This is a genomic window from Proteiniphilum sp. UBA1028 (genome assembly GCF_002316955.1).
Classification (GTDB): Bacteria; Bacteroidota; Bacteroidia; order Bacteroidales; family Dysgonomonadaceae; genus Proteiniphilum.
In genome coordinates this window covers 34,849-92,519 of sequence record NZ_DCEN01000025.1, presented here as the reverse complement: position 1 = coordinate 92,519, position 57,671 = coordinate 34,849, and the positions used below count along the sequence as shown (strand labels likewise).

Below are 57,671 nucleotides of genomic sequence, written 5' to 3'. Positions count from 1 at the left end.
GAATTTTACCGAGCGTGGTCTCTTCATTTATCTCAATCAACTGCTGGCTGACACTCTTCCCCTCCAGCTGCACGATACGTTGCCGCAAGCCCGCTTTAGGCAGATGTAGCGTTTCAAGATCATTCTCGACGAGGGTAAACTCAATATCAGGATTCACCAACGCAATACGTTCAATTTCAGAAAATATATTACGACGTTCTGTCTCGTTCGATTTCAAAAATTTCCGACGTGCAGGGACATTGAAAAAGATGTTCTTCACAGAGACTGATGTTCCCTCAGCACAGGAAATGAGCTCCTGCTTTTCCAGCCTCGAACCGTTTATTACCACCAGTGTACCTAATTCATCTTCTTCGCGGCGGCTCTTTACCTCAATCTGCGATATTGCAGCAATGGAAGGGAGCGCCTCACCACGGAATCCCATCGTGGTAAGCGAAAATAGGTCATCTGCATTTTTTATTTTTGATGTTGCATGACGTTCAAAAGCCATCCGTACGTCGGTACCCGACATGCCCTTTCCGTCATCAATCACCTGAATGAGCGTACGTCCTGCATCTTTAATGTATATCCGGATATGCGATGCTCCGGCATCGAGCGAATTTTCCACCAACTCCTTCACTACCGATGCAGGTCGTTGAATTACCTCACCCGCAGCAATCTGGTTAGCGATGGAGTCTGGAAGAAGATGTATGATGTCTGGCATAAAATGAATGTCTGATTCCTATCCCAATAACCAGAACAAGAAAATTGCAAAAAGAATGATTAGTATAATTATAAGTAACCCGTTATTGGAAAAAAAAGTACCCTGACCCGAAGCTTCCCGCACCTTCCTTTTTTTCAGATGACGGGTTTGCGAGATAAATTCAGCCTTGAAATCTTTCCGCTCCGCAACTTTTTTTTCGGATACGGCCGGCTGTATACCCATTTCTTTTTTTATCTCTTCGATCCGGTTTTGCAGTTTCTCCTTACGTGCATCTTCCTCCGGATCATGAAGGATAGGCGTATAATTAAATTTACGCGGCTTTCTGTTATTATAGAAAAAAAAAGTGCCCATAAGTGAAAAGTATTTTAGTTGTTACAAACATAGGGAATCCCGTGACGATTTACAAGCCCGGTATTCTTACAACGTAATGTCCTCTCTCTCGAAACGCCGTTGACGTTGTTCCACTGCTTCCGAACTGCGTCGTTGATTGCTGCGGAAAATATCACTGGGTCCCGCCGGACGTAAATAATCGAGCCAAACGAAGCCTTTCAGGCGTGAATCCTCCGGTTTCAGCTGAGGCAAAGGGGTTGTTACAGCAGTGGTGGACGACCACAGCTTCAACCGTTTGATCTGTTCGTTTTCAATATCCATGGAAAGATAAGCACTCTCCGTTTTGTTTAAACCAATGATGGTACTGTCTTTCTCTACCAGATAATAGAGAGACTCAGCATTGCCTTCCACCAGCACATGATAAAGATCACCATCACGAAAGAAAGCTGTCATATCCCTCCCGCTCAACTGATTATATTGCTGTTGTTTTCCTCTGTCCTGAATGGCCAGCGCATAATCCTTCACAACTGCTTTTTCTATGGTGGAGTCGTTCAAAAAAACATTTATCTGATTTCCCGAAATCTGGTTGTTTTTGTTCCAGACCACCGGATCGCCAATCATATACACCATGGAATCACGCGAAGAGTAATGCAATGAGTCGCATATTCCCTGTAGATCGGTACGAAAAAAACGCACCTGATAGTAGGCTTTGATATCACGGTGCACAGAATCGGTGATCATCACCAACGTGTCTCCATGCACGTACAGGCTCTCCTCCTGCGAGTAGTCGATGGCGAAAGCCGAATCGGTGGCCAGTCCGTATTCAGTTTTTTCGTTATAAAATCCATAGTTCCCCTGGAGAATGGCCTTTCTCTTTTTGTCCTCAAGGAACATGTTGCCAAAGACCTCCCCCTCCCCGGTCTGACGGTTATAGAGAATAGTATCGCCTATGAGGACTTTGGTCCCGTCGTTGCTGTAAACTTCCGAACGGTCCAGCAGTCGCGATTCTTCGGTCACCGTGTTATACCATCCGTTACTGGTGTACACGTAACCGCTATCTGACACAATGCGAGAAGGCCCCAGGATGTCGGCGTATTTCGTTTCAGTATTGTATTTCAACGTATCTGCATAGATGATATAATCCTCGTTTACCAGTTTTACGCTGTCGCTGAACAATGCCTGTTTGGTATCGGGACTATACTGTCCCCAAAACGATGTCAGTTCATTTTCTTCGTCTACCAGCATCCCTCCCTCAAAATAATAACCGAGATTCATCATCCTGTCGTAATCGAGGCTATCGGTAAAAAGTGTAGCTGTACGGTCTTCCATCCGGATATTATTCCGAAGTTGTGCCAGACGGGTGTTGCCGTCATAATGAAGATAGTCTCCATATACAAAGATGGTATCTCCCTGTTCCATGCGCACGTTACTGAATGCCTCGAATGAGTTGGTCTGCTGATAGAGATAGGCACTGTCGCAATACATAAAGGCACCTTCGTGAAAAAACGTAACGTTGCCAGTCAGAATTTCGGCATCAAAGCCGCTTCGTTTACTCCACAAGTCGGCCTGCCTCAACTCGATGATGCGGGTATCAGGCTCTGTTGATGGAGGTTCTGAAGGAGGTTGCAGCGCCTGTGTTGCAGCTAATAAAACAAAAAGGATTATTTTAGCCATCCCTTATATTTGAGTTCACACCCCTGCCATGCAGGGTCTATACGGACATATGTTTTGCCGATTTTCTCCTGAAGCCACTCATCCACCAGCTTCTGCTGTCTGGCGTTTTCCGCCATTTGTTTAACAATCTGGTAGTCGTTGTTGATATTGGCCTTATGCCCTTCATTACGTGCGGAGATCTTCACCATCGCCGCCACCTGTCGTCCTTTCTCGTTGAGCATGATAAACGGTTCAGAGACCTCACCCTCTTTCATTTCGCCCGCAACTTTTGCGATGTCCTGATTCAGTTCGTTCAGGGCAAAACGCGGGGTTCCGCCATTGGGTCCCCGGCTATTGTTCACCATGATTCCCTTGTTGTTGCGCGTGTCTTTATCAGCCGAAAGGAAGGTAGCAGCCTCATCGAACGTGATCTTTTTCTGTAAGACTCCGCTGCGAATAGAATCAAGCCTCACCAGTGCTGTGTCGAGTGACTCCTGTGGAACTTTGGGTTTCAGCAGAATATGCCGGAAATTACCCATATCTCCCCTACGCTCTACCAGCTGGATGATGTGAAATCCATATTCCGTTTCAACAACATTCGACACCTTTTTCGGATCGTTCAGGGAAAAGGCAACATTGGCAAACTCGGGAACCAACTGCGAACGGGTCATAAATCCCATTTCACCTCCTTTAATCGCAGAGGGATCCTCGGAATGCAGCAGCGCCAGAGTAGAGAACTCCCTTTCTCCGTTGTTTATCTGATTCGTGTATTCACGCAATCGCTCTTTCACCTTGTCAATTTCTTCAAGAGGGACTTTCGGTTCCACCGTGATGATCTGCACTTCCAACGTTGTAGGGATGAAAGGCAAGCTGTCCTGTGGAAGGCTGTTGTAATATTTCCTTATCTCCGAAGGGGTCAGTTGTACACTTCCGAAGTGTTTCTGCTGCACGCCCTCCACGAGTTGCTGTTCGCGTATTTGTTCACGCAGGTCTTCCCTGATGCCGGCAATGCTTTTTCCATAATATTCTTCGAGCCGCTCCACAGAACCCGTGGAAGCGATATATTCATTGACCAGATACTCGAGTGTACGATTCACATTGGACTCCTGCACTTCAATACTGTCCAGTTTGGCCTGATCCAGAAAGAGCTTCCGGATGGCCAGCTGCTCAGGAATAAAACAATAGGGATCCCCCTCAATGCGCTGATTCTGCATCAGGATCTCCTTACGGTATTCTTCCACCTCCGATTTCAGGATGGCTTCGTCGCCCACAACCCAGACAATCTCATCGATTATATTATTTTGTGCCACAAGAAAATGTGTGGCAGACAACAAAATCAAAAAGAACAATATTTTCAAGGAATACTTCATATTAATTGATTTACCGATTTAGCCGTATGGAGACTCAGTCGTTTCGTTACAGAATCCACCGCCTCTTTTTTAATTTAACATCCGTGCTCGTTTAACAAGTTAATTCACCTAGTATAATTGATGTAAAAGTAATGATAATCCCCTTAGCAGCCAAACGACTTGATGGTTAAAAGTAGTTATAAGCGCAGAGACACCACTTGTGGTGTCTCTGCTAAATGTTTCCGCTGTGGGCAGTTATCCTTCAATGGCTGCCTGTGCGGCTGCCAGGCGTGCAATGGGTACGCGGAAAGGAGAACAGGAAACGTAGTTCAGACCCACGGTATGGCAAAACTTCACCGATGTAGGTTCACCGCCATGCTCTCCGCAGATGCCGCATTTCAGGGTAGGCTTCACTTCGCGGCCCTTCTGTACAGCCATGCGTACAAGCTGCCCCACTCCGTTCTGGTCAAGGACTGCAAAAGGATCCTGTTTCAGGATTCCCTTATCGAGGTACATTGGTAGAAACTTGGCCACATCGTCACGACTATAGCCGAAGGTCATCTGAGTCAGGTCGTTCGTGCCAAAAGAAAAGAAATCGGCCTCCTTGGCGATCTTGTGTGCCGTAAGAGCAGCACGCGGAATTTCGATCATTGTACCGATCTTGTATTCCACCGAATCACTCTTTTCCGCAAACACCTTCTGGATAGTATTCTCGATGATCTCTTTCTGTGCCATGAACTCATAAACGATTCCGGTGAGGGGAACCATGATCTCCGGGATAACCTGGAGGCCCTCTTCTTTCAGCTCGATAGCGGCTTCTATGATAGCGCGAGTCTGCATTTCGGTAATCTCAGGGTAAAGGTTGCCGAGACGACAGCCACGTAACCCAAGCATCGGATTGGATTCCATAAGCCCCTCCACACGTTCGTGAATATCTTTGTAGGAGATGCCCATCACTCTTGCCATCTCCATCTGTCCTTTTTCATCGTGAGGAACAAACTCGTGCAACGGAGGATCGAGCAGACGAATGGTCACGGCATACCCATCCATTGCCCTGAAGATACCCAGGAAATCCTTTTTCTGTAACGGCAGCAACTTCTCTAATGCCTTGCGACGTCCGCTTTCATCCTTGGCTAGAATCATTTCACGCATGGGGACAATCTTGTCTTCTTCAAAAAACATATGCTCAGTGCGGCACAATCCAATACCTTTCGCTCCAAAGCTACGTGCCACCAGGGCGTCGTGTGGTGTATCAGCATTGGTCCTCACATCCATCCGTGCATATTTTTCGGCCAGAGTCATCAATTCACTGAAATCCGCATCGAGCTCAGCATCCTGGGTTTGTATTTTCCCCTCATACACATTTCCGGTCGAGCCATCCAGCGAGATCCATTCTCCCTCATTCAACTCCTTACCATTGATGATCATGGTGCGTGCTTTGTAATCAATAATCAGGTTGTTGGCAGCCGACACACAGCACTTGCCCATACCGCGTGCAACCACGGCAGCATGAGAGGTCATCCCCCCTCGTGCAGTAAGGATGCCCTGTGCACTGGCCATGCCACGTAGGTCCTCGGGAGAAGTTTCAATGCGACAGAGAATGACTTTCTTTCCATCCTTATGCCACTGCTCTGCTTCATCGGCATGAAATACCACCTGGCCGGCAGCAGCTCCCGGAGATGCGGGTAACCCATGGGTAATTGGCTTTGCACTGGCTAATGCTTTCTTGTCGAAAACAGGATGCAGCAACTCATCGAGCTTCTCCGGATCGCACCGCTTCAGAGTTGTTTTTTCATCGATGTATCCCTGGTGAAGCATATCAATGGCAATTTTCACCATGGCAGCGCCGGTACGTTTGCCACTCCGTGTTTGCAGCAGCCAGAGCTTGCCGTCCTGTATGGTAAACTCCAGATCCTGCATATCTTTGAAATAATCTTCCAGCTTTTGCTGCACTTCAATAAGTTCTTTTGCACATTCGGGAAGTACCTCTTCAAGAGAAGGATATCTGGATATGCGCTCCTCCTCTGATACACCCTGCATTTTGGCCCAACGACGGGAGCCTTCAAGGGTGATTTGCTGAGGTGTACGCACACCGGCAACCACGTCCTCCCCCTGTGCATCAATAAGATACTCGCCGTTAAAGAGATCCTCCCCGGTAGCAGCATCTCGGGTAAAGGCCACTCCGGTTCCGGAACTCTTACCCATGTTTCCATACACCATGGCCTGCACATTCACAGCAGTACCCCACTCCTCGGGGAAGTTGTTCATCTTACGGTAGAGGATGGCACGGTCGTTCATCCAGCTGTCAAATACCGCACATACAGCACCCCAAAGCTGATCCCAGGGATTTACCGGAAAGTCGTTTCCGGTCTTATTCTTCACTGCCTCCTTGAATCGCATGACCAATTCTTTCAGATCGTCCGTTGTGAGATCTGTATCCAGCTCAATCCCTTTTGATTTCTTCATTTCATCCATGATTTCCTCAAAAGGATCGATATCTTCCTTGCTTTGTGGCTTCAATCCCAATACCACGTCCCCGTACATCTGTACAAAGCGGCGATAGGAATCCCATGCAAAACGTTCGTTGCCGGTTTTTTTCGCAATTCCCTCCACGGCATCGTCGTTCAGGCCAAGGTTTAATACTGTGTCCATCATGCCCGGCATAGAAACACGTGCTCCGGAACGTACAGATACCAGACAAGGATTGTTTTTATCTCCAAACTTTGTTCCGGTAAGCTCTTCTATATGCAAAACAGCCTCTTTCACTTCCTCTTTCAGAACGCCGATTACATATTCTTTGCCCAACTCGTTGTATTCGGTACAGACCTCCGTGGTAATCGTGAAGCCGGGGGGAACGGGGACGCCGATCAGGTTCATTTCAGCCAGGTTTGCACCTTTACCGCCAAGCAGGTTTTTCATATCTGCGCGGCCTTCGGCTGCGCCGTTTCCAAAGGTATACACTCTCTTCTTTTCCATCTGATATTGTGTAATGATAAATTAAAAGTTAAGATCGACTTGCAGAAAACTCGTTGTACACAGCAAATGTAGTAAATTATCCTAAAATAAGCTGTCCATTGTAAATAGCTTTTTCCTATAAAGAATCGCTGTCAGCCATTTTGATTCGCTTTTTGGTTAAAACGGGGCTCTCGCTGCTGTTGGCCTCTGCTTCGGGCATTTCTACCGAAGCCTGCGGAAGTGGCTTGCTTCCGAGAAATATGTCATACAATTTTATCTGTGAGACGACACGGGTTGTATCCTGCAAATGTACAAAACCCCAAATTTGAGAAAGTGTATCGTTTTCAATAAATTTAGATGCAGGCAGGCTATAGGTTCTGTTTTCGGTAATATTGACCCACTGATAAAGTGTGGTATCGGCATATTGCAAAGTCAGCAACGAGGAAAAACGGGGATGGTACGAAGACGGTAAGCCAATCACGCTGAATGTGAAAGAAAAATGATCGTCCGGAATCTTTTCGTTTATTTCAATTGAATCCAGTCGAAAACGGAGCCCGCTTCTTGCCGAAGGCATGCAAAAAGCAAATGTGCGCGGAATATAGGAAGGTGAGTTGAGAAAAGGATCTGTCCACTGCAGGGCATTCTGCTGTGACAACTGCGCATCAACGTTACTGCGGGCTCGTTGCAGCCGTGCCCTCACGGAATCATTCATCTTCAGATATAAATCGATTCTGTCGGAGTACCACGACAACGATGTGTCCCACTGGGCCTGTGTAATACGGTGTTCCTTAAACACCTCATTGATATAAGCCTCTTTCTTTTCGGGTGTATTGAAATGCTGATAGTCGTTTTCAATGGTTGCCTCAGCAACGTACACATCATACAACACACGTTCCATCTGTTTCCTGTTCAACACTTCCTTCGGACGGTTCTGACAGGAAGAGATTAATACGCCCATCACAATGAAAAAGAAAAAATATGAAGCAAGTTTAAATTTCACTTTCCTTCTCCTGTTTTTCTTTGTCGAGTTTTTCCCGTTCCGTTTTTGACAGCAACGAATAGGATAATGTTTTTCTGTAAAAAAGCAAAATCAGGATAACACCCACGGTGATCGCTGAGTCGGCAATATTAAAAATAAAGCGAAAGAAGAGAAACTCCTGCCCTCCCACCACTGGCATCCAATCGGGCCAAGTACCGCTGAAAAGCGGAAAGTAGAGCATATCAACCACCTTTCCGTGAAGAAGAGACGAATAACCCTCCCCCCAAGACACCAGGGAAGCCACATGCCCCGGGTAACTGGCTTCAAATAGTACACCGTAGAAGATGCTATCGATGATGTTCCCCGAAGCACCTGCCAGTACGAGCGTGACACACACGATAAAACCCGTTTTGTAATTGTCTTTTACCAGCCTCCTGATATAAAAGACGATCAGTACTACGGCGATAATACGGAAAAGAGACAGAAAGAGTTTTCCTCCCGCTTCAATACCGAAAGCCATTCCGTTATTTTCAACGAAATAAATTCTGAACCAGTCGGTAACAGCGATGACATCGTACAACTCCATATGTGTTTTCACCCATATTTTTGAGAGTTGATCGACCAGAAGGACCAAAAAAACTACAATTGCGGCCAACCAGGCTTTATGTGAACACTTTTTCATCCTCGGCCGTTACTTTTTCTTGGCAGATTTAGCCTCAATGCTCAGGGTGGCATGCGGTACGGCACGCAGACGCTCCTTGGGAATCAGCTTGCCTGTTTCCCGACAAATACCGTAGGTACCGTTTTCAATTCGAACCAATGCAGCCTGCAAATTTTGGATGAACTTCATCTGACGTTGCGCCAGCCTTCCTGCTTCCTCCTTGGAGAGAGTGGACGCACCCTCCTCTAATACCTTATAGGTTGGAGATGTGTCGATGGTATCGTTGCCGTCTGTATTGGTGACGGCGGCACGATAATTTTCATACTCCTGACGGGCCACCCGTAATTTTTCGTTGATAATAGCCCGGAACTCATCCAGTTCCTCGTCTGAATATCTTGTTTTTTCGCTCATAATGATATATATGTTTATTGGCTGTGTCCCCTACTGGAATCAGAGTTTATGTACAACAACCGGCATTATAAAATGTTCTCTGTCACATATCCTCACAAAGATACACATAAAAAACAAATAATTTTCAACAGTTTTTATGGATACTGATAGTCAACAACTGATCGTGAATCTCTATCTGATCTTCAAGCTGCTCCTGCACGAAGGTGATCTCATCGGCCAGCACCTGGTTCCTGATGTAATCACTATTGGACACGATAGCTTCGTCAAAAGCAGGGTGTGAGGAAACACGGATGATGATGCGGTCAGTGATTTCGAAATCCTTTGCTTTGCGAAGATTTTGAATTCTGTTAACCAACTCGCGGGCAATCCCTTCTTTCTCAAGATCTGCCGTAAGCGTGATATCGAGCGCCACAGTCAGTCGTCCTTCATTGCCAACCAGCCATCCGGGAATATCTTCCGAAATAATCTCCACATCATTGGTTGTGATTACCGCCTCCTGTCCACCGACCATCAGCCGTACTGAACCATTTTTCTCCAGTTCGTTGATCTGAAGCTTGTCCATCTCCTGGATACACTGTGCCAGTTGTTTCATGATTTTCCCGTAACGGGGACCCAATTTTTTAAAATCGGGCTTCACCCGTTTTACCAGCATCTCACTGGCCGAATCCACGAAATGCAGTTCTTTCACATTCACCTCGCTGAGGATAAGAGCCTCAACAGAGGCTATATTTTGTTTCTGCTCATCATCCACCACCGGGATCATGATCCTGGAAAGAGGCTGGCGTACTTTGATATTTACCTTACGGCGTAATGCCAGAACAATTGATGAGGCCGTTTGTGCCAAATACATCTGCTCCTCCAAAGGCCGGTCGATAAGGCTATCGTCCACTTCAGGGAAATTGGCCAGGTGCACCGACTCAAGCTGCTCGCTTTTTGTAGTGGAGATCAGGTCGAGATACAATTTGTCAGCGTAGAAAGGTGCGATGGGTGCCATAAGCTTCGCCACCGTCACCAGACACTGGTACAAGGTTTGGTATGCCGACAGCTTATCGTCGGTCATCTCTCCACCCCAAAAACGTTTGCGGTTCAGGCGAACGTACCAGTTACTGAGATTGTCGTTCACAAAGTCGGCAATAGCACGCCCCGCTTTGGTGGGTTCGTAGCTGTCATATCCCTGGTCGACCTCCTTCACGAGTGAGTTCAGCAACGAAATGATCCAGCGGTCTATCTCGGGTCGTTTTTCGATCGGAATCTGAGGATACTGATCGCAGTAGTCGTCCACGTTAGCATACAACACAAAAAAGGAATAGGTGTTATAGAGCGTGCCGAAGAATTTTCTGCGAGACTCCTCCACGCCGTCAACATCGAATTTGAGGTTATCCCAGGGTGCCGCGTTGGTAATCATATACCACCGGAGGGGGTCGGAACCATGCTGTTCGATGGCTTCAAACGGATCAACGGCATTTCCAAGGCGCTTGGACATTTTGTTGCCGTTCTTATCGAGCACCAGGCCGTTGGAGACTACGTTCCTGAACGCCACACTCCCCTTGACCATGGAAGCAATGGCATGCAGGGTATAAAACCAGCCACGGGTCTGATCCACCCCTTCGGCAATAAAATCAGCAGGAAACTCTTTCTGAAAATCAGATTCCGAGATATGAGGATAGAAGACCTGCGCAAAAGGCATCGCACCACTGTCGAACCAGACATCAATCAGATCAGGCTCGCGTTTCATAGGCTTACCGCTGTCCGAGACCAACACAATATTGTCCACATAGGGTCGGTGCAGGTCAATCTGGTCATACTCCAACTCTCTGTACTCCTTCAGGTTCAACCCCTTCCACGGAAGCTCGTCCATCACACCGGCATCCAGTGCCTTCTGCATCTCCTTGTAAAGTTCCCTCACGGAACCAATACATTTCTCCTCCTTGCCATCTTCGGTTCTCCAGATAGGCAGCGGTGTACCCCAATAGCGACTGCGGCTCAGGTTCCAGTCCTGAAGATTTTCGAGCCATTTACCAAAGCGGCCTGTACCGGTAGACTGGGGTTTCCAGTTGATGGTATCATTGAGCTCGATCATCTTGTCGCGACAGGCAGTGGTGCGGACAAACCAGCTATCGAGCGGATAGTACAATACAGGCTTATCGGTCCGCCAGCAATGAGGATATGTATGCACTTGTTTTTCAATGCGAAAGGCGCGATTCTGCTGTTTCAGCATCACCGACAGATCCACATCGAGCGTGGCATCCTCTTCGTTGAGTGAATCGTCGTATGCATTTTTCACATAACGCCCTGCATATTCCTTGTAGCGATCTGCATTCATATTGTTCTGTACAAAATGCGGATCCAGATCTTCGAGCCGGAAAAATTTACCCGTAAGATCGACCATCGGACGTGGATTCCCCTCCTTATCGGTAAGCAACAATCCCGGTACACCGTTCTCCTTCCCCACCTTCATATCGTCTGCACCAAAAGTTGGCGCAATATGCACAATGCCTGTACCATCTTCCGTAGTCACAAAATCTCCCGTAACCACTTTAAACGCATTGTCTGACGCTTTCACCCAGGGAATGAGCTGTTCGTAACCTATGCCGGCAAGTTCAGAGCCCTTCCATACTTTGTCAAGCACCCGGAACGGAACATTTTTATCTCCTGGTTTGTAGTCATCCAGTGACCATTCGCTGTTCTTTTCGGGAAAATATACATCTAGCAGACTTTTGGCAAGTACTGCCGTCATGGGCTTCCCGGTATATTGGTTATAGGTCTGCACTGCTACGTAGTCAATATTCTTGCCCACAGCAAGCAATACATTCGAAGGCAACGTCCAGGGTGTGGTTGTCCACGCAAGAAAAAAGGGATCGCCGAATGCTTTCCACTCGGGCAGCGGGTTTCTTACCAGGAACTGCGCCGTACAGGTAGTATCCTTTACATCACGGTAGCACCCGGGCTGATTCAGCTCGTGGGTGCTTAATCCAGTTCCTGCAGCGGGTGAATAGGGTTGTATGGAGTATCCTTTATAGAGATAGTCATTGTTATACAACTCTTTGAGCAGATACCAGAGTGTTTCGATGTAACGGTTGTCGTAGGTAATGTACGGATCGCTCATATCTACCCAATAGCCCATCTTTCGGGTGAGTTCCTCCCATTCACGGGTATATTTCATCACTTCCGTACGGCAAGCTGCATTATACTCCTCCACCGATATCTTTTTCCCGATATCTTCCTTGGTAATTCCCATTGATTTTTCCACACCGAGCTCCACAGGCAGCCCGTGGGTATCCCAACCGGCTTTGCGGTTTACCAGAAAACCTTTCATCGTCTTGTAACGACAGAAAATGTCTTTAATGGATCGTGCAATCACATGGTGAATCCCCGGCATACCGTTTGCAGAGGGGGGACCTTCATAAAACACAAACCGTGGATGTCCTTCGCGCATTTCCAGGCTTTTCCTGAAAATCCCCTTTTCATCCCACACTTTCAACATCTCTTTGTTTACTTCCGAAAGATTCAATTGATTGTACTCCGGGAACTTTTTACTCATTATCAATGAAATTTATACCATACAAAATTTAAGATGCAAAGGTAGTAATAAATTGAGAAATGACAATCGACATAAAAACCAACTTCGTTTGTCTGTCCCAATAAAAAAAGTACTTCCGGCTTTGAAAACGGCTTTTTTTGGTCTGGACCGAACACAACGATAACACGAAAAAATGATGAGAAGCACTACTAACTATAAGCAGTAACCCATTGCCAAAAAAAACCCGGTTCGAAAAACGAATCGGGTTTTTAATTATTTAGCCTATGCGGTCAGGACAACCTCCCCAAAGCAACTTTTATGCGTGCAACAGCTTTTTGGATATTTTCGTCGGATGTTGCATACGACAAGCGGATGCAGCCCGGCGCACCAAAAGCATCGCCACCCACACACGCCACGTGCGCCTCTTCCAGCAGGTACATAGCCACATCGGTAGCACTGTTTAAAGTTTTTCCATTGTACGATTTTCCGAGATAGCTCTTGCACTCAGGAAAGATGTAAAAGGCACCCATCGGGTTGTTTACATTCAATCCCGGAATTTCGCCCAACAGCGACACAATGAGGTTTCTTCGTCTTTCAAAAGCTACTTTCATCTCGCTCACGCAGGACTGATCACCCGTATAGGCAGCTACAGCTGCTTTCTGAGAGATGGAGGAAGGGCCTGAAGTGTATTGTCCCTGCAGCATGCTGCATGCAGACGCAATCCACTGAGGAGCAGCAATCCAGCCGATACGCCATCCGGTCATGGCATACCCTTTCGAGACGCCGTTTACCACGATCACACGGTCGCGAATAGTGTCAAATTGAGCGATGGACTCGTGTTGTCCGATATAGTTGATATGTTCGTAAATCTCGTCCGCAATCACATAGATACCGGAATGCTTCTCCAGCACCGCTGCCATCGCCTTCAGCTCCTCTTTCGTATAAACACTTCCTGTTGGATTTGAAGGGGAACAGAGAATTAAAACCTTGGTTTTGGGGGTGATTGCCTCTTCCAGCTGTTGCGGCGTGATCTTAAAATCCTGATCGATCCCTGCATGGACAAAAACGGACCTTCCATCGGCCAGCTTCACCATTTCGGGGTAACTCACCCAGTAGGGAGCCGGGATAATCACCTCTTCGCCCTTATCCACAATAGAAAGGATCACATTGCAAAGTGATTGTTTCGCTCCTCCGGAAACCACAATCTGTGCCGGAGTATACTCCAGTCCATTTTCTTTTTGCAGCTTTTCGCATATTGCTTTCTTCAGATCAGGAAACCCTGCGACCGGAGAGTAGAATGAAAAATTATCGTCGATCGCTTTTTTTGCAGCCTGTTTGATGTGATCGGGCGTGGTAAAATCAGGTTCCCCAACACTCAGGTTGATCACATCAATGCCCTGGGCTTTCAGTTCGTTGCTTTTCTGTGCCATCGCAAAGGTTTCCGACGGTGACAAAGCAGACAATCTGGCAGATAATAAATTCATCATAATTTTTGAATTAAATTAGTCTTTTTGTTAGATTATGGCACAAAGATAGACAAAAATCACATTTTAAAGCATGTCCTTCAGAATATTTGGCATAAATATCCGTAAATCTCTTTCAAAAACAAAAAAGCTACCCGGGAGGTAGCCTGAAATATATGTAGTGTAAATAAAAATCAAAAAAAAGCGTCTGTGATATCCATTCAATCACTCAGCTTCAAAACCATGCCTGATCACATTTGCCTCCCAGCATCAGCATACTTGCAGGCAGTTCCTGCTTTCTGCTCTTCGATAGTGGCAATGTTCCTCAGCTTGCATAACGCAAGCTTGCTCTTAACGTACGAAGCCTGTTCAACCTGTTTGTACGGTAAGAAACAGACCCGTTTGAGATGTTTTGTTCCAGATACTTGATCTGTCCCAAAATTTCTTCTTTGGTAAGGTTTCTGACTGTCATAATTTTTCCTTTCTGTTAAAAATTTATGATTCATCGGCAACCGTCTATTTAAGAAGCCATTCAGTATGTAATTGATAACCTAAAAATGATTTCAAATAACTCGCTTGCCATTTAAATCGATGCAAAGATACAATAAAAAAACATGTTATACAACATATTTTTCATTATTATTTTTGCCTCTATGTGATCGCTTTTGACAATTAACAAAAAAAGAAGCAGTATCTCACGTAGAAATCTCTTTTGGAACAGAATTTAGCCAATAAAAAAGACGCGACAAATCGCGTCCTGATGGCGGAAGCGACGAGATTCGAACTCGTGGTACAGTTACCCGTACGGCAGTTTAGCAAACTGCTGGTTTCAGCCACTCACCCACACTTCCTTATGATTTTTCACTAAAATCGGATGCAAATATACAAGTTTGTTTTTAACTTGTCAAAGAAAAAGCGATATTTTCAAACGAATCTTTCTACATTTGCGGTTGTTTTCATGTCTCACTATACAAAAGATGAAGAAAAATTACAACCCCTCACGGTGGATCATTGGAATCCTGCTGCTACTGATTATTTCGGCAGGAATCTATGCCTATAGCCTTATCTTTAAACCTTTTTCACTGTCGGAAACAGCATATATTTACATCGACAAGCAAAAGAACTACGAAGAGGTAGTTGAACAACTACGTGACAAAGCCGGACTTCCTTCCGAAAAAATATTTAACCTGCTGGCAGAACGGATGAACTATCCAAACAAGATAAAAACCGGCAGATATGCCATCACCAACGGCATGACCATGCCAGATGCAATACGCCTTTTGCGCTCAGGGAACCAAACGCCGGTAGATATCACCTTCAACAACATGCGTACCAGGGAGAATCTGGCGGGACGTATCTCTCAACAACTGATGATGGATAGCGTGACATTGCTGAACGCCCTCAACGACACCGTTACCCCCGGAATATACGGGTTCAACGAATTTACGTTTATCGCGATGTTCATTCCGAACACCTACGAAGTGTACTGGGACACCGGAATCAACAATCTGCTGGACCGGATGAAAAGTGAATACGATGCTTTCTGGAACGAAACACGCAGGAACAGAGCTGAAAAAATCGGACTCACACCGGTGGAGGTGTCCACTTTGGCTTCCATCGTGGAGGAAGAGGCGACCTATGCCGACGAGTATCCTGTCGTAGCAGGGCTTTATCTGAACAGAATCCGTAAAGGGATGCGCCTGGAAGCCGATCCTACCGTGAAGTTTGCCGTGGGGGATATTTCGTTGCGACGTATTCTCTACAAGCACCTTGAAGTGGAATCTCCCTATAACACATACAAAAATAGCGGCCTGCCCCCGGGTCCCATTCGCATACCATCCATCCGGGCCATCGAAGCCACCCTGTCTCCGGAAAAGCATAGTTACTTGTTTATGTGCGCGAAAGACGATCTTTCGGGCCGGCACAACTTTGCCGTTACACATGCTGAGCATGCACGTAATGCAGCACGCTATCAAAAAGCACTAAACGAGAAAGGCATCTATTAAAAAATTATTCCCTTTTGTTATTTCTTACTCTTGAGTCGCGCCAGTACCAATAATTTATCTTTGTGTATTTGCGCCACCAGTTCATCCAGAGCATCGAACTTCCGGTCGGGGCGGATAAAATCAATAAATTCCACTGTGAGCGACTGGTTGTACAAATCGGCATTGAAATCAAAAATGTTTACCTCGACACTGATTTCCGGATCATCGTGCAAAGTGGGGCGGGTACCGATGTAGAGCATCCCCTCATAGATAATATCTCTTATATGTACAAGCACGGCATAAACGCCAAGTTCCGGAACCACCTTGTATCGTTCCCAGGAGCGGATGTTTGCCGTAGGAAACCCAATGGTTCGCCCCACGCGGTATCCCTCCACAATCTTTCCGGAGAGTGTGTAGTTATAGGATAACAAGCTGTTTGCCTGCTGTATTTCGCCTTTTTTCAGCAACGTTCTAATTTTCGTTGAACTCACATTCTCACCATCCACCTGATACTCAGTAGCCTGCACCACCTTCATCTCCATTTCTTTACCATACCTTTCGTAGTCCGGGAAGCCCTCTTCGCGGTTGTGACCAAACCGATGATCATACCCGACAAAAAGAGTATGTACGCCAACCTGCTCCTTCAGCACTTCCTGCATAAACTCCCTTGCCGACAAGCGGGAGAGCTCCGGCGTAAACGGGAGACTGATACAATAGTCGATCTGGGTAGTGCCCAACTGGTCAAGTTTCTCTTCGTATCCGCACAACAGCGCCGGCTGATAATTTTTTTGCAATACTTTGCGCGGGTGCACAGGAAAGGTAATGATGGCCGACGGCAAGTTGAGTCGTTTTGCCTCTTCCTTTACCTGTTTAATAAGATGGCGGTGTCCGATATGTACCCCATCGAAAAAACCGACAGATGCCACAAATGGACCATCATGCACCTTATTATCATCCGATAGATCAATATGTTTCAAAATTCATCAATTGTTAAAAAGAGACTCAAAAAATGCCACTTTGTGCAATAAACGCCAAATTCTCCCTTTTGGTTTAAAATCCGCACGGGAATTATATAACAGAATTGTGCAAAGGTACACAGAATAAAGTAAATTTGAGAATACACAATCAAAGATGCCTGACTATCAGCAGTGCAAATTACAATAATTTCCTATCTTTGTGTTGGATCAAGTTTATTCCATAAAAAAGAAAGAGAACATGAAGTGTAATTTTTATTTGATGAGCACCATCGCTATGGCAACATTCGCAACAGCCTGTACCCCTGGGGCAAAACACAATCAACTCACAGAACAGGAAAAGGCAGACGGCTGGGAACTCCTTTTCGACGGGGCTACCCTTAACGGATGGCGCGATTACAATGGTGACACTCTTACTGTACCCTGGTTTGCCGAAGATGGCATGATACAGGCCAAAGGCGAAGGGGCCGATGAGCACGGCTACATCGCCACAGAAAAAGTGTACGAGAATTTCGAACTGGTGTGGGACTGGAAGATTGCCGATGGCGGCAATAGTGGCGTATTGTATCACGTGGTGGAAAATCCAAAATTCGCCGTTCCTTACATAACAGGACCTGAATACCAGCTGATCGACGAACTGAACTTTCCCGAACCGCTGGAAGATTGGCAAAAGACGGCAGCCGACTATGCCATGCACACCACCGATACTACCAAAACCATCATCAAACCTGCCGGAGAGTGGAACACTTCGAAAATAGTGTTCGACAACGGGCACGTGGAACACTGGCTCAACGGTGAAAAGGTGGTGGAATTTGAAGCATGGACCGAAGAGTGGTTTGCACGCAAGAACAGCGGCAAATGGGAAAATGCACCTGAGTACGGCTTGGCCCGCAAGGGAGTGATTTGTCTGCAGGATCATGGCTCGGCAGCCTGGTTCCGCAATATAAAGATCAAGGAGCTGCCCCGCAAAACAAAGGAAGTACCTTTATTCAACGGTATCGACCTGCAGGGCTGGGAAGTATACGGCACGGAAAAATGGTATGTGCAGGATGGAGTACTGGTTTGTGAAAGCGGACCCGATAAGCAGTACGGATATCTTGCTACCCGTGAATATTATGACGACTTCGACCTGAGCGTGGAATTCAAACAGGAAGCCGACGGCAATTCGGGTGTGTTCATCCGTTCCTTCGTAGAACCGGGCGCCATGGTGAACGGGTGGCAGGTAGAAGTAGCTCCCAGGGGCAACGATACAGGCGGTATTTACGAATCTTATGGCCGTGGGTGGCTTGCACAGATACCCGATGAAAAAGAGAACATTTTGAAAGAAAACGATTGGAATACCCTCCGCATCGTGGTAAAGGGAGACAATGTAAAGACCTACCTCAACGGGGTAGAGATGGTGGACCTGACCGACGAGAAGATCGGAAAAGCCCAGGGGCGAATTGCTCTGCAAATTCACGATGGCGGTGGCATCAGGGTTCTTTGGAGAAATCTGAATTTGGAAACCCTTTTGCAGTAATCCGTCTCCGGAAAAAAGATGCAGGTAGTTTCCGTATCCAGCACTCCCCTGCTTTTAGCCCTATCCACTTTGGATGGGGCTTGCTCTTTTCGTAGAGCTTAATTTTTGGCACTGTTTTTGTTCAACACCGTATAAAAGAAGGCAGGTTATTTTTTTTGCAGATCGTATTTAGAGAAAAAGAACCTATCTTTGCAACATTAACTCACTTAAAACAAAGAATGATAGAACAAAACGAGCTCTTACAAAGTATCATTGAAGGAATTCAGGAAAAAAAAGGAAAAAACATCTGCGCCATTCAACTGAAAGGAATATCGGGCGCCATCTGCGACTATTTTGTGATCTGCGAAGGCAACACCCCTACACAGGTATCGGCACTAGCCGATTCCATCGAAGAAATTGTGAAGAAAAACATCCACGAAGGCCCTCTCCGTGTGCACGGACAACAGCAGGCCGAATGGATCGGAATGGATTACGGAAATGTAATTGTACATATCTTCCTACCCGAACTGCGCACTTTCTACAACATTGATACCCTTTGGGAGGACGCTAAATCGGAGCTGATCCCTTCACTATAAAACTAATTCCCTGAAAAATTGTTACTAAATAATTAAATAGGATTTTCTTCCACAACGAAAGAGATCACTCCAAATAATCTTGTAAAAGAGACAGCAACAAATGAACAATACGAACAAGGACAGTAAACAGAACAAACAACCGACCTTACGCCCCAAAATAGGTGGAACAAACCCCAAGCGGCCATTCAACCCGTATTGGATTTATGCCGTAGCCCTTGCCATCTTGATGGGCATGTGGTTTTTCGGCCAGGACAGCACTGTGAAAGAGGTGAAATGGTCCGATTTTCAACAGTATGTACGCGAAAACAGAGTACAAAGCATCGTTATTTACAGCAACAAAGGGGTAGCAGACGCGGTTGTACGGGAGGAGTCGGTAAGTCACGTCTTCGGCGAAGATGCCAACAGGGCAGGAAGAATGCCGGTGATTCAGGTGGAGGGAGCCTCAGCCGAAGCAATCTCTGAATTTATCGATGCAGTAAAAACGGAGAAAAACTACGACATAGAAGTTCGCTTCGACACCACCTCAGAGATGTGGAGTGTTTTGCTCACGTTCGCACCGTTTATTCTGCTCATTGTGTTCTGGATATGGATGATGCGCAGGATGCAGGGTGGTGCAGGAGCTGGTAGCGGAGGTGTGTTCAGCGTCGGAAAATCGAAAGCACAACTGTTTGATAAAGATTCCAGCCAAAAGGTGACTTTCAAAGATGTGGCCGGTCTCTCAGAAGCAAAAGAGGAGGTACAGGAGATTGTGGAATTCCTGAAGAATCCCGGCAATTATACTAACCTGGGAGGAAAAATACCCAAGGGCGCTCTACTGGTAGGCCCTCCAGGAACAGGAAAGACATTGCTGGCAAAAGCAGTTGCCGGAGAAGCGAATGTTCCCTTCTTTTCCATATCGGGATCTGACTTCGTGGAAATGTTTGTCGGAGTAGGTGCTTCACGCGTACGGGACCTCTTCCGGCAGGCAAAAGAAAAAGCACCCTGCATCGTGTTTATCGATGAGATTGATGCCGTAGGGCGTGCACGTGGCAAAAACACAAACTTCGGCTCAAACGACGAACGGGAAAACACACTAAACCAACTACTTACAGAGATGGACGGCTTCGGGTCCAACAGCGGGGTTATCATCCTGGCTGCGACAAACCGGGCCGACGTATTGGATAAAGCGCTGATGCGCGCCGGACGCTTCGACAGGCAGATCTATGTGGAACTGCCCGACCTGAACGATCGCAAGGAGATATTCAAAGTACACCTGCGCCCTATCAAGATTGACGAATCCATCAACGTGGAGTTTCTTGCACGCCAGACACCGGGCTTTTCGGGTGCTGACATAGCCAACGTGTGCAACGAGGCAGCATTGATTGCGGCCCGCAAGAAGAAAAAATTTGTGCAAAAAGATGATTTCATGAATGCGGTAGACCGTATTGTGGGCGGACTGGAAAAGAAAAACAAGATCATCACCCAAAGCGAGAAAAAATCGATTGCCATTCACGAAGCCGGGCATGCCACACTAAGCTGGTTCCTTGAACATGCCAATCCTCTCGTCAAAGTAACCATTGTACCACGTGGCAAAGCACTGGGAGCTGCCTGGTATCTTCCCGAAGAGCGGCAAATCACCACCAAGGAGCAGATGCTCGATGAGATGTGTGCCCTGCTCGGTGGACGCGCTGCGGAAGAGTTATTTATCGGACACATTTCGTCGGGTGCGATGAACGATCTGGAAAGAGTTACAAAGCAGGCCTATGCCATGATCACCTACATGGGCATGAGCGAAAAACTTCCCAATCTCAGCTATTACGATTCCTCTGGACAAGAGTATACCTTCTCCAAACCTTACAGCGACGAAACGGCTAAACTCATCGACTCTGAAGTAAAAGCAATGATTGCACAACAGTACGAGAGAGCCAAACAGATTCTTACAGAAAAAGCGGCAGGACACCAACAGCTGTCCGCCATCCTTCTGGAAAAAGAGATCATTTATGCAGACGACCTGGAACATATCTTCGGCAAACGCAAATGGATCTCCCGCTCACAGGAAATTCTGGATCATAAAAAGGAAAATGGGGAAGAAAAAAAGATACCTTCCAAACCGGCGGTATCTGTTGAAAGTCAGCTCCTCGACACGCAAGATGAAGCTGGTAAGGATTCTGCTCCTGAACAAGGCAATGAACCGGACATCAAAATGGATCACGGCGTCGGAGATCGACAGGAAAAGAGTCAGATGCGGGAAAGGGAGGATGAAGGATAAATAAACCTTGATATCAAAATAATAAACCCGCTATAGAGAAAAGCAATAAGCCCCCGCCATCGGCACCGACAGCCTGGCCTTCAACGGTCTGGCTGTTTTTTTTACTCATTTTTCGTCGCTTCGCTCTTCGTCTTGCAAGAAAGACCGAACAAATGATGGATTCTTATCGTTATAATATTGAACAACAAAAATAAGCGGAAAAATGAAAAAAATTCATTCAATCCTATTGACTGGAGTGTTGGTTTTAACTCTGTTCAGTTGCCATAATTCCAACGCAAACAATAACGAAAATAATAATCCTAAAAACAAAGTAAATATGAAATTTGAGAAAGTAGCATTACCTTATGCAACCGACGCACTGGAGCCGGTTATAAGCAAACAAACCGTGGAACTTCACTACGGAAAACATCATCAGGCGTATGTGGACAATTTAAACAAGTTGGTCGTGGGCACCAAGTTCGAAAATTCTGATCTCGAAACAGTAGTAAAAGAAAGCGATGGCGCTATTTTCAACAATGCAGGCCAAGTTTTGAACCACAACCTCTACTTTACCTCGTTCAAACAAGGGGGTAGCAGTGTGCCCAAAGGGGCATTGGGCGACGCTATCAATGCACAGTATGGCTCATTTGAGAAGTTTCAGGAAGAATTTAATGCTGCCGGGGCTTCGGTGTTCGGTTCAGGATGGGTTTGGCTGGCAAAAGACGGAAGTGGTAAACTCTCCATAGAAAAGGAAAGCAATGCCGGCAATCCAATTACAAAGGGATTGACTCCGATTTTGGGATTCGATGTATGGGAACACTCTTACTACCTCGATTACCAGAATCGCCGCGCCGACCATCTGAAAGAATTATGGAAGATCATCGATTGGGACGTGGTAAGTGCACGTTATTAATTGAAAGCAATCGCCCGGCGGAACGTAAGTCACTTAATGGAAAAAAGAGAATGAATGTCAGGATTCATTCTCTTTTTTTATTTGCTCCTCCTCTATAAGGAATTACATCAAAAACAGCTTATCTTTCGCTGCATGCTTCCGGTTCAGACGCTGTGGTTTTTCATCATAATACCGGTGAGCATCCTGCCGGAATGCTCCGTCTGCCGACGGGCTGAGAAGAAGAGTTCCTCTCTTTCAAAGGTACAGAGATCACTCTTTTCGATATTTTTTCCGAACACTCCCAAGCGAAGTAGCTCCCTTTTGTTGATTTCCTTCAGGTCGATGTGCCATCTCGAGGCAGGGTTCTTCCGGAAAGCGACCTCCTTGTCGGAAAGGTCGAATCCCTCCCTGATAAAAGCGTCGACGACTTCGTCTCCTACTTCATAATGCGTCATACTTATTCCCGGTCCAATTCCGGCAACAATGTCTGCAGGAGAAGAGCTGTAGTGGCGCCTCATTTCTTCGATAGTTTTTTCCACAATCCGCCCTACGGTACCTTTCCATCCGGCATGAATAGCTGCAATCGCCTCCCTTTGTTTATCGTAAAGAATAATCGGGATACAGTCGGCCGTCGTGGCACAGAGAAAAACTCCTCTTTTTTGTGAAATGGTAGCATCCACACCGTACATAGTTTCAATGGAGGCAGCATGATCCAACGCGAAGAACGAATCGTCTATCGGCAATACACGGGTGCCGTGTGTCTGATGAGGAATAATAAACTGATCCATGCTCATGTAGAACATGCGAGAGAGAATCTGACGGTTTTCGTAAATGTTCAACGGGTTGTCATCGGAAAAATTCCCCATGTTGAAAGAAGCATAGGTGCCATTACTCACACCTCCGGTCCGGGTGGTAGAGAAATGGACAATCTCTTTTTCTTCGCTCAGCAGATCAAACTGCAACAGATTACGGTATTGTGAATGCGGTCTCATCTTATGGGTTCATATATCCTCCTCAAAATAATCCTCATCGTCATAATCCTCATCATCGGGTTCTTCGTCATACTCCCCCTCGCCAGGGAACTGTTCTTCCGGATCAAATTCCAGCGTAGACACATCCAGATCTCTGTGAATCAATGTATGACGGGAAGCTGTGACAGGAGTGGAACTGTCTGCATTTAACTCACGCCATAACAGATCCTTCAACAGCGGAATTCCATAACCAGTGACAGACGAGATAAACACAAAGGGAATTGCCGGCAAATCTTCTTTGATTTCATCCATAAGCTCTTCGTCGAGCATATCGGATTTAGAAATCGCCAACACATGCGTCTTATCCAGCAACTCGGGATTATACTGTTTCAGCTCCCGCAACAAAACCTCGTATTCTTTTCTGATGTCATCGCTGTCGGCCGGAACGACAAAAAGCAACAACGAGTTTCGCTCTATGTGTCGCAGAAAACGCAGGCCAAGTCCCTTTCCTTCACTAGCTCCTTCAATAATTCCAGGGATGTCGGCCATGACAAACGACTTTCCTTCGCGGTATCCCACAATACCCAGATTCGGTTCAAGTGTGGTGAAGGGATAGTTGGCAATCTTAGGCTTTGCAGCCGATACCACGGAAAGTAAGGTCGACTTTCCAGCGTTGGGGAAGCCCACGAGCCCTACGTCGGCCAAAAGTTTCAACTCAAGAATAATCCATCGCTCTTCATACGGTTCTCCGGGCTGAGCATATCGCGGTGCCTGGTTTGTGGCTGTCTTGAAATGCTGATTTCCCAAACCGCCACGACCTCCTTTCAGGAGTATCACTTCCTGTCCGTCATCGGTAATGTCGCACAGATACTCTCCGGTATGCGCATCGTACGCAACAGTACCACAAGGGACGTCAATGATCCTACTTTCCCCCTTTTTTCCGGAACGTTGTGCCCTGGAGCCGCTCTCACCATGGTCTGCGAAAATATGTCGTTGATAACGAAGATGAAGCAAAGTCCAGTAATTACGGTTACCACGCAGGATAATGCTCCCGCCGTCACCACCATCACCACCGTCCGGACCTCCTTTGGGTATATACTTCTCCCTCCTGAAATGGGCAGAACCACGCCCCCCCTTTCCGGAACGGCAAAATATCTTCACATAATCAACGAAATTTGTTTCCGCCATCCTTATACAATTATCCGGTCAACGATGGTTTCCATGGATGTGAAGATCTCATCGATGGAACCTTGTCCCGGTATTTTCACCAATTTGCCTTGCTCTTTGTAAAAATCCTTCAGCGGAGCTGTCTGTTCATAATAGACCTGAAGACGAGATTCAATGGTTTCCCTGTTGTCGTCCGACCGTCCCGACATCTCGCCACGTTTCAGCAACCGATCAATCAGCTCTTTATCTTCCACTTCCAGGCTTAGCACCACGGAAACTTTCTTGCCATGTCTTTCCAACATTTTATCGAGTGCTTCACCCTGCATTAGAGTTCTGGGAAAACCATCGAAAATGAATCCCTTTAAATGATGGTTCTTTTTAACCAACTCCTCCAGCATGCCAATCACTACTTCATCAGGTACAAGCTGTCCCTTCGATATGTAGGAGTCTGCCATCTTTCCCAACTCAGTATTGCCATTAATCTCTGCACGTAATAAATCGCCTGTGGAAACATGCTTTAAACCGTACTTCTCAATCAACTTCTCACTCTGGGTACCTTTTCCCGATCCGGGAGCCCCGAAAATTACAATATTCAACATACTTTTTCTAACTTAAGCTACAAAGATACGCTTTTTCCGACTTACATGCTCACATCTTTATCATTTATTGGATCAATCACGCATCTTTGATGAACCAATCACAACCCAAAATGTTTATTCATTGAAGTTGAATATTAACACCCTACACACAATGAGGAAAGATGAGTTCAAGCAGAAAACACACGACGTGCTAAATGAATTGGCCGACTACATCTCTAAACTGGAAGATAAAGCCGGTGAAATTGCGGATGACGCCAGGGAGGAGTACCGGGAACAACTTGATAAGCTGAGGGACATCAGAGATAATTTGTCCTCAAAATTGGAAGAATACGAAAATATTGCCGACAGCAAGTGGGATGTGGTCAGGGAGAGTGCGGGCACCTTCTTTACCTCTGTCTCTGAATCCTGGAAAGAAAACTTCGCCAAAGTGGTGGATGCCTTCAAAAAGGACGATAACAAAACCCATGCAGGAGATCATCACGATGCCGACGCACCCAACTACGACGGGAATTTATAATTTTTTGTACTTGTGCCGTAACCAACTATGCCCGAGATAGTGACCTTTACACTATGCAAGGCTTCATAAAAAAAACCCAACACCAAAAGCAGTGTTGGGTTTTTCATTCAGAGGTACCTGGCGGATTCGAACCGCCGTAAACGGTTTTGCAGACCGACGCCTAGCCACTCGGCCAAGGTACCAGGATCGCTGAAAGCGGTTGCAAATGTAATATATTTTTTTGAAAAATAAAAATGATTGCCATTCTAATTTAGACATACGACTTAAATACCGGGTTCAGGAAAAAAGCAACCGAAAAGCATCGCTTACTCTTTTCACCTGTTGCAGCTCGATAGATACATTCTTATTCACCCCTTTCAGGTTGTTGGCAGGAATGAGGATGCGGGAGAAGCCTAGCTTCTCTGCCTCCTGAATGCGCTGTTCAATACGGTTTACCGGACGGATCTCGCCCGACAACCCCACCTCACCACAGAGGCAGGTATCTCTATCAATAGCCATATCGAGACTGGAGGAAAGCACCGCACTGATGACTGACAGATCCATACCGGGGTCGTTCACACGCAGACCTCCGGCAATATTAAGAAAAACATCTTTCTGCGCCAGCTTAAAGCCGGCCCGTTTTTCCAGTACGGCCAGCAGCATGTTCATTCTCCGGATATCAAACCCGGTGGCCGATCGCTGCGGCGTTCCATAGGCAGCCGTACTGACGAGCGACTGCGTTTCGATCGCAAAAGGACGAACACCTTCAATGGCTGATGCGATGGAAACGCCACTCAATCCGTCGTGATTCTGTGTAATCAACAACTCAGAAGGGTTGCTTACTTCCCGCAACCCCGATTGATTCATTTCATAAATACCCAGTTCCGCTGTGCTTCCAAAGCGGTTCTTAATACTGCGAAGAATGCGATACATATAATGCTGGTCGCCCTCAAACTGCAACACCGTATCCACAATGTGCTCCAATATTTTGGGGCCGGCAATGCTGCCTTCCTTGGTAATATGACCGATTAGTAGCACCGGGGTACCCGACTGCTTGGCAAACTTCAGGAGAGCCGCAGCACATTCACGCACCTGCGAGATGCTTCCGGGTGATGATTCCATCGCATCGCTGTAAACTGTCTGGATAGAGTCGATGATCAACAGCTTCGGCGAGACCTGCTTCACCTGTTTGAAAATATCATCGAGGCTGGTCTCACACACAATCAGGCAATCGTCGTTCTCAATACCGATGCGTTCTGCTCTGAGCTTCAGCTGGCGTGCGCTCTCCTCGCCCGACACATAGAGCGAGCGGACACCTTTCAGCTTCAGGATGGTCTGCAATACCAACGTCGACTTGCCGATACCGGGCTCTCCGCCTATCAACACAACCGATGCGGGGACTAGTCCTCCACCCAGCACCCGGTTAAGCTCAGCATCCTGCATATCGAGGCGCGGCTCCTCATCAGCTTTGATCTCCCGCAGCAACATTGGCTTGCTCTTCGCTCCACTGAAAGAGCGCGTATCTTCCTGTCTGGTGGCGGCATCCTTGCGTATCAGTTCCTCCACGAAGGTAGACCATTCTCCGCAAGAGGGGCATTTACCCATCCATTTGGGTGACTCGTGCCCGCAATTGCTGCAAAAGTAAACTGATTTTAGTTTCGCCATGATGTAGCTGTTTAAAGAGGTAAAGATACAGAAATTTCTTGTACTTTTGCAATATGCCTGTAGCCAGCTATAGCCGGCTGGGGCGGAATGGGGTTGCATGGAGGCTTGCTCAGCCTCTCCCTCACAACGATCTAAAACTTTACAGATGTCCGACGTTTATTCATTTATTTCGAGGTCGCTCAGTCTCTCGCTCAAAAGCGTGGAAAGCACCGTCCAGTTGCTCGAAGGTGGAGCTACCATCCCATTCATCAGCCGCTACCGCAAAGAGGCTACCGGCGGTCTTGATGAGGTGCAGATAGGGAACATCAGGATATGGAACGAAAAATACCGCGAACTGGAGAAGCGAAAAGAATTTGTGTTACAATCCATCAAATCGCAAGAGAAGCTGACGCCGGAGCTTTCGGAACAAATTCACGGCTGCTGGGACAGCGCCGAACTGGAAGACCTGTACCTCCCCTTCAAGCCAAAACGGCAGACACGTGCCGAAATTGCCCGCAGGAAAGGGTTGGAAGGTCTGGCCAAATGGCTGATGATGCAGAAGGAGGGTTCGGTAGAAACCAAAGCGAAGCAGTTTGTACATGATGATGTTCCCGATACCGGATCGGCATTGAAGGGAGCATGCGATATCATTGCCGAATGGGTAAACGAAGATGCAAGAACCCGTCAATTGATACGGAATATTTTTTCTCGCGAAGCTTTTATTACGTCAAAGGTGATTAAAGGCAAGGAGGAGGAAGGTGAGAAATATACAGATTATTTTGATTTCTCGACGCCATTGTGGCGATGCCCGTCACACCGGATTTTGGCAATTCGTCGTGGCGAGGCAGAAGGTTTTTTGCGCATCACCATTTCGCCCGACGACGAGAAATGTCTAGACAGGCTTGTACCCCGGTACGCCAAGAATAATGTTCCGGCAGCCGATTACGTGGAGGAGGCGGTTACAGATGCATACAAACGTTTGTTGAAGCCCTCCATCGAAACAGAGTTCGCCAATCTTTCCAAGGAGAAAGCCGATGAAGCGGCAATTGCCGTTTTTGCCGAAAACCTGCGTCAATTATTGCTGGCTCCTCCGCTGGGACAACAACGTATTTTGGCCATCGACCCCGGCTTCCGAACCGGCTGTAAAGTTGTCTGCCTGAACGAACAAGGGGATCTGCTACACAACGAAACCATCTACCCTCATCCGCCGCAGAACGAATTTTCCAAATCGGCAGGCAAGGTTGTGAAGCTGGTCTCCACCTATAGAATCGATGCCATTGCTATTGGAAACGGCACTGCAAGCCGTGAAACAGAACGGTTCATCTCGAACCTCCGGTACGAGAAGGAGGTGAAGGTGTTTGTGGTGAGCGAGAGTGGAGCATCGGTCTATTCCGCATCGAAGACAGCCCGGGAGGAGTTCCCGGAATATGATGTGACGGTGCGGGGCGCTGTTTCTATTGGACGACGTCTGAGCGATCCGCTTGCGGAGTTGGTGAAAATTGACCCAAAGTCGATTGGTGTTGGGCAGTATCAGCACGATGTGGATCAAACAAAGCTGAAGCATTCTCTCGATCAGACCGTGGAGAGTTGCGTGAATCTTGTAGGCGTGAACCTCAACACGGCGAGCAGGCATCTTCTCACCTATGTGTCGGGACTGGGAGAATCACTGGCACAAAATATCGTGGATTGGCGTTCCGCAAACGGCCCTTTCCGTTCACGAAAAGAACTAAAAAAAGTACCCAGGCTGGGACCAAAGGCATTTGAACAGTGCGCTGGATTCTTGCGCATTGCCGATGCAGAAAACCCGCTTGACAACTCGGCAGTGCATCCCGAAAGCTATCCCATTGTGGAGAGAATGGCCCGCGACCTGCACTGCTCCGTGAAAGAACTGATCCGGAACAAACCGTTGATAATGGCCATCGACATAAACCGCTACATGACCGAAGAGGCTGGCGCCGAAACATTGACCGACATCTTGCAGGAGCTGGAAAAACCGGGACGCGACCCTCGCTCTACAGTACAGATGCTGGAATTTGATCCGGATATCCGCACCATCAACGATTTGAAAGAAGGAATGAAGCTTCCCGGCATCGTGACCAACATCACCAACTTCGGCTGTTTTGTAGATATTGGGATCAAGGAGAACGGGCTGGTACATATCTCGGAAATCGCCGATCGGTTCGTTTCAAACCCGACGGAAGTGGTGTCGCTCCACCAACATGTGGAAGTGAAAGTATTGTCGGTCGACATAGAACGGAAACGCATCGCGCTCTCAATGAAAAAATAAACAAATTTATTGAAAGACAAATTCCAACTGACGTTCAACAAGTTGAAAGCTTTTCCGGTGCATAGGAGTGATGCCCTCCTCCAGAATTGCCTGCCGGTGCTTCCTCGTGGGATAACCTTTGTTGCATGCCCAGCCGTACCGGGGATATTTTTCGTGCAATCCCCGCATATACTCGTCGCGATAGGTCTTAGCCAGAATAGAGGCAGCAGCGATGGATTGAAATAAAGCGTCCCCCTTCACTACACAAGTATAAGGGATCTTCCCGAAGGGGCGGAATCGATTTCCATCTACCAGAATATGGGCAGGAGTCACCGACAGCTTCCTCAATGCCCGGTGCATTGCCTCAACCGAGGCCCACAGGATATTCATTTCATCAATCTCTTGGGGAGAGCAGGAAGCAACTGCATAGTTCAACGCATTTTTCTCGATCACCGCACGCAATTCATCCCGTTTTTTTTCGGTCAACTGTTTGGAATCGTTCAGCTTCATGCAGGAAAAACCGGGTGGCAACACCACGGCCGCCGCGAATACAGGGCCGGCAAGACACCCCCGTCCCGCCTCGTCGCATCCGGCTTCAACATATCCGGGTTTCATACATGTTTGCAATAGATTGCACTCCTTCATAATATACCCTTTTTCTTCATCAATCAATTCATTGCCAATTTCACACCCCGTTACTTCACCCCAATAGTCAGCAAAACTTCCTTGTCCTCCGGTGGAAAATCAAACGCAAACGACTCCATATCCGCTTCTGCGCCCATCATGGTAGCGAAAAGTCTGATTGACTCCCGCAGGTCGGGATTCGTCGTTTCGTCACCCCGCACATGCATCAGATGCAGCTGCACGATCATCTCGATCAGATTGTTTTTTACTTCTTCCGGAATCGGCACCCATGGTATATCCAGCCGGTTTTGCGCTACACGACGCGTAATCGTCTCCAGTCGACGGCGAGATTCATTTTCAACATCAGGATTTCCGGGTATGGATGTCACGAACCGGGTATTTACGTGGAGCTCATTCCCCTGCAATTGCATGACCCGGTAAGCAAAAGGATACTGTGCCAGGCTGGCAGTCTCTATGTCGTAAATCGGGTTGCCTGCAGGAGAGGTATGAAGGGTGATGTCGTTGGCATGGAAATGGCCCGTGAAGATGACACCAAGTCCCGCATCGGCCAGTTTATTGGCCTGCTGCCTCCAATCCTCAATAAGGTAATCAGAAAAAAAAGCCTCCTGATATGGCATATGTTCAACCAATCCGTGGTGCATCATCCCCAACACCATCACCTCCTTTTCTCGGGCTTTCCGAAGTATTTCTAGTGCCCATTCCAGGGTTTCCGGGCGAATACGCCCCCCAGAGATAGAGGTAGAATGCTGTTCGTTATACCTGTTACTGTCGATAGCCAACAGCCAAATTTTCTCATTTATCTCCACCATATAACTGAGCGATGCGTCATCTCTCAGCAGCGCTTCATCATAACCGAAATCACCGTACAGCCGGGCAAATTCATCAGGCGTAACACCCTTCACAGGAGTACTTACACTACCTTTATAGGCTTTGGGATCGGGAACAAGTATGTCGTGGTTCCCGGGGATCACATAAATCCGAGTTCCTGCATTTTGCAGCGGGCGAAGTTTTTCAACAAAACCGGAGTGGCTCACCAGTTCTCCGTGGTTGCTCAAATCTCCCGTAACAAGGAGAATATCCGGTTTCTCTCTGCCAAGAGCAGCCAGCACCTCGTCCAGCACCTCATGCAGCTCTCTCGTTCTTCTTCCGGATGCCGCTTCGAATGCCTTGAGGGCATCACCTTCTTTGATCAATTGAGGGGAAAGATAATGTACATCCGTGATTAGCGCAATTTTCAGTGTTGAAGGTACTACAGCCAAGCAGTTCGAAACGGGGAGAAAGCAAAGCAAAAGGGAAAGCAGCCAATGCCTCATGGGTTATTTCGTTTGAAGTACCCCTTCACATCCTGCAGCCAGCGTTCAAACGGGCTGCATTCAATCTTCAAAAAACTGTCCGAAAGTGAGGTAGGTTCAAAGCAAGAGGTCTTGAAGTCGCCCCAGACGTATTCGACCAATTCGGGATAGTCGATATAGGGATTGCGGTTTTTTTGAATACGATAAACCTCCTCATTTCTGCGCACCTCCTTGATGCTGACAGGATCCTCCCGGTGCCATTTCAGCATTAAGTGCAACGACCAGTCGCTAAAACCGGGATAACGGCTGCCTCCTACCTGATCGGAGCGCCAGAGTGACAATTGATCTTCGTATGCGGTGACCACATAAAAAAGCGTACGCGCAAAATCTCCTTTGTATGCATCAATGGGTTCAAATATCGTCTGTGTGTAACCGCCAAATGTATTTTGTCCGATCTTCGACCCATTTGAAGATTGCCAATAAGTTATGCCTGCCTCTCCAAAAGGCAGGTCACCGCGTCTGTTGTTCACGTAACCATCGGTGGGATAAAGGTGAAAAAGGTCGGACTCAAGGGATTCTGTTCCTTTGAAGCAGCTTCTCGGCAACGTATGTTCCCGGTTGTAGCAGTCCCCCTCCCTGCGATAGGAGCCGCATCGGTTATTCCTGAAATCATACAGGTATTCCGGCCCTTTTCCCGGCTCATCGGAATACATATCCCACACCTTGTTGTTCCTCTGCGCATCAGTTACCCGGAAAAACTCCCATAAACTGGCATAAGATACCACCTGTGGATCTTTTATAATCTGAAACAGCGCCGTTTTTAACTCTGCGCCTCTTTTACCATCTGCATCGGCATAATAGCCTTCTGGAACCTGGCTGCTGAGGGTGCCGGTTACAAATAAAAAAAAAGCAGTAAGGATGCTGTGGTGAGAATAACTCATACTTCTATGATATAGCCAATCCATTCCGGAAAGATTCCGGCTGTGGGCAAATATAATGAATTCATCAAGACGCCCCGATAAAAAGAGCGAAAAATAAATAAATGTCTCTGGCGAGACGGCTTGTTACAAAAAATCAGGAGTTAAGGATCTTTTCAATCTCTTCAATGTCGGAGCGGAAACCTTTGTCAACCTCGTAAAAGTTTTTTACTGTATTGCAAGCGTGGAGTACGGTGGCATGATTTCGGTTACCCACTTGCACACCAATCTGGGAAAGAGACAGTTCCGTATGCTTTTTGATAAAATACATGGTGACTTGACGCGCCTGCACAATTTCACGCTTGCGCGAAGAAGACTGAATCAACTCTTTCTTGATATTGAAGAACTCCGACACCGTATCCTGTATCTTCTGGACGGTAATGCGTTTTCTTTCAAACTTAATGCTCTGTTCCAACACCCGTCGTGCCAGATTCATGTCGATCTCACGATTATTGATGATTGAATGTGCCATCAACGAAACAACGATACCCTCCAGGTCGCGCACATTCTCCGTTACATTCTCTGCAATAAAATCGATTACATTGGCCGGAATGGAAAGGCCATCGGACAAAACTTTGTTTTGCAGAATTTTTTTTCGAAGCTCCTTATCGGGGCGTTCCAGCTTGGTGCTGAGCCCCCAGCGAAAACGGGTAAGCAGGCGCTCTTCCATTCCCTGCATATCCATGGGCGCACAGTCGGAAGTCATCACCAGTTGTTTGTTATTCTGATGCAGGTGATTGAATATGTGAAAGAAGGTATTCTGCGTTTTTTCCAGGCCCGACAATTCATGAATATCGTCGATAATAAGCACATCGATGCTCTGGTAAAAATTAATAAAATCGTTGATTGTATTAAACCTGCGGGCATCGGTAAACTGGACTTTGAACAGATGAGCCGATAAATACAAGACTTTTTTATCGGGGTACAGTGCTTCCACTTTTGAACCTATGGCGTGACAAAGATGCGTTTTCCCCACACCGGAATATCCATGAACAAAAAGAGGATTGAATGCTGTTTTTGCCGGGTTATTGGCTACCGCCTCGGCCGCAGTACGTGCCAGACGATTGCTCTCACCCTCAAAAAAATTGTAAAAAGTGTACTTTGAATTGATCTGAGAATCGAATTCCGATGTCTCTACCCTGTCAAATGGACTGGGTACCTTAGCAGTTATTTTTCTGGAAACAGTCTTGTCTTTTCCGGCAAGCGGTTTGCTCTCTCCCCGAAGTTCAACGGCAGTATTACTCTCTGTTTCTACCAGAATCCGGTAATTAAGAATAGTCCCCTCGCCTATTTCACGGTAAAGGGTTTGCTGGATAAGATCAAGATACTTATCTTCCAGATATTCATAGAAAAACTGACTTGGTACTTGTACTGTAAGCACATGATCCACGTATTTTAACGGCACAATGGGCAGAAACCATGTATTAAATGCCGGTTCGGGGATATTGTCCCGAATGACATTCAAACAATTGTTCCATAAAAACCGACAGTCGCTCTTCATTGAATTTAAAATGATCTTTTTCTTTTCCGTAACGTAATAGGAGTACAAATTTTCAAAAAAAAAACGAGATAAAAAAATGATCTTTTTTTTGAAAAAACTGTTTGCGAAAAACACCGCTATTTATCAACAGGATACTCGCAGACTTTTGATTTTCAATACTTTAAAAGCACTCCATAGGTCAATCACGGCTGATTAACAACACGATACAAAAAAAGGACTTCTTTTTTTATAATTACAAATATATTACATTTTTGTTACTTATCCCCGAATAACCAAAGGGTTTTGTTCCCATTCCCCAAAATCCACCTATTTAGAATAATTCTAATTAGATTTATTCGGGAGTACGAAATCGAAACCTCTTCAACTTAAAATAAACGTACCTTGATGCTCAAGTAACGCTCTGGATTTTGCCGTATATCTTCAAGCAGTTTCGTGGCAGAATCAATGGTCACATTCAAACTATCGTGCAACCTGGTGTCGTTCATCAACAAGCCCAGCGAATTGTCATTGCTGTTCATTTTTTGAGTCAGTATTTTCAAGTTATTCACTGTCTCGTCGATCGAAGCAAGCGTTTGCGTCAGATCCATTTGATTCAGTTCATCGGTAACCTCTTTCAAGTTGGCTGACACATCGGAAAGATTACTGCTGATAACGGGCAGATCAGCCTCCAGCGCCCCCACCATTCTGTTCAGGCTTTCGCTGGAGCGGTTCAATTGTGTCACGGTGCTTCCGATGCCTTCAATAGAATGCTTCCATATAGGATTCGATATAAGCATATGCAGCGAGTAAACAACAGAGTCTATCCGCATCAGAATGGAATCAGCCCTTGGCATTGCTTTTGCCACCCCGTCAAGTAGAGCCAGCTCCTTGCCGCCGACAAGAGTGTCGCCTGGCTGAAGGTAAACGCGAGATGGTACCATCACCAGGTTTACCGTGGAAGCACCGAACATATCAACCCCGTATTCGAGATAACTGCCCTCGGTAATGCGCAGTTGCTCTTTAAGATTGATACCAACAGCAAAGCGCATCGGATCATCACTGACCATCTTGATATCATTGATCAACCCTATTTGATATCCTTTCACATAGACGGGAGATGAGATAAGCAGCTTTGAAACATCTTCAAAAATTGCATAATACTGGTTCTGCTTCTTCAGCACATTTACTCCTTTCAGAAAATTAATCCCGAAGTATATCATTGCAATGCTGGCAATGAATGCCAGGCCTATGGCAGCATACCTGCTAAAAGTCTTCTTCATAGGTTCTTTAATCGTTATTTTACGCGCAGCCCATCTTCAAATTCAACGATAAAGGCATCTTTGAATTTTTTTTGTACTTCTCTGAGAGATTGTTTGATTGCATCCTGGTCTGTGGTGCTGCCGAAAGTATATTTATAGGTGGAGCCATCGGTATAAAAGTCAACCGGATTCAAACCTTTAAAAGCCGACGCTCCGTTTTCGTATTTACGGGAGGAAGTGAGAAACTGAACACGATATTCTCTCTTTCCGCCTGTAGCGGCAGAGGATTGTGTTACACCGGACTGCTGTTTGTTCGTTCCGGATTGGGTGAACACATTACTTTTCTTGTCATACTCCCTCTTGTATTCTTTAAACCCCTTATATATGGAGGAGGCCAGTGAACTCTGGCCGCTCAGGCTCTTCAGGTACTTCTCATCTTGTCTGTTACTGATGTATCCCAGTTCAACGAGTATGCTGGGCATGGCCACCTCTCTCAGCACCAAAAAGCCGGCCTGCCGCACACTCCTGTTCACTCGCCGCGAATTGGTGACCAGCTGATTTTGCACGAGCGTGGCAAGGTAAACACTTTGAGATAGGAACTCGTTCGCCATAAACTCAAAAATGATATACGACTCGGGCTCATTTGGATTAAACCCTTCGTATTTGACCGAATAATCATCTTCATACATGATCACAGCGTTCTCAGCCTTGGCCACATCCAGGTTGTCTTTACTGCGATGCAACCCAAGCACAAACGTTTCTACTCCCTGTGGTGACGCACGCCGCCGGTCGAGTGCATTGCAATGGATGGATATGAATAAATTAGCATGTGCCTTATTCGCTATTTCCGCACGTTGGTTTAGTGCAACAAAATAATCCGAATTGCGGGTATACAGGACATCGACATCGGGATGATTATCCTCAATAAGCTTTCCCAATTTCCGGCCGACAGCGAGTACGATATCTTTCTCCTTCGAATCAGCACCAATTGCGCCGGGATCTTTTCCTCCGTGACCGGGATCAATCACTACTGTAAACCTGCCGTTTTGAGCGTTGGCGGGTTGACCGAAAAAAAAAGGCATAAAAACACCCAAACACGATAATAAGAATGCCTTTTTATGAGGTTTCATGTCAATTTCTTTTTTTGCAAAAATAGCGATAAATTTCGGATTGAAAAAGAATGAGCCACAATCTGTAGCTCATTCTTCTTTTCAGGTGTGACCGAAACCATTATGGCATCAATTCCGCCAATTTTGCATCAAGGGCATCGCCTCTCAGGTCCTTTCCTATAATGACGCCCTCCTTATCCAAAAGAATAGTGTGAGGTATACCGTTGATAGCGTATAGGTCGACTACCGGGCTTTCCCAATACCTCAAATCGGACATTTGCGGCCAGGTCATTTTTAGCTCTGCAATACCCCGGATCCAGCTCTCGCGATCCTTATCGAAGGATACTCCCACAACCTCAAACCCTTTTGTTTTGTACTTGTCGTATGCAGCGACAACGTTGGGCATTTCCTGACGGCATGGTCCACACCAGGCAGCCCAAAAATCTACCAGCACATACTTCCCGTTTCCGGCATAGTCAGACAAAGAAACATCGTTACCCTGCGTATCTTTTAATGTGAAATCGACAAATTTTTTTCCTATAGCCACATTCTCCAGATTTTCCAACCTCACAATGACTCGCTGAATATTTTCCTGGGCCTTGAAATTATCGTCGGCAAGTTCGAGAATTTCCTTCTGTTGTTCCGGCGAAAACATTGAGGAAGAAGTGAGAAACGCATATTTTCCCAGATCATTTCCGATGTTGTTTTTGATAAAATTGAAATTCAGGCCGGTCAGCTGATCACTGATTTTGTCGTACGATGCCTTGATTTGGGCTTCCAGAGAATCAGTCATGGAGCCTTCCGCACTGGCAGTATTGTATTGCTCCATCACACTGCGGATACTTTTCACCAGTTCTCTCTGCTGCTGTCTAAATTCAGTATAGGCATCGTTTACTTTTGTGCCTTTTACTGTCACCACAGTATCGAACAATACTTCAATCTTACCAGGCTCAATCAATACCGGAACCCGGCTCTCCTGCTGTGGACTCACTGATTCATCCAGCGAAATAAATCGAAGTACTGTACTGTCTGCCACTCCCTTTAGCGAAAACGAACCATTCGTGACAACCAGAGTGTCGACAACAACCATGGCGTCGTTGGTCATTTCTTGTATGTAAACATTGGTACCTTCATACGCTCCATCGGCAACTGTACCGCTGATTGTATAATTCTTGTTGTTTTGGCAGGAAAAAAGAATGCTGCCCATTATGAAAAGAAACACTATTTTTCTCATCTTATTCCTTTATTATTGTTTAACCGAGGCAAAGATATGTAAAAAGTCCATATAAATAAGTTTCTATCTGTTTTTTTTGTCTCGCTGCAATAAAAGAAAAAAATGCCCGTTTTAACTGCATAATAACAATTGCTTATGAGTAGAAGCACACACTCAGTCAGACCATTTGCCGCACGCGGGCCTTCCGGCTCAGCGCAACCTTCCGAACTTACACTAAGGCTGATACGTCAGTTTGCAGGAAGTTGTCATACAGAGAACAGGCTCAACATCCCGGACAACACGTTTCTGGTAAGCTAAGGGCACTCCTTTTGGCAATCGTACTTCCATAAAAGGAGGATTCTTTTATGGTTTAAATATTTTATCTACCTTTGGAAACAGAAACTTGCAATACTATAGATATGGGTACATTAGTCGCACCGTCGCTGTTGGCGGCCGATTTTCTGAATCTGGAAAGTGAGATGGAAATGCTCAACCAAAGTGAGGCAGACTGGATCCACCTCGACATCATGGATGGTGTTTTTGTGCCGAATATTTCTTTTGGTTTTCCCGTGATCAACCGCTTGAGAGAGGTTACAAAAAAGCCTTTGGATGTTCATTTGATGATTGTCCATCCCGACAAGTTCGTTGACGAGATAGCCGCCATGGGCGCTACTTACATGAATGTGCATTTCGAAGCGTGTACTCACTTGCACCGTGTGATACAGGAAATAAGAAAAAAGGGGATGAAACCGGCCGTCACGTTGAACCCTCACACACCGGTATCCCTCCTGGAGGACATCTTGCCCGATCTCGATATGGTCCTGCTAATGTCGGTAAATCCAGGCTTCGGTGGACAGGGATTTATTGAACATTCCGTGAGGAAAGTAGGTCAACTCAAAGAGATGATTCTGAGACAACATACTTCTACCCTCATTGAAGTGGATGGCGGAGTAAACCTCGACACGGGAAAAAGGCTCGTTGATGCCGGAGCCGACGTACTTGTCGCCGGAAGTTTTGTTTTCTCTTCGGATGATCCCAAGGGGACTATCCGCCGGCTGCGGGCCCTGTAAGGGAGGGCTCTCGTTTTTGACCGCTGCAGTCGTTCACATCTTCACGAATGTAGCGGTGATTCTGTAGCATATCCCGGGCATGTAAAATAATGAACGCATTTATCGGAAAAACACCTTTCTTTCGCCTGCTGTTACCGGTCATTGCCGGCATTATTGCGGCCGCGCTTTTTCCCCAATGGAATGCAGGCCTGTTTTGCCTGAGCCTTACAGGGCTTACCCTCATGTTCCTCTCCTACTTTACCGGGAACAAATGCCAATTCCCGTACCGCTGGATATTTGGGACCGGGATGTGCCTGTTCCTATTTTCCCTTGCGGTTTTGCAATATCGTGAACAAGAAAGGAGCACGCAGTTTTCATTTTCCAATGAAGCCCGGTATTATACAGGCACCCTCCTCGACCTGCCGGAGACAAAACCTCGATCCATTGCCTGCAACGTAAAAACAACAATTCCTTTTCAGCGAAAAGTGAAACTGTATCTTGCAAAAAATCTTGCTGCAAGAGAGTTGGAGCCGGGCGACGAAATACTTTTCCATGCCAGGATGCAGCCTTTTCGCAACTTTGGCAACCCCGATGATTTCGATTATGCCCGTTTCATGAAAATGAAAGGCTTCTCTGCCTCAGCCTACTTGCCGGAAACAGACTGGCAGAAAACAGGCCGGCAATCATATGCCATCACGCCGCAGTCGCAACGTCTGCGGGCAAAGGCGCTCAACATATACCGTTCACTGATCGACGACGAAGATGCCTGTGCGTTTATCTCGGCCCTTACACTCGGATACAGGAACGACCTGTCTGACGACATCCAGGAAGCCTTCCGGGTCTCGGGCACAGCGCATGTACTGGCGGTTAGCGGATTGCATGTGGGCATCATTTATGCGATGATCAATCTGCTCTTTTCCTTTCTGGGAAAGTCGGGAGTGCGCTGTGTTCTCCGCCAATGGCTGGTCATCCTGACACTTTGGATGTACGTATTCGTTGCCGGCGGATCGGCGTCAGTAGTGCGGGCGGCCATCATGATCACCATCTTCTGCCTGGGCAACATGCGGCACCGGAGAGGCTTCACGTACAACACCCTGACTGCTTCTGCATTTTTCATTCTTCTGTTTCGCCCTTTTAGCCTGTTTGATGTAAGTTTTCAGATGAGTTTCGGCGCCGTGGTTGCCATCCTCTATTTCCAGCCTGGGTTGTACAATTTGTATGCTCCTAAAACCAAGGCGGGAAAATATGTTTGGGATCTCCTTACGGTCTCTACGGCTGCACAGCTCGGCGTCTTCCCACTTGTGCTCTACTACTTTGGTACCTTCCCCACCTGGTTTTTCATTACCAACCTGCTGGTTGTACCTCTTGTTGGAGTCATTATCTATGCTTCCGCTTCCCTCGTGGTTGCCGGAATATTCAGCGATGGTCTTGAAACCATATTACAATGGATCGTGGAGACTCTCGCCGGGATCACCTTGCGCATTGTCCGTATTTCGGAATCGCTCCCTTTTGCGCAAGTTACCGACAGCCATATTTCAGCCATCCAGCTTTTGCTGCTGATAATCTTTGTCTTCCTTTTTGCCTGCTCCCTGTTCACCCACCGTCCCAGGGCACTTATCATCGCATTGGCATCGCTCTTTGCTTTCCAATTGTCCACACTGCAGGGGAACCTGGGTAAGTCAGCACCGCAGCTGGTAGTATTCAACAGTTTCGAAAGAAGCGAGATAGGTCTCTTTGCGAATGACAAACGTCACTTTTTTGATATTCCGGAAAATGGGTTCCTCCCTTACCCGGGAAGAAGCATCCTCCGTCTGTCGGATAGTTCATTGTCGAATTTTCAAGCAGAAAACCCTTTCCGGGTGGACGTGCTTATTCTCTCACAATATGCGAACTTTCGCGTGGGACAGCTAATTGACCTTGTCCTTCCTTCTGTCATTGTCCTGGATAGTTCACTCTCCCGCAAAGCAGCAGCACGGATGGCAGCCGAATGCCAGCTGTTGGGTGTCGATGTGCATGATGTCACTCAAAATGGAGCCTTTTCCCTGAATTTTTAGTACTTTTGCCTCTTCACTTCAAAAGAGCGTAAAAAATGAATTTTACTGAACCGATCTCCGAGGTAATCCAGCCGCAAAAGGTAAATGAAATCATGGAGGCCATGGAGAGATCCGAAAAGATCGTGATTACCACCCACCTTTCCCCCGACGGCGACGCACTGGGGTCGACGCTCGCGTTGTATCATTTCCTCAAAGGCAGGGGCAAACAGGTACGGATCATTGTCCCAAACTCTTTCCCTTACTTTCTGAAATGGATGAAAGGTGCTAACGAGGTGGAAATATACGAGTACAATCCTTCTGCGGCAAAACACATCCTGCAGGGTGCGGAGCTTATTTTTGCGCTCGACTACAATATTCCAAAAAGAGCGGGGGAGATGGGTCCCATCCTGGAATCATCGCCTGCGACAAAGATCCTGATCGACCATCATCTTTTCCCCGGAGAAATATTTGACATTGTCGTATCGCATCCCGAGATATCCTCAACCAGTGAGCTCATATTCAGACTTTTATTTCAGGCAGGCAGCTATGATGAGCTGACACAGGCTGAGGCCGAATGTATTTATTGCGGAATGATGACCGACACCGGTGGATTTACCTATAATTCCAGCGATCCCGAAATATTTGAAATCATCAGCCTGTTATTGCGCAAAAAAATTGATAAAGATGCCATCTATTCGCATGTATTTCACAACTATTCCGAGGCACGATTCCGTTTGCTTGGCTTCACCCTTTCGCAGCGCATGGAGATTTATCCCGATCTGCATGCAGCACTCATTTACCTTTCAAAGGATGATCAGGCGCAGTTCCGGTTCAGCAAGGGAGACACGGAAGGCTTCGTTAATTATCCGCTCAGCATCAAAGACATCATCTTTTCCACATTCATCCGGGAAGACGAAGGACTGATAAAACTATCATTTCGCTCACAGCTCTCATTTCCATGCAACGAATTTGCCGCGGAATTCTTCAACGGAGGTGGACATCTAAACGCCTCAGGTGGAGAATATTATGGCACATTCGAGGAAGCACTCCGCATATATGCAGAGGGACTCAGGAGCTATGAAAAAAAACTGAAAGAAGCAATCAGCCAACTTTAACTCACTTTAAGGATCAATCATTTTTATTTCTGCTTAACGGCTGTTTTTTGAAGCAGATTGTGTACTTTTGCAATTCACTAAAGTTAGTTGTTTTCTACGCCAGGCAGAACAAACAAGTTTGTCTGCTTATGCTTAACGAAAACGTTCATTTCATTTATACAACAGACTAATATGAAGCATGTATATCTCATAGTATTCATACTCTCCGGATTTTTGTTTCTCACTGTTTCCTGCAAGGATAGAATGACCTACGCCGATTATCTGAAAGCAGAAGAAAAGGCGATTGATCTGTTTATTGAATCCAACGGACTCACCATTCTCAAAGATTTTCCTTCGGCAGGCACGTTCAAAGAGAATGAATTTTACAAAGACCCCGCAACAGGTGTCTATTTTCACATTATTGAATACGGCGATACGATCCAAAAGCTTCAATGGAAAGAGGAAGTCTATGTACGTTTCAGCGGGTTGCGTTATTTCAACACAGAGGATACTACCCAGTATTCCAATTTCAAAAGCATATACCCGGAAGAGATTGTGTTCATAGGTCCGGTAAACTCATCAACCAAAGGCAACTACGCGACTCCAGGGTGGGTGGTTCCCCTAAGTTATGTAGGCCATAACGGAAGGGTAAAAATGATTGTACCCTTCAACATGGGATCTTCGTACGATCAGTCCAGGTACGAGCCAACTTACTATGAACTGGTACAATACCGTTTCGGGAATCATTATTAACAGGTTCCCGCCGGCATTTGTTCTGTTTTTACATACGATCAACAGCTTTTACAACATGTTACGTCTGTCACAACCATTTATCGATAAAGAAAAATTCTTATGACATTGATCAAATCCATCTCCGGCATCAGAGGTACAATTGGCGGAGAAACGGGAGAAAATCTCACCCCGCTTGATATTGTTAAATTCACGGCCGCCTACGCCGCCTTCATCAAAAAAGCAACATCGGAAAGCAGACCACGAATTGTTGTGGGTCGCGACGCCCGTATTTCGGGAGAGATGGTGCACCGGATCATCACCGGCACACTGATGGGCATGGGCTGTGACGTGACCGATATCGGTCTGGCAACCACGCCCACCACCGAGATTGCCGTCACAAAAGAAATGGCAGCCGGCGGCATCATTATCACCGCAAGCCACAATCCCAAGCAATGGAATGCCCTGAAGCTCCTCAACAACAGGGGGGAATTCCTCAATGCGGAGGAGGGAAAAGAAATCCTTTCTATTGCCGAAGCGGAAAAATTTTCGTTCTCCCCGGTGGACGAATTGGGAAAGATTACGCAAAAGCAGTATCTGCACGAACATATTCAAAGCGTTTTATCCCTTCCTCTGGTGGACAAAGAAGCGATCAAGGCAGCCAACTTCAGGGTAGCTGTCGACAGCGTTAATTCCGTGGGTGGCGTAGCCATCCCCGAATTGTTATACGCACTGGGAGTAAAGGAAATCTTCAAGTTGCACTGCGCCCCGCATGGCAACTTTTCTCACAACCCCGAGCCACTGCCTCAGAACCTCACGGAGCTCTCTTCCCTCACCCAAAGTTCCAAGGCGAGCGTGGGCTTCGCCGTAGATCCCGATGTAGACCGGCTGGCCATCTACTGCGAAGATGGCGAACCCTTTGGCGAAGAGTATACTTTGGTGGCGGTGTCCGACTATGTTTTGCAACACACTCCGGGCAATACGGTATCCAACCTCAGCTCGAGTCGTGCCCTGCAGGATGTTACCACTGCAAGAGGAGGCACCTATCACGCAGCCGCGGTAGGTGAAGTGAACGTGGTCACGAAAATGAAAGAGGTTGACGCCGTTATTGGCGGTGAAGGAAATGGCGGAGTCATCTATCCTGCATCCCATTACGGACGCGATGCGCTCGTGGGCATAGCGCTCTTCCTCACCTATCTTGCCAAATCGGGGAAGACACCCTCGGAGTTGAAAAAGACTCTGCCAGTCTATTTTATGGCCAAACAAAAGGTGGAACTCACACCCGATATCGATACAGATACAATACTGGAAAAAATGAAAGAAAAATTCAGCAACCAAAAGATAACCGATATCGACGGCGTAAAGATCGATTTCCCGGACAAGTGGGTACATCTGCGGAAATCAAATACCGAGCCGATCATCCGGGTTTATTCGGAGGCACACTCCCAGGAAGAAGCGGAACAAATCGGGAAACAGATCATTGATATGATTAGAGACCTTGCATAAGGTTGCACAAAACTGCCTGTTTTTTATCGCACAATTGCCACATCATCTTTTTGACGTGGCATTTGCGTTAAATAATATGATTAAACCAAGAGTGAATGAAAGATGCATTGATTAGTCGCGATGAATTACGCGAACTGCACCCTGTTCTGCAGGGTAAATATGGTGACAGGCTGATTGATTTCGGCATTAAAATATCGGCGTTGCATGTTCCCAACGAGATCTACAACCGCTCCAAACACTTAACCGGACCTGCATTCTGCAAGGATGTGCTGGACAAGCTGGAAATAAAACGCACTTTACGGAATGAACAAATCCTGGATAATTTCAAAAATGGGCCGTTCATCACTGTTTCCAATCATGCTTATGGGCATATCGACGGTATTGCCGCCATCGAAACTGTGGGCAGCCGGGTGGACAATTACAAGATGATGGTCAACATTATCCTCTCGTTTGTGGATACGATGTCCGAAAATTTCATCACCGTGAACCCGATGAAAAACGAGGAAAAAAACCGGTACACCTTCGCCGGAATCCGGGAAAGTATTGCCCATTTGCGTGCAGGACACCCGATGGGTTTTTTCCCTGCAGGAGCTGTCTCCAACCTTTATTTCAGGAAAGGCAGGTTTGAAATTGAAGATAGGGAGTGGCAGCCGGCAGTATTGAAGATCATTCAAAAATTACAGGTCCCGGTTATTCCCATGCATATCTCAGGCCAAAACAGCCCCTCTTTCTACCTGTCGAAAGTGTTTGGCTGGCGGTTCCGGAACCTCAGGCTTTGCCACGAGCTGTACAATAAAAAAGGCAAAGAGATGATCATCTCCTTCGGCAATCCTGTGATGCCCAAAGAAATAAAGCAGTTCGGAGACAACATCGCACAGTTGGGAGAATTCCTGAAAGCAAGGACATACGCCTTAAAATAATTGTTTATCTTTGAATTCTTAAACAGCACAGCATGGTAAAGCAATCCCTGCAACAGGTTAAACAACGTTTTGGCATCATTGGCAACGCCCCCGAACTGGATCGAGCCATTGACGTGGCTTTACAGGTCGCTCCCACCGACTTGTCGGTACTCATCACTGGAGAGAGTGGCGTTGGAAAAGAAAATTTTCCGCAAATTGTTCATCTATACAGTAAGCGCAAACATGGCCCCTACTTTGCTATCAACTGCGGCTCAATTCCCGAGGGCACCATCGACTCTGAACTTTTTGGCCATGAAAAAGGCTCCTTTACCGGTGCGACGGGGACGCGGAAAGGTTATTTTGAGGTAGCCGATGGAGGGACACTCTTCCTCGATGAGGCAGGCGAGCTGCCATTACCAACACAGGCTCGCCTACTTCGGGTGCTTGAAAGCGGCGAATTTATCAAAGTAGGTTCTTCGAAAGTGGAAAAAAGTGATGTACGTGTGGTGGCGGCAACCAATATGGACATGGTAAAGGCGGTGGAAAAAGGGAAGTTTCGTGAGGATCTTTATTACCGGCTCAACTCTGTTCCTATTCGCATACCGCCCTTACGGGACAGGAAAGATGATATTCCATTGCTCTTCAGAAAATTTGCAGGCGACTGCGCGGAAAAGTACATGATGCCTTCCATAACCCTGACGGATGATGCCAGGGAACTGCTGAAGAATTACCGCTGGCCCGGCAATATCCGCCAGCTGAAGAACATCACCGAACAAATCTCCATCATTGAACAGGAACGTGTGATTACTGCCGACATTCTACAGAAATACCTGCCGTACAATGAGGTAGGGATGCTCCCCGTTCCCCTGTCGCAGATTCATGATACCGAGCAAAAATCATTTGCCAACGAGCGGGAGATCTTGTATCAGGTGCTCTTCGACATGAAAAAAGACATTACCGATCTGAAGCAGGTAGTAAAGAGCATCATGGAAGGTTCAACAACCCATGCCACCTCCTTCAGCGCCTCCTCCGACCATCACGACTCGTCGGTCATTCCGAACGACAACACGAACGTATCCGTTCCTATGAAGTACGAGCCGGTCCCCAAGAAGATCGCGCTGGATGAAGCGGAGAGAAACGACATCCAGGAAGCCACCGAATACGAGGAAAGCACCCTGTCGATCAGCGAGGTGGAAAAAGAGATGATCATCAAAGCACTGGAACGGCATAATGGCAAGCGGAAACTGGCTGCTGCCGATTTGGGTATCTCAGAAAGAACACTTTACCGTAAGATCAAGGAATACAGCCTGTGATGTTGATTGTCAAAAACACGAAAAAAGAACATGAACATGATCCTATATAAGCACTCTTTCATTAAAACTGTCCTTATCCTCTTGCTGGTAAGTGTAGCGAGCTCTTGCAGAATGTCCTACACCTTCAGGACGGCCTCCATAGACTACGATCTCACCAAAACACTTTTTATTGGGCATTTCATCAACCAGGCCCCCTTGGTATATCCTCCTCTGGAGCAGCGGTTTAATGAGAAGATGAAAGATATGTTTACCCGCAACACCCGGTTGCAACTTGTGCAACAGAATGGCGATATGGAGATTGAGGGTGAGATTGTCAGCTATGAGTTGACACCTTTGGCCGTTCAGGAGGATGCATTTGCTTCTGAAACGCGTCTGACCATGACGGTGAGAATGCGTTTTCGCAACAACAAAATTGATGTGCCTGAAAGGGAAGAGACCATTTCGGCCAATCGCACATTCTCCAGCAACACAGTGTTCGACACGGTACAAGACCGACTGATCAATGAGCTGATCGACGAAGTTGTAGATCAGATATTTAATACAACGATGGCAAACTGGTGATGCAAAGATATTTCCATGAACAAGGAGGAGCTCTATAGATATATCAAAAATCCCGGGTCGCTGATGGAATCCCCGGCAGATTCACTCAGGGAAACCGTTTCAATGTATCCCTATTTCCACACATCCCGTTTGTTGTATACAAAATATTTAGACCTGATCAACAGCGATAATTACAACGAAGAACTCAGCACGACGGCTGTTTTGTGCACTGACAGGAGGAAGTTGTTTTATCTGATATACAAGGATGACTACCGTCGGCTGTTCGCTCAGCCTGAAGAAGCACCCCACAAGGCGAAAGACAGAACGGACGAACTACTCAACTCCTTCCTCTCCTCACTTGGTGAGGATGACACACACAAGACAATGATTGCAGAGACAGCGATGAGCATTGTGTCGACCGACTACCTTTCCTACTTAGAATCCATCGAGGAGGATACGGGCGGCGAACAGGAAGAAACCCAAAGCCTTCAGCACCAGGAAATTATTGATGCGTTTATCGAAAAAGCGGCCACCGACACCCTGTTCACGCCACACGACAGGCAGGAGGAGGAAGCTCAAAAGCCGGCCAAAGAAGATGACAGCAGTGAATTTCTGACGGAAACACTGGCTAAGATCTATATCAAACAAAAAAAATACACACAGGCACTTACAATTATTAAACGATTAAGTTTGAATTTTCCAAAAAAAAGTAGTTACTTTGCCGACCAAATTCGTTTTCTGGAATATTTGATTATGAACGATCGTTTTCGTTAAGCAAGATTAAACTTTGCCATTGTAAGAAGACGACAAATTACATTGAACAGAATAAAAACTAATAATATGTATATCTTTATTACCATCCTCATTTTACTGGCCTCCATACTGATGATTCTTGCCGTATTGGTACAGAAATCGAAAGGTGGCGGACTGGCAAGCGGATTTTCATCGACAAACCAGATCATGGGTGTGCGAAAGACGACCGATTTCCTGGAAAAATTCACCTGGACACTGGCGGGAGTCATGATTATACTGAGTATACTGACGGCCAAATACACGGCATCACGCAGCAATACTCCGCAATCGCAGGTAGAAGTACAACAACCTGCTCCCCTCAATCCCGGCACTGCTCCCGATGTGACTCCGGGGATGCCTATCCCTTCACAGGTACCGGCTCAACCAGCGCCGGAAGAGGGAACACCAACAGAGTAAATCATTTTGCGCTCGGTATATATTTTTCTCCTTTGGCTGGTGTCTTTCTTCGCCGGTGCACAGGGTTTCACGTATGATACCATCCGTGTGTCGCGGGATGATGCACGGAATATTCATCATCATAAACCACAACACGGCAATGACAAGGGAAAGACAGCCAGCATCGAGCACAGGAACATGGAAAGTAACCGGCCTTCCTTTTTTGAAAAAAGCAAACTCCGTTTTGGAGCAAACCTGGGCTTGTCGGTGAGCCGCAACTACACCAGGTTAGGCTTAGGGCCACAGATTGGGTATCAATTCAATCCACGTTTCATGGCAGGCACGGGCATCAAGTATTATTATTCGAAAGCAAGCACAACGGAGTATACCGTGAAAGATAATCTGCTGGGAGCAAATATCTTTGGTTACTTTTATCCTGTCTCTTTTGTTGCCGCTTTTGCTCAACCCGAATTAAACTATATCTGGTCAGACTTAACACAGGATTCCACCACAGAAACATTGTCACACAGCGGCCTCGTCCCTTCGTTGATCGTTGGTGCAGGGTTCCGGGTAGGGAGATCACACATTACATTGAACTATGATCTGGTCAAACACACCTACTCTCCCCACCCTACAGGAGTTTATCTGGGTGTTTCGGCATTCTTCTGATTCAATTCCTTATCCTTTTCCTTACCGGATGACGATATCACGTAAAATGGGGATTTCAGCGTAATCGTTTATTTTTTTGATCAGCCCCTCCTTGTTCATCAGCAGCTCGGCACGAAGCACAGCCGATGCAAGGTGAACATAGAGTACATTGCGGCTGAAATAGATATCTCTGGTATATTTTGAGACGCCCTCGCCCAGCACTTCGCGCCATCCCCTGACGGCACGGTGTTCGGCCAACTTTACTTTCAACGTACTGTTTTCATCGAAAAAGTCGGAAAGTGCTTCCGATAAGGGTTGTGCATTTTTCTTCAACATGGTCTCTTACTCATTCATCGGGTTAATTTCTCCGTCTATCACGGAATAGATGTGCGCGCTATTATCGGTCCGTTCCAAGATCCTGTCAAGCGATTCTCTGTTGGTATCAGACAAGAAAATCTGCCCGAATCCAGAGCCAGAGACAAGCTTCACAATCTCTTCCACCCGGTTGGCATCAAGCCGATCAAAAATATCATCCAGCAGCAAAATCGGCGTAGTATGCCCCGTTTGAAGCAGGAAGTGGAATTGTGCCAGCTTAAGCGAAACAAAGTAAGTCTTGTTCTGGCCCTGCGATCCTACCTTTTTAATAGGATAGCCGTCGAGCAGCATCTCCAGCTCATCACGGTGAATGCCGATTGTGGTATGGCCTACCGCCATATCACGACGTCTGTTTTTAAAAAGTGTCTCCCGAAAAGCGGCATCGTTCAGCTGCGACACATAATCGAAGGAAACGGACTCGCCCGATTGGCTAATGCGTCTATAAAATGTATTGAATATGGGTGTGAACTCGTCGATGAATGCTTTTCGTTTCCTGTGAATAAAGCTCCCGTCCTCGATCATCTGATCTTCCCAGAGCTCCAGCAAGGTCATATCGGCCATCTCATCCTCATTTTTCAGCAGCACATTCCGCTGATGCAAGGCTTTGGCATACCGAACCAGTGCACGCAGATATTCTTTGTCGAACTGAGAGATAGCCATGTCCATAAACTTCCGCCGCCCTTCGCTACCTCCGGTTATCAATTCGTTATCGGCCGGAGAGATCATCACGAGTGGAATTAATCCGATATGATCGGACAGCCGTTCGTACTCCTTCTTGTTTCGTTTAAACTGTTTCTTCTGACGACGCCGGATGCCGCTGTAAATTTCTTCGCGGGTATTATCTTCAAACAGGTATTTTCCCTGAAGCATGCACACCTCGGCATCGTGACGGATTATCTGCGAGTCGATGGGATTGGTATAACTTTTACAAAACGAGAGGTAATAAACAGCATCGAGTAGATTGGTCTTTCCCATCCCGTTGTTGCCGATGAAGCAGTTGATTTTGGGAGAAAACTGCAATTCGGCCTGTAGCAGGTTTTTATAGTTAATTATGGAGAGTTCTTCTAAAATCATTTTCTTTACATCTTTTTCACACCGTTGGCGTCACCAGTCGCTTACGTGCAGTCTTTACCGGGAAAAGACCGGTTATTCCTCCAACAGCAGCCGCTGCAGGTCTTCGGGAGAGATATTCATTTTCAACCTTCCCTGTGAGGCAAACGAGATCTTTCCTCGCTCCTCCGATACGATGATTACTTTGGCATCGGTCTCCTGCGATATTCCTAGTCCGGCACGATGTCTCAACCCCAGGTGGGTGGGAATATTCGGGTTTTGGGAAATGGGCAGGATACATCCCGCAGCTTTCACTTTCTGTCCGACAATAATCATGGCTCCATCGTGCAATGGGCTGTTTTTAAAGAAAATATTTTCGATAAGTCGAGAAGATATATCTGCATTGACTATTTCGCCGGTCTGCTCGTAAAGGCCCAGGTGAATGTCACCCTGTATGGCAATGAGTGCCCCCGTATTGGCTTTCGACATGTTCATGCAGGCCAGCACAATGGCCGTGAGGTGCGAATTGTCCTTTTTCTCCTTCTCACCCGGGAAAAAAAGTCTGGTGATAAAATTCCAACCTTTTTTGGAACCAAGCGACATCAGAAAACGACGGATCTCATCTTGAAAGAGAATGACCAGCAAAAACAGCCCCACACTTACAAACTGATCGAGGATGGATCCGAGCAGCACCATATTGAAAACCCGCGAGACAAGCACCCAGATCACCATGAATACAAGGATCCCGATGAACAGAGGGCGCAAGCCCGATATTTTAACCAGCCTAAACAGGTAGTACAGAAGAAGCGCTACCAGCAATACATCGATAAAATCTTTAACTCCGAAATGTGCAAACATAACAATATGGCGCCGGTTATTGATCAAACTCGGTTATCTTCCCCACAATCTTAACGCACTCTACGGCTTCCTTCACATCGTGGACGCGTAGTATGCCGGCCCCTGAAAGCAGCGCCATCGTGTTAAGTACAGTCGTACCGTTCAGGCTCTCTTCCGGTGAGGTACCCAGCAGCCTGTAGATCATCGACTTTCTCGAAATCCCGACCAGAATGGGCTCCTCAAAGATATGAAAATATTTCAGATAAGCCATCAATTCATAGTTTTGAGATAACGTTTTACTAAATCCAAAACCGGGATCAATAATCACGTCATTCACGCCAAGCAGATTCAGTTTTGCTTTCCGTTCGGAGAAATAATAAAGAATTTCCTGGATAAAATCTGCATAATCCGTGAACTGCTGCATAGTCTGGGGTACCCCCCGCATATGCATCAGCACATAAGGCACCTGCAGCTGTGCTACCACAGGAAACATCCGCTCGTCAATCTGTCCTCCGGAAATATCGTTGATGATGTCGACACCATACTCCTCCACGGCTTGTTTTGCCACATCAGCATAAAAGGTGTCGACGGAAAGGATGGCGCGGGGAAATTCTCTGCGGATAGATTTTAGCGCGGGCATAAGCCGTTCTGCTTCTTCTTTTGCAGAGAGGAATGTGGAGAAGGGTGTAGTAGATTGTGCACCAATATCGATCATACTGCCCCCTTCCTCAATGATCTGTCGGCATCTTTCGATGATCCCCTCCTCAAACTGCCTCCTGCTTGCAGCATAGAACGAGTCGGGCGTGATATTGATGATTCCCATTACCCGGGGCACCGACAAATCGAGCAATGTTCCCTGTATGTTTATCGTCTTTTTCATTACAGCACTGAATTCGGATCCTTAAACGGATAATCTACCGTGAAGTGCAACCCCCTGCTTTCCTTGCGCGCCATTGCCTGTTTGATCACCATATATCCCACTTTGATGATGTTACGCAATTCACAGATATCGCGCGAGACCACAGAGCGGTGAAAAAAATCCTCGGTTTCCCGGAAGAGGATATTCAGGCGGTCCATGGCACGCTGCAGACGAAGGTCGGAACGTACAATGCCCACGTATGCAGACATCAACTGCCCCACCTCCTTGTAGCTTTGCGTAATCAGCACCATCTCTTCCGGAGAGGTGGTGCCTTCGGCATTCCATGCAGGGATATCCTCTCTGAATGAATACTGACTGAAAAGAGGCAGCGAATGTTTTGCCGCCGCATCGGCAAAGACCACTGCCTCGATGAGCGAGTTGGATGCCAGACGATTTGCACCGTGCAGACCCGTACAGGCACATTCGCCGTTTGCGTAGAGCCGGCCGATGCTGGTCTCCCCATCCAGGTTTACCTTGATCCCCCCACAGAGGTAATGGGCAGCAGGAGCCACCGGTATCATCTCTTTGGTGATGTCAATGCCATAGGTGAGACACTTCTGATAGATTCCGGGAAAATGCTTACGGGTTTCCTCCGCCTGTTTGTGTGTCACGTCCAGATAGACATGGTCTTCCCCTCTTTCTTTCATCTCGGTATCTATTGCCCGGGCCACGATATCGCGAGGTGCAAGTGAACCGCGTGTGTCATACTTATGCATAAACTCCTTCCCGTCGAGCGTTTTCAACACCCCCCCATAACCACGCATCGCCTCGGTGATGAGGAACGAAGGTCTTGCACCCGGATGATAGAGCGCCGTGGGATGAAACTGCACAAACTCCATTCCCTTAATTTCTCCTTTCGCACGCGCTACCATGGCAATACCGTCACCGGTAGCGACCAGCGGATTGGTCGTTGTCTGATACACGGATCCAATACCTCCGGTAGCCATCATGGTCACACGGGAGAGGAACGTTTCAATCGCATTGGTCTTCTGATCGAGAATGTAAGCTCCGTAACATTCAATGCCGGGCGTATGGCGGGTGACAACCTGCCCCAGGTGATGCTGTGTTAGGATCTCTATAGCAAAATGATGGTCGAAGACATCGATGTTCGGATGATTGCGAATCGTATTGATTAGGCTGACCTGAATCTCGGCTCCGGTACTGTCTTTGTGATGTAGGATGCGGAATTCGGAATGGCCCCCTTCACGATGAAGGTCGAAATTCCCTTTTTCATCCTTATCAAAGTCCACTCCCCAGCTGATCAACTCCCTGATCTGGGCAGGAGCTTCCTTTACTACCTTCTCCACTACCTCCACATCGCATAATCCGCCACCGGCATCGATCGTGTCGGCAATGTGTTTTTCAAAGTTATCCCACGGGTTTGTTACCGAGGCAATTCCTCCCTGTGCATAATAGGTATTGGCATCTTCCAGCGGATTTTTCGCTATGATAGCTACCTTCCCCTGCTTTGCCACTTTCAGGGCATAACTCATCCCGGCAATGCCGGAACCAATCACCAGAAAATCATATCTGCGGACCATTTTCTCACTGTTTTGGATTACAAGATGCAAATGTACGCAATTATTCAGGTTTTTTTGCAGCAACGCTCCACTTTTCCGGTCGTGTAACACCCACAAATAAACATTGTTAAAAAGCACTGTTTTATTTGCAGATATCCGCCAATTGCTTTTCTTTGTATCTAAATGAGAAGGAACCGCTTAACATCTTTTTATCGTATGAAAAACTTATTGTTGTTTTTATTTTTTTTTAGTCTTTCTGCCCTGTCCGGACTCTATCCGGCAAACAGCGTGCAGCAGAAAGATTCCACTTTCGTGCTTCGCGGGAGGGTGTTGGGCGGTGACACAAGCCAACCCCTGGTCAACGCGAGTATCTCCGTTGAGCGAGTGAATGTATCGAGCATCACCAATCAGGATGGATATTTTTCCATACGGGTTCCTGCTTCCACTAAAAATGCGCAACTGATCATTCACTACCTGGGATACGAAAATAAAGAGATTCCGGTAATCACACTGATCGACAGCCCCAACAACCACATCACCCTGAGTCCCTCTCCCATTCAACTCGGTGAATTGCTGGTTGTGTCCGGTGACGGCACCAATCTTGTTCGGGAAGCTTTGCAGCGAATTCCCGACAATTACTCTGCCGACCCGGGCATGATGGTTGCTTTTTACCGGGAATCGGTAAAGAAGGGGTCGAACTACATCTCGCTGGTTGAGACAGTCCTGGACGTGTATAAAGCATCGTATCGTTCCTACAGCAACGACCAGGCACGGATTTACATCGGACGAAAAGCGACGGATATCTCACCGCGGGATACGGTATTGTTGAAATTCCAGGGAGGCATCAGCGATGCGTTGATGCTCGACATTGCCAAGAATCCGGAAATTGTCTTCGGCACGGATGCGGCCGAATATGCTTTTCATATCGAGGGGTTAATCAACATTAACAACAAACCGCACTACATCATCACGTTCATGCCAAACCCCGGAATAGAAGATATCCTCTTCAGAGGGAAAATATATCTGGATGCGGCAACGCTTGCGTTTGCCCGCATGGAGTTTAATATGAATGTGGAAGACCGAAAGGATGCGGCAGCCATTTTTATTCGGCGGAAGCCATCCAAGATGCGTGTTGAAGTCAATAATGCTCATTATGTTGTGAACTATATGGAGAACAATGGGAAATGGCAGTTTAACTATAGCGGCACCCAGGTGTCGTTCCGGGTGAGATGGACAAACCGCTTCTTCGGCCTGTTTGCGACCACCTATACCATTGCCTCAGAGATTGCCGTTACCGACCGTTATAGCGACAATGTGGTGAAATTTCCCCGCAACGAACGCATTCATTCGACCGACGTAATTGCCGAAAAGGTGGAATATTTTCTCGATCCCAACTTCTGGGGCGAGTATAATGTGATTGAACCCGATCAGCAAATCAACGATGCAATCAAAAGGCTAAGTGGCAAATTACTTCGTAGAAAATAAAAGAGGAAACTATTTGTAATTAAAAAATTTAAGGGTATCTTTGCAACCCAAAATGTTTTTAAACGTAATATATTACAAACAAGTATGTATTTAGATTCTGCCAAAAAGAAGGAAATCTTTGCAAAGCACGGGAAGTCTAACACTGATACTGGTTCACCTGAAGCCCAGATAGCATTGTTTTCCTACCGTATTTCGCATTTGACTGAACATTTGAAGTCAAACAAAAAAGATTATAACACAGAAAGAGCATTGAGAATTTTAGTTGGTAAACGTCGTCGTTTGCTCGATTACCTGATTGAAGTTGATATTGAACGCTATCGTTCCATTATCAAGGAGCTGGGTATCAGAAAATAATTTTCTCGAAAATAACGGATTACCGAGGATAGCGACAAGCTTTCCCGGAACATGGTAAGGCCGGTTATTTATCAAAGAATGAAAGAGGACAGAATCCATGATTTTGTCCTCTTTTTTTCATCTATTCAAACCTTTGTCGCAAAATATTTACGCATCGAAAGGAGGATATGTCCTAAAAACATATTTAAAAACTATGTTTTATAATATGTTTTTTTATTTTGCATATTCAAAAATGCGGCCTATCTTTGCATCGATAACCTAAAACAATCTTTTTTACCTTAATGCTGATATCACGTTAACCATTAACAAAAGAGGACTTCTCGGTCGAGGTGTCCTCTTTTTTTGTGAAGAACGAGCGCGGGACGGAGCATGACAATAATCATGACTTCCATCTTGGAATTAGTCATTATAATCTGCAATACCACTTAGTGAATACTGCTGTCTAAGTACTTGTAACGCTTTATGAATTAGCTTTCTGCTTGAAGAATAAGTTATATTCAACTCTTTTTCTATCTTCTCATATTCAAGTTCTCTGATGTATTTTAAATAAACAATTTGACGTTGACGTCTTGTGAGCTTGTTCAACAATCCTGCAATTAAATTATTAACAATCTCTTCATCTTCAACAGAAATAAGGTGGTCTTCGGCAGTTTTTTCTAACTGTGGGATCAAACAGGTGGTTTCTAATTCGGAACAGAGACATACATATTTCTTTTCTGATTTGCAAATGTCTAACAAACGATTTTTTAACGAAATGAAAAGATAATGTTTCATGTTTTCAATCTGACAAGTGCACACTTCATCGGAAAATAATTTACAAAAAACATCATGAATGGCATCCATGATAAGGTCTTTGTTAAAACCTAAATGCAAGGCAAACCAATACATTTCATCTATGTATTTATTGTATATTATTTCTATCTCATTATTATCCATTGAGTAACGAAGGTCATAAATGATATGAATAATAAAATCTTATTGCAAAGATGGGAAAAATATCCTGTCCTTAATTTATTATTTGATTTTTTTGCAAATATAGGGAACAAAATTAAACGGAAATCGTCATTTTAAAACAGAAACGTAATAATCAGACAATTATTGAGCTACAAAAATCATTTTAGCAATGATACGAGACCTCGACCCGCCACTTAATGGTGTTACAGACTTATTAACAAATAAGCAATTTTTAGAATGGAGAATTGCGCCCAATGATCAATTGGATGAATATTGGAAGTGCATGCAGCAAAAACATCCAAATTTATCGCATGAAATTAAAAAGGCAGATGAATATATTCAACTTTATTTATACAAAACACAACAGTTGACTTTAAAGGAAAAACAAGCTCTTTTACAACGAATTCAACAATCCCGATCATTGTATCGAAAGAATGCCAAGTCAGGCAATGTGTGGATAAGAATTGCGATCGCAGCATGCCTGTTAATCTTTTTATCGATAGGATCTTATTTAGTTTTAAAGAAACAAGAGGCTGTAATCTCCACAAAACCAATTATAGGAAATATGCTGGAGTCAGAAAATGTACAATTTATAATTGGAGAAAAAAGAATCAATTATCAAACTGACATTGACATCATCATCCACAAAGGGGTCGCTTATATTGATAAATTAGACCAACATCTTACACTCGGTAAAAATGAAATAAATAAGTTGATTGTTCCTTATGGGAAAAGATCCAAAATTCAACTTGCAGATGGAACGGTGATTTGGTTAAATTCAGGTTCTATAATGGAATTTCCGACTGATTTCAGTAAAAATTCCAGGCTTATAAAATTGGAAGGAGAGGCTTATGTTGAAGTAGCGCACATGAAAGATAATCCATTTCAAATACAAACAAGCAATTTTTTTTTGAAGGCAATTGGTACCAAATTCAATATTTCGGCATATGATGGTCTTGCAAAGTTTGTTGCATTAACAGAAGGATGTGTTGAATTAAGCGATGAGAGCCAGTCAATCTGCAGGCTTTCTCCAAATGAAGTCGCATTTTATGAATCACCAGGTACTTTCAATAAAAAGGAAGCGGACCTTGAAAGATATGTGAGCTGGGTGGATAATTACATAATTCTTGACGATACTCCCTTTATTGACCTATTAAAGTACCTTGAGAGATACTATAATTTATCGTTTGATCATTCTTACAGACAAGACTTGCAAAAAATTACCTGCGTTGGAAAACTATATTTATCGGAGAACCTTGATAATGTATTGACCTCAATCGCATTATTGTCTAACACGAAATATTCAAAACAAGAGAACAGAATATATTTCGAATAAAAATAACAAGCATGTACAAGTAAATGATTCCATTATTTTTTTATCGACTCAGCAATAAAATATGTTAATCCATGAAACGAGCATGATAATTGCTTCTACACAAGAGCATGACTAAAAGCGAGTTCCATATGACACCTTTAAAATCAATAATTTTAATCAGATGAAAGACAGTTTATTTATTAAAAAAAGGGAGACCAACAATCCCTATTATTCATTAAGGAAACTGGGGATTTTAGTGTTTTTTGTTTCCGTACTGGGGCTGAATGTGTCGGCTATGGTAAACCTTTCTGATGCAAGAATCAATTTAATGTTTGAGGATGTGCCAATAAAAGATGTTTTTTCAGAAATTGAAAAACAAAGCGATCACATCTTTATGTTTTCTGGGGATTTAAAAAAAGAAATCAGTAAAAAAATTACCGTTCACGTAAACTCGGCGTCGTTGAGTGAAATTCTTGATATCGTCACACATGGAACAGATTTAAAGTACAGGATCTTGGATAAGCAAATTGTAATTTATAAATCAGATACCGC

Annotated in this window: 51 protein-coding genes and 2 tRNA genes (1 of these 53 running past the window's edge); 22 read left to right on the top strand and 31 right to left on the bottom strand. The window is 46.0% G+C overall.

The window, feature by feature from the left end; all coding sequences use genetic code 11:
* The 12 genes from mutL to B3Z75_RS03290 all read right to left on the bottom strand — a co-directional run.
* Positions 1-700 carry the 5' end (the start) of a DNA mismatch repair endonuclease MutL gene (mutL, locus tag B3Z75_RS03345; protein WP_294067745.1) on the bottom strand. 1,136 nt of this gene lie to the left of the window's left edge, so the window shows 700 of its 1,836 coding nt (coding positions 1-700); it begins with the start codon at positions 698-700; its stop codon lies beyond the left edge, outside the window.
* Between the two features lie 18 nt (positions 701-718).
* The gene (locus B3Z75_RS03340) at positions 719-1,051 is read right to left on the bottom strand and encodes a hypothetical protein (protein ID WP_294067743.1); all 333 of its coding nucleotides are present in this window, start codon (positions 1,049-1,051) and stop codon (positions 719-721) included.
* A gap of 66 nt (positions 1,052-1,117) precedes the next feature.
* The gene (locus B3Z75_RS03335) at positions 1,118-2,704 is read right to left on the bottom strand and encodes an OstA-like protein (RefSeq protein ID WP_294067741.1); all 1,587 of its coding nucleotides are present in this window, start codon (positions 2,702-2,704) and stop codon (positions 1,118-1,120) included.
* On the bottom strand, positions 2,692-4,053 hold the full coding sequence (locus B3Z75_RS03330) for a peptidylprolyl isomerase (RefSeq protein ID WP_294067739.1): 1,362 nt from the start codon (positions 4,051-4,053) through the stop codon (positions 2,692-2,694). The genes B3Z75_RS03335 and B3Z75_RS03330 overlap by 13 nt, the downstream gene beginning before the upstream one ends.
* Positions 4,054-4,287: 234 nt before the next feature.
* On the bottom strand, positions 4,288-7,008 hold the full coding sequence (ppdK, locus tag B3Z75_RS03325; protein WP_294067737.1) for a pyruvate, phosphate dikinase: 2,721 nt from the start codon (positions 7,006-7,008) through the stop codon (positions 4,288-4,290).
* Positions 7,009-7,123: 115 nt separating this feature from the next.
* Entirely contained in the window at positions 7,124-7,987 is an 864-nt protein-coding gene (locus B3Z75_RS03320) for a DUF4296 domain-containing protein (RefSeq protein ID WP_294067735.1), read from the bottom strand.
* The gene (locus B3Z75_RS03315; RefSeq protein ID WP_294067733.1) at positions 7,977-8,648 is read right to left on the bottom strand and encodes a lipoprotein signal peptidase; all 672 of its coding nucleotides are present in this window, start codon (positions 8,646-8,648) and stop codon (positions 7,977-7,979) included. Before B3Z75_RS03315 ends, B3Z75_RS03320 begins: the two co-directional genes overlap by 11 nt.
* Before the next feature lie 9 nt (positions 8,649-8,657).
* Positions 8,658-9,038 (bottom strand): TraR/DksA family transcriptional regulator, encoded by a 381-nt coding sequence (locus tag B3Z75_RS03310; RefSeq protein ID WP_294067731.1) that lies wholly within the window; start codon positions 9,036-9,038, stop codon positions 8,658-8,660.
* Between the two features lie 124 nt (positions 9,039-9,162).
* Positions 9,163-12,579 carry an isoleucine--tRNA ligase gene (gene ileS, locus B3Z75_RS03305; RefSeq protein WP_294067729.1) on the bottom strand — a complete coding sequence of 1,139 codons (3,417 nt, stop codon included), beginning with the start codon at positions 12,577-12,579 and terminating at the stop codon, positions 9,163-9,165.
* Between the two features lie 269 nt (positions 12,580-12,848).
* Entirely contained in the window at positions 12,849-14,042 is a 1,194-nt protein-coding gene (locus tag B3Z75_RS03300; protein ID WP_294067758.1) for a pyridoxal phosphate-dependent aminotransferase, read from the bottom strand.
* A gap of 304 nt (positions 14,043-14,346) precedes the next feature.
* Entirely contained in the window at positions 14,347-14,493 is a 147-nt protein-coding gene (locus tag B3Z75_RS03295; protein ID WP_294067727.1) for a hypothetical protein, read from the bottom strand.
* A gap of 289 nt (positions 14,494-14,782) precedes the next feature.
* Positions 14,783-14,872: transfer RNA gene (locus B3Z75_RS03290), tRNA-Ser, on the bottom strand.
* Positions 14,873-14,998: 126 nt separating this feature from the next.
* Between B3Z75_RS03290 and mltG the strand changes: the two genes are divergently transcribed.
* Positions 14,999-16,027, top strand: a complete 1,029-nt coding sequence (gene mltG, locus B3Z75_RS03285; protein WP_294067725.1) for an endolytic transglycosylase MltG — start codon at positions 14,999-15,001, stop codon at positions 16,025-16,027.
* Positions 16,028-16,044: 17 nt separating this feature from the next.
* Here mltG and B3Z75_RS03280 read toward each other — a convergent pair whose 3' ends face one another.
* Positions 16,045-16,974 carry a bifunctional riboflavin kinase/FAD synthetase gene (locus tag B3Z75_RS03280; protein ID WP_294067756.1) on the bottom strand — a complete coding sequence of 310 codons (930 nt, stop codon included), beginning with the start codon at positions 16,972-16,974 and terminating at the stop codon, positions 16,045-16,047.
* 268 nt (positions 16,975-17,242) lie between these two features.
* Here B3Z75_RS03280 and B3Z75_RS03275 point away from each other — a divergent pair, with 268 nt between their 5' ends.
* The 4 genes from B3Z75_RS03275 to B3Z75_RS03260 all read left to right on the top strand — a co-directional run bounded on the left by B3Z75_RS03275 (position 17,243) and on the right by B3Z75_RS03260 (position 22,214).
* Positions 17,243-18,499 (top strand): 3-keto-disaccharide hydrolase, encoded by a 1,257-nt coding sequence (locus B3Z75_RS03275; RefSeq protein WP_294067754.1) that lies wholly within the window; start codon positions 17,243-17,245, stop codon positions 18,497-18,499.
* Positions 18,500-18,717: 218 nt separating this feature from the next.
* Positions 18,718-19,074 carry a ribosome silencing factor gene (gene rsfS, locus B3Z75_RS03270; RefSeq protein ID WP_294067723.1) on the top strand — a complete coding sequence of 119 codons (357 nt, stop codon included), beginning with the start codon at positions 18,718-18,720 and terminating at the stop codon, positions 19,072-19,074.
* A 100-nt stretch (positions 19,075-19,174) separates the two neighbouring features.
* Positions 19,175-21,322 carry an ATP-dependent zinc metalloprotease FtsH gene (ftsH, locus tag B3Z75_RS03265; protein WP_294067721.1) on the top strand — a complete coding sequence of 716 codons (2,148 nt, stop codon included), beginning with the start codon at positions 19,175-19,177 and terminating at the stop codon, positions 21,320-21,322.
* A gap of 316 nt (positions 21,323-21,638) precedes the next feature.
* On the top strand, positions 21,639-22,214 hold the full coding sequence (locus B3Z75_RS03260) for a superoxide dismutase (protein WP_294067719.1): 576 nt from the start codon (positions 21,639-21,641) through the stop codon (positions 22,212-22,214).
* Between the two features lie 143 nt (positions 22,215-22,357).
* Here B3Z75_RS03260 and pgeF read toward each other — a convergent pair whose 3' ends face one another.
* Genes pgeF through B3Z75_RS03245 form a run of 3 tightly spaced genes read right to left on the bottom strand, consistent with a single transcriptional unit; the run spans position 22,358 to position 24,930 of the window.
* Positions 22,358-23,185 carry a peptidoglycan editing factor PgeF gene (gene pgeF / locus B3Z75_RS03255; RefSeq protein WP_294067717.1) on the bottom strand — a complete coding sequence of 276 codons (828 nt, stop codon included), beginning with the start codon at positions 23,183-23,185 and terminating at the stop codon, positions 22,358-22,360.
* Positions 23,186-23,194: 9 nt separating this feature from the next.
* Positions 23,195-24,352 (bottom strand): GTPase ObgE, encoded by a 1,158-nt coding sequence (gene obgE / locus B3Z75_RS03250; protein ID WP_294067715.1) that lies wholly within the window; start codon positions 24,350-24,352, stop codon positions 23,195-23,197.
* A 2-nt stretch (positions 24,353-24,354) separates the two neighbouring features.
* The gene (locus tag B3Z75_RS03245; protein ID WP_294067713.1) at positions 24,355-24,930 is read right to left on the bottom strand and encodes an adenylate kinase; all 576 of its coding nucleotides are present in this window, start codon (positions 24,928-24,930) and stop codon (positions 24,355-24,357) included.
* 121 nt (positions 24,931-25,051) lie between these two features.
* Between B3Z75_RS03245 and B3Z75_RS03240 the strand changes: the two genes are divergently transcribed.
* The gene (locus B3Z75_RS03240; RefSeq protein WP_294067712.1) at positions 25,052-25,447 is read left to right on the top strand and encodes a hypothetical protein; all 396 of its coding nucleotides are present in this window, start codon (positions 25,052-25,054) and stop codon (positions 25,445-25,447) included.
* Between the two features lie 111 nt (positions 25,448-25,558).
* Here B3Z75_RS03240 and B3Z75_RS03235 read toward each other — a convergent pair.
* Together B3Z75_RS03235 and radA are read right to left on the bottom strand one after the other, a co-directional pair.
* Positions 25,559-25,629, bottom strand: a tRNA-Cys gene (locus B3Z75_RS03235).
* A gap of 94 nt (positions 25,630-25,723) precedes the next feature.
* Complete coding sequence (radA, locus tag B3Z75_RS03230) at positions 25,724-27,091, bottom strand: DNA repair protein RadA (protein WP_294067710.1); 1,368 nt, start codon at positions 27,089-27,091, stop codon at positions 25,724-25,726.
* A gap of 145 nt (positions 27,092-27,236) precedes the next feature.
* Between radA and B3Z75_RS03225 the strand changes: the two genes are divergently transcribed.
* Positions 27,237-29,357, top strand: a complete 2,121-nt coding sequence (locus B3Z75_RS03225; RefSeq protein ID WP_294067708.1) for a Tex family protein — start codon at positions 27,237-27,239, stop codon at positions 29,355-29,357.
* A gap of 6 nt (positions 29,358-29,363) precedes the next feature.
* Here B3Z75_RS03225 and B3Z75_RS03220 read toward each other — a convergent pair whose 3' ends face one another.
* From B3Z75_RS03220 to B3Z75_RS03190, 7 genes are all read right to left on the bottom strand, one after another.
* A complete protein-coding gene (locus tag B3Z75_RS03220) occupies positions 29,364-29,981 on the bottom strand; it encodes a ribonuclease HII (RefSeq protein ID WP_294067706.1) in 618 nt (205 codons plus the stop codon).
* Between the two features lie 50 nt (positions 29,982-30,031).
* Positions 30,032-31,294 (bottom strand): metallophosphoesterase family protein, encoded by a 1,263-nt coding sequence (locus B3Z75_RS03215; RefSeq protein WP_294067704.1) that lies wholly within the window; start codon positions 31,292-31,294, stop codon positions 30,032-30,034.
* Positions 31,291-32,214, bottom strand: coding sequence for an endonuclease (locus B3Z75_RS03210; protein ID WP_294067702.1), 924 nt, complete (start codon positions 32,212-32,214; stop codon positions 31,291-31,293). Before B3Z75_RS03210 ends, B3Z75_RS03215 begins: the two co-directional genes overlap by 4 nt.
* A 133-nt stretch (positions 32,215-32,347) precedes the next feature.
* Positions 32,348-33,751 (bottom strand): chromosomal replication initiator protein DnaA, encoded by a 1,404-nt coding sequence (dnaA, locus tag B3Z75_RS03205; protein WP_294067700.1) that lies wholly within the window; start codon positions 33,749-33,751, stop codon positions 32,348-32,350.
* A 365-nt stretch (positions 33,752-34,116) separates the two neighbouring features.
* Positions 34,117-35,010, bottom strand: a complete 894-nt coding sequence (locus tag B3Z75_RS03200; RefSeq protein ID WP_294067698.1) for an MlaD family protein — start codon at positions 35,008-35,010, stop codon at positions 34,117-34,119.
* Between the two features lie 14 nt (positions 35,011-35,024).
* A complete protein-coding gene (locus B3Z75_RS03195; RefSeq protein WP_294067696.1) occupies positions 35,025-36,119 on the bottom strand; it encodes an N-acetylmuramoyl-L-alanine amidase family protein in 1,095 nt (364 codons plus the stop codon).
* Positions 36,120-36,219: 100 nt separating this feature from the next.
* Positions 36,220-37,332 carry a TlpA disulfide reductase family protein gene (locus B3Z75_RS03190; RefSeq protein ID WP_294067694.1) on the bottom strand — a complete coding sequence of 371 codons (1,113 nt, stop codon included), beginning with the start codon at positions 37,330-37,332 and terminating at the stop codon, positions 36,220-36,222.
* Positions 37,333-37,730: 398 nt separating this feature from the next.
* Between B3Z75_RS03190 and rpe the strand changes: the two genes are divergently transcribed.
* The 11 genes from rpe to B3Z75_RS03135 all read left to right on the top strand — a co-directional run bounded on the left by rpe (position 37,731) and on the right by B3Z75_RS03135 (position 48,331).
* A complete protein-coding gene (gene rpe / locus B3Z75_RS03185) occupies positions 37,731-38,381 on the top strand; it encodes a ribulose-phosphate 3-epimerase (RefSeq protein ID WP_294067692.1) in 651 nt (216 codons plus the stop codon).
* An 89-nt stretch (positions 38,382-38,470) separates the two neighbouring features.
* Positions 38,471-40,414 (top strand): ComEC/Rec2 family competence protein, encoded by a 1,944-nt coding sequence (locus B3Z75_RS03180; protein ID WP_294067690.1) that lies wholly within the window; start codon positions 38,471-38,473, stop codon positions 40,412-40,414.
* A gap of 35 nt (positions 40,415-40,449) precedes the next feature.
* A complete protein-coding gene (locus B3Z75_RS03175; RefSeq protein ID WP_414702853.1) occupies positions 40,450-41,508 on the top strand; it encodes a DHH family phosphoesterase in 1,059 nt (352 codons plus the stop codon).
* A gap of 171 nt (positions 41,509-41,679) precedes the next feature.
* Positions 41,680-42,240 (top strand): DUF4827 family protein, encoded by a 561-nt coding sequence (locus tag B3Z75_RS03170; RefSeq protein ID WP_294067688.1) that lies wholly within the window; start codon positions 41,680-41,682, stop codon positions 42,238-42,240.
* A gap of 99 nt (positions 42,241-42,339) precedes the next feature.
* The gene (glmM, locus tag B3Z75_RS03165; RefSeq protein ID WP_294067686.1) at positions 42,340-43,722 is read left to right on the top strand and encodes a phosphoglucosamine mutase; all 1,383 of its coding nucleotides are present in this window, start codon (positions 42,340-42,342) and stop codon (positions 43,720-43,722) included.
* Positions 43,723-43,817: 95 nt separating this feature from the next.
* The gene (locus tag B3Z75_RS03160; RefSeq protein ID WP_294067683.1) at positions 43,818-44,642 is read left to right on the top strand and encodes a 1-acyl-sn-glycerol-3-phosphate acyltransferase; all 825 of its coding nucleotides are present in this window, start codon (positions 43,818-43,820) and stop codon (positions 44,640-44,642) included.
* 32 nt (positions 44,643-44,674) lie between these two features.
* Positions 44,675-45,934 carry a sigma-54 interaction domain-containing protein gene (locus B3Z75_RS03155; RefSeq protein ID WP_294067681.1) on the top strand — a complete coding sequence of 420 codons (1,260 nt, stop codon included), beginning with the start codon at positions 44,675-44,677 and terminating at the stop codon, positions 45,932-45,934.
* A gap of 30 nt (positions 45,935-45,964) precedes the next feature.
* Positions 45,965-46,495: an LptE family protein gene (gene lptE, locus B3Z75_RS03150; protein WP_294067679.1), complete on the top strand. Its 531-nt coding sequence runs from the start codon at positions 45,965-45,967 to the stop codon at positions 46,493-46,495.
* 15 nt (positions 46,496-46,510) lie between these two features.
* On the top strand, positions 46,511-47,248 hold the full coding sequence (locus B3Z75_RS03145; protein ID WP_294067677.1) for a tetratricopeptide repeat protein: 738 nt from the start codon (positions 46,511-46,513) through the stop codon (positions 47,246-47,248).
* Positions 47,249-47,314: 66 nt separating this feature from the next.
* On the top strand, positions 47,315-47,683 hold the full coding sequence (gene secG / locus B3Z75_RS03140; protein WP_294067675.1) for a preprotein translocase subunit SecG: 369 nt from the start codon (positions 47,315-47,317) through the stop codon (positions 47,681-47,683).
* 6 nt (positions 47,684-47,689) lie between these two features.
* A complete protein-coding gene (locus B3Z75_RS03135) occupies positions 47,690-48,331 on the top strand; it encodes a hypothetical protein (protein WP_294067673.1) in 642 nt (213 codons plus the stop codon).
* A 21-nt stretch (positions 48,332-48,352) separates the two neighbouring features.
* On the opposite strand, the gene B3Z75_RS03130 is transcribed toward B3Z75_RS03135, so the two are convergent.
* The 5 genes from B3Z75_RS03130 to nadB all read right to left on the bottom strand — a co-directional run bounded on the left by B3Z75_RS03130 (position 48,353) and on the right by nadB (position 53,032).
* Complete coding sequence (locus B3Z75_RS03130; protein WP_294067671.1) at positions 48,353-48,646, bottom strand: DUF721 domain-containing protein; 294 nt, start codon at positions 48,644-48,646, stop codon at positions 48,353-48,355.
* A gap of 6 nt (positions 48,647-48,652) precedes the next feature.
* The gene (recF, locus tag B3Z75_RS03125; RefSeq protein ID WP_294067669.1) at positions 48,653-49,759 is read right to left on the bottom strand and encodes a DNA replication/repair protein RecF; all 1,107 of its coding nucleotides are present in this window, start codon (positions 49,757-49,759) and stop codon (positions 48,653-48,655) included.
* A gap of 72 nt (positions 49,760-49,831) precedes the next feature.
* Complete coding sequence (gene cdaA, locus B3Z75_RS03120; RefSeq protein ID WP_294067667.1) at positions 49,832-50,593, bottom strand: diadenylate cyclase CdaA; 762 nt, start codon at positions 50,591-50,593, stop codon at positions 49,832-49,834.
* A gap of 16 nt (positions 50,594-50,609) precedes the next feature.
* Positions 50,610-51,452: a dihydropteroate synthase gene (gene folP, locus B3Z75_RS03115; protein ID WP_294067665.1), complete on the bottom strand. Its 843-nt coding sequence runs from the start codon at positions 51,450-51,452 to the stop codon at positions 50,610-50,612.
* Entirely contained in the window at positions 51,452-53,032 is a 1,581-nt protein-coding gene (gene nadB, locus B3Z75_RS03110; RefSeq protein ID WP_294067663.1) for an L-aspartate oxidase, read from the bottom strand. Before nadB ends, folP begins: the two co-directional genes overlap by 1 nt.
* A 195-nt stretch (positions 53,033-53,227) precedes the next feature.
* Here nadB and B3Z75_RS03105 point away from each other — a divergent pair, with 195 nt between their 5' ends.
* Together B3Z75_RS03105 and rpsO are read left to right on the top strand one after the other, a co-directional pair.
* On the top strand, positions 53,228-54,496 hold the full coding sequence (locus B3Z75_RS03105; protein ID WP_294067661.1) for a carboxypeptidase-like regulatory domain-containing protein: 1,269 nt from the start codon (positions 53,228-53,230) through the stop codon (positions 54,494-54,496).
* Positions 54,497-54,580: 84 nt separating this feature from the next.
* The gene (gene rpsO / locus B3Z75_RS03100; protein WP_294067659.1) at positions 54,581-54,850 is read left to right on the top strand and encodes a 30S ribosomal protein S15; all 270 of its coding nucleotides are present in this window, start codon (positions 54,581-54,583) and stop codon (positions 54,848-54,850) included.
* Positions 54,851-55,249: 399 nt separating this feature from the next.
* Here the strand turns inward: rpsO and B3Z75_RS03095 are convergent, their stop codons facing one another.
* The gene (locus B3Z75_RS03095) at positions 55,250-55,786 is read right to left on the bottom strand and encodes an RNA polymerase sigma factor (protein WP_294067657.1); all 537 of its coding nucleotides are present in this window, start codon (positions 55,784-55,786) and stop codon (positions 55,250-55,252) included.
* A 187-nt stretch (positions 55,787-55,973) separates the two neighbouring features.
* Between B3Z75_RS03095 and B3Z75_RS03090 the strand changes: the two genes are divergently transcribed.
* A complete protein-coding gene (locus B3Z75_RS03090; RefSeq protein ID WP_294067655.1) occupies positions 55,974-57,140 on the top strand; it encodes a FecR family protein in 1,167 nt (388 codons plus the stop codon).
* A 160-nt stretch (positions 57,141-57,300) separates the two neighbouring features.
* On the top strand, positions 57,301-57,671 hold a 371-nt coding region (locus B3Z75_RS03085), incomplete at its 3' end, for an STN domain-containing protein (protein ID WP_294067653.1).

What these genes read in the sequence shown, in the direction of transcription:
- B3Z75_RS03340 (WP_294067743.1), bottom strand. Translation starts at nt 1,051, where the DNA reads ATGGGCACTTTTTTTTTCTATAATAACAGAAAGCCGCGTAAATTTAAT.
- B3Z75_RS03335 (WP_294067741.1), bottom strand. Translation starts at nt 2,704, where the DNA reads ATGGCTAAAATAATCCTTTTTGTTTTATTAGCTGCAACACAGGCGCTG.
- B3Z75_RS03330 (WP_294067739.1), bottom strand. Translation starts at nt 4,053, where the DNA reads ATGAAGTATTCCTTGAAAATATTGTTCTTTTTGATTTTGTTGTCTGCC.
- ppdK (WP_294067737.1), bottom strand. Translation starts at nt 7,008, where the DNA reads ATGGAAAAGAAGAGAGTGTATACCTTTGGAAACGGCGCAGCCGAAGGC.
- B3Z75_RS03315 (WP_294067733.1), bottom strand. Translation starts at nt 8,648, where the DNA reads ATGAAAAAGTGTTCACATAAAGCCTGGTTGGCCGCAATTGTAGTTTTT.
- B3Z75_RS03310 (WP_294067731.1), bottom strand. Translation starts at nt 9,038, where the DNA reads ATGAGCGAAAAAACAAGATATTCAGACGAGGAACTGGATGAGTTCCGG.
- ileS (WP_294067729.1), bottom strand. Translation starts at nt 12,579, where the DNA reads ATGAGTAAAAAGTTCCCGGAGTACAATCAATTGAATCTTTCGGAAGTA.
- B3Z75_RS03300 (WP_294067758.1), bottom strand. Translation starts at nt 14,042, where the DNA reads ATGAATTTATTATCTGCCAGATTGTCTGCTTTGTCACCGTCGGAAACC.
- B3Z75_RS03295 (WP_294067727.1), bottom strand. Translation starts at nt 14,493, where the DNA reads ATGACAGTCAGAAACCTTACCAAAGAAGAAATTTTGGGACAGATCAAG.
- mltG (WP_294067725.1), top strand. Translation starts at nt 14,999, where the DNA reads ATGAAGAAAAATTACAACCCCTCACGGTGGATCATTGGAATCCTGCTG.
- B3Z75_RS03275 (WP_294067754.1), top strand. Translation starts at nt 17,243, where the DNA reads ATGAGCACCATCGCTATGGCAACATTCGCAACAGCCTGTACCCCTGGG.
- rsfS (WP_294067723.1), top strand. Translation starts at nt 18,718, where the DNA reads ATGATAGAACAAAACGAGCTCTTACAAAGTATCATTGAAGGAATTCAG.
- ftsH (WP_294067721.1), top strand. Translation starts at nt 19,175, where the DNA reads ATGAACAATACGAACAAGGACAGTAAACAGAACAAACAACCGACCTTA.
- B3Z75_RS03260 (WP_294067719.1), top strand. Translation starts at nt 21,639, where the DNA reads ATGAAATTTGAGAAAGTAGCATTACCTTATGCAACCGACGCACTGGAG.
- pgeF (WP_294067717.1), bottom strand. Translation starts at nt 23,185, where the DNA reads ATGAGACCGCATTCACAATACCGTAATCTGTTGCAGTTTGATCTGCTG.
- obgE (WP_294067715.1), bottom strand. Translation starts at nt 24,352, where the DNA reads ATGGCGGAAACAAATTTCGTTGATTATGTGAAGATATTTTGCCGTTCC.
- B3Z75_RS03245 (WP_294067713.1), bottom strand. Translation starts at nt 24,930, where the DNA reads ATGTTGAATATTGTAATTTTCGGGGCTCCCGGATCGGGAAAAGGTACC.
- radA (WP_294067710.1), bottom strand. Translation starts at nt 27,091, where the DNA reads ATGGCGAAACTAAAATCAGTTTACTTTTGCAGCAATTGCGGGCACGAG.
- B3Z75_RS03225 (WP_294067708.1), top strand. Translation starts at nt 27,237, where the DNA reads ATGTCCGACGTTTATTCATTTATTTCGAGGTCGCTCAGTCTCTCGCTC.
- B3Z75_RS03220 (WP_294067706.1), bottom strand. Translation starts at nt 29,981, where the DNA reads ATGAAGGAGTGCAATCTATTGCAAACATGTATGAAACCCGGATATGTT.
- B3Z75_RS03215 (WP_294067704.1), bottom strand. Translation starts at nt 31,294, where the DNA reads ATGAGGCATTGGCTGCTTTCCCTTTTGCTTTGCTTTCTCCCCGTTTCG.
- B3Z75_RS03210 (WP_294067702.1), bottom strand. Translation starts at nt 32,214, where the DNA reads ATGAGTTATTCTCACCACAGCATCCTTACTGCTTTTTTTTTATTTGTA.
- dnaA (WP_294067700.1), bottom strand. Translation starts at nt 33,751, where the DNA reads ATGAAGAGCGACTGTCGGTTTTTATGGAACAATTGTTTGAATGTCATT.
- B3Z75_RS03200 (WP_294067698.1), bottom strand. Translation starts at nt 35,010, where the DNA reads ATGAAGAAGACTTTTAGCAGGTATGCTGCCATAGGCCTGGCATTCATT.
- B3Z75_RS03195 (WP_294067696.1), bottom strand. Translation starts at nt 36,119, where the DNA reads ATGAAACCTCATAAAAAGGCATTCTTATTATCGTGTTTGGGTGTTTTT.
- B3Z75_RS03190 (WP_294067694.1), bottom strand. Translation starts at nt 37,332, where the DNA reads ATGAGAAAAATAGTGTTTCTTTTCATAATGGGCAGCATTCTTTTTTCC.
- rpe (WP_294067692.1), top strand. Translation starts at nt 37,731, where the DNA reads ATGGGTACATTAGTCGCACCGTCGCTGTTGGCGGCCGATTTTCTGAAT.
- B3Z75_RS03180 (WP_294067690.1), top strand. Translation starts at nt 38,471, where the DNA reads ATGAACGCATTTATCGGAAAAACACCTTTCTTTCGCCTGCTGTTACCG.
- B3Z75_RS03175 (WP_414702853.1), top strand. Translation starts at nt 40,450, where the DNA reads ATGAATTTTACTGAACCGATCTCCGAGGTAATCCAGCCGCAAAAGGTA.
- B3Z75_RS03170 (WP_294067688.1), top strand. Translation starts at nt 41,680, where the DNA reads ATGAAGCATGTATATCTCATAGTATTCATACTCTCCGGATTTTTGTTT.
- glmM (WP_294067686.1), top strand. Translation starts at nt 42,340, where the DNA reads ATGACATTGATCAAATCCATCTCCGGCATCAGAGGTACAATTGGCGGA.
- B3Z75_RS03160 (WP_294067683.1), top strand. Translation starts at nt 43,818, where the DNA reads ATGAAAGATGCATTGATTAGTCGCGATGAATTACGCGAACTGCACCCT.
- B3Z75_RS03155 (WP_294067681.1), top strand. Translation starts at nt 44,675, where the DNA reads ATGGTAAAGCAATCCCTGCAACAGGTTAAACAACGTTTTGGCATCATT.
- lptE (WP_294067679.1), top strand. Translation starts at nt 45,965, where the DNA reads ATGAACATGATCCTATATAAGCACTCTTTCATTAAAACTGTCCTTATC.
- B3Z75_RS03145 (WP_294067677.1), top strand. Translation starts at nt 46,511, where the DNA reads ATGAACAAGGAGGAGCTCTATAGATATATCAAAAATCCCGGGTCGCTG.
- secG (WP_294067675.1), top strand. Translation starts at nt 47,315, where the DNA reads ATGTATATCTTTATTACCATCCTCATTTTACTGGCCTCCATACTGATG.
- B3Z75_RS03130 (WP_294067671.1), bottom strand. Translation starts at nt 48,646, where the DNA reads ATGTTGAAGAAAAATGCACAACCCTTATCGGAAGCACTTTCCGACTTT.
- recF (WP_294067669.1), bottom strand. Translation starts at nt 49,759, where the DNA reads ATGATTTTAGAAGAACTCTCCATAATTAACTATAAAAACCTGCTACAG.
- cdaA (WP_294067667.1), bottom strand. Translation starts at nt 50,593, where the DNA reads ATGTTTGCACATTTCGGAGTTAAAGATTTTATCGATGTATTGCTGGTA.
- folP (WP_294067665.1), bottom strand. Translation starts at nt 51,452, where the DNA reads ATGAAAAAGACGATAAACATACAGGGAACATTGCTCGATTTGTCGGTG.
- nadB (WP_294067663.1), bottom strand. Translation starts at nt 53,032, where the DNA reads ATGGTCCGCAGATATGATTTTCTGGTGATTGGTTCCGGCATTGCCGGG.
- B3Z75_RS03105 (WP_294067661.1), top strand. Translation starts at nt 53,228, where the DNA reads ATGAAAAACTTATTGTTGTTTTTATTTTTTTTTAGTCTTTCTGCCCTG.
- rpsO (WP_294067659.1), top strand. Translation starts at nt 54,581, where the DNA reads ATGTATTTAGATTCTGCCAAAAAGAAGGAAATCTTTGCAAAGCACGGG.
- B3Z75_RS03095 (WP_294067657.1), bottom strand. Translation starts at nt 55,786, where the DNA reads ATGGATAATAATGAGATAGAAATAATATACAATAAATACATAGATGAA.
- B3Z75_RS03090 (WP_294067655.1), top strand. Translation starts at nt 55,974, where the DNA reads ATGATACGAGACCTCGACCCGCCACTTAATGGTGTTACAGACTTATTA.